We start from the raw sequence: 45,753 nt of genomic DNA, 5'->3' as shown, positions 1-45,753 counted from the left end.
GCTACCAAGGCTTCTGTACATAATAGGTAGATTCTTATGAAGAGCCTGAAAACTTCCAATCTTTTTAGCATCAATCTTCATACAACCATCCTGACCAACACCTGGACTATTGCTTACATAAGTTGCAATATCCTCGCCCTCTTTCAGGACTACGATTTTGAATTCCTTATCAGCCCCATCAATAGTTGCTGTAAGTGTTACTTCTTTATTTTTATTTCCACGTGTGACTTTACCGTTATTTGTCACAACCTTCTCATCACTTGATTTCCAAGAGATTTTCTTGCCATCATATTCTGCTGGAAGATTAATATCTCCTGTTACGTATCCTAAGTTGAGAGAAAATTCAACTTCTGTAGCCTTGCCTACCTTCTTGTCAAGGAATGCTTTGTAAAGGTCTTCTACATCACTATCTGTGAGCTTACCCTGATAAATTTTGTAGTTATCAAGATATGCTCTACAGTATTCTCCTGAACCCCAGTTGGCTTTTCCAATATAAGTAATAGGATTAGCTCCTAGGATATCCTCAAGCTTGTTGTCTGAACTAAAGCTTGATTTCTTTTCACCATCTACATAAACAATTGTCTCATCCTGAGAATAAACAACATCTATGTGGGTCCATGTGTTAATTGCAATAGGTGTGTTTGTGGTTCCGTTCGTTCTACCGTTTTTAAACTGCTCGATAGTTAGCTTTGAACTGATGTTAGCTGCACCAAGGTAATATTCTGGACTTGACTGTGGGTTCTCATTTGGGGCTGAGTAGAATAACCAGTCTGTTCCAGTTCTACCAATATTTGCATCAAAGGAGATAGAAACAGATTTTACGCCTGCAAGCAAGCTGTCTCCATTTTCCTTGGTAACATTAAGGAATTGCTTTTTACCATCAGAAAGCGAAATAGCCTTTCCACTTTCACCAAAGCTATCTACAACAGAATAAGTACCTGTTGCCTTAGCACCGCCGCCTGTAATGGTTGCATTATCTTCGAGGTTTTCAAAGTCAAAATCTGCAATTAGCTTTAACTTATCTTCATCCTCTTCTTCATCTTCTTTTTCCTTTAACAGTTTTTCTTCTTCAAGTAGCTCTTTCTCATCAAGCTCAGCATCTTCATCTTCTTCAGCTTCTTCATCAACATCCTTTTGGGATTCATTATCGTCTGTTGATTCATCTGCTACATCTTCTGCTGAGGAATCAGAGTCAGGAACTTCTTTGGCATCCTCAGAAGATTGGCTTGTTTCTTCCTCAGATGCTTTTGATTCTTCTTGTGATTTTTCTTCAGAAGATTCTTCTTGTTTGGTCTCTCCAGCTTCAGTTGCCTGCACTAAAGAAAGACCTGAGCCAGGTGTAAACCCTGACCAGGCCATTGAAAGTGCAAGAGCTGTAGCTAAGAGACGCTTAAAGTTCTCTTTTTGCATCATCACTATTCCCCCAATTAAAAATTAGGACAAAAGTCCTTTGTTACACCATAGAAAAAGATTCCCCAATCCCTTAATCTATGGCAGTTCGTGATAATATAGTAGCCTCAGCTTTATTTTAAGTAAATAGAAATTTCTTCACACTTTTATAAAAATAATCGTAAAAAATCCAACCTCTATACTAAAAGGTTGGATTTTGTACGTGTACATAGATCCTAAAGGACTTACAACTGTTCTAATCTGGATCATCTGGATATCTACCGTCCTCTTTTCCGCCATTTCCTCCTATAACACATAAACAAGAATTAACATAGGAAAATGAATATCCAGGTTTAGCTCTTCCGCCTCCTCCGACAACACAAGCACATGCATAATGATGACTATCTTCTAATCCTCCTCCAACTGCAGGGCATACACATCTTTTTCCCCCTGTGGTAGCAGCAAGCTCATCCATCGACATTTCTGTCAATTCATCTTCTTGCTTTAGATCATCAGCTTCTATAGTAATTCCACGTTCTAACGCCATACTAATAATAGTTTCAGCGTCAGCATTTTGTAATTTTTCGATAGTATCGTTACCTTCGCTTGAAACAACTTCCATGAATTTCTTAATACTCTCTTTCATTAGATATCGCTCCTTTCCACTTTTAAATATTCTTCCACCCCGTAACAAACTGCTTCTGGCCTTAGTTTTGATATCTTATCTATAATTTTTGTGAGCCAACCGTCTCTATAAATCTTGCAGGTCATTTCATCTACAGCCAGAACATCATCACGATGAAACATCATGGCGCTTGCTCGGCATCCACCTAGACATAATGATTTATACTTACAATCAATGCACTTTTCATTTCGAGCTATTATCTCTTCTACTCTGGTATCAATCAATTTCATGTAAGAAGAATCAACCAAACAGTCCCTAAGGCCCATTTCCTGAACAAGAGGGTATTGATTTTGGAATTCATCTGACATGCTTGCCATGCCCATGCAGGTTTCCGCTCTGCCTTCGGCTGATATGTACATTGTATTTCTCGCGTGTACACACATACTTGCCCTCATTGGATTCTCGTAGATATGAACAGCTGGTAATTCATAAAAATCAGGTTCACCACCGTCTGCATAAAAGAATCCACCTAAATGTACAAGTATATTCGGTAAATCCTGGTAGAAAGAGTCAATATACTCGTAATAAACATTGAATACCTCATCTTCTGTCATTGACAGGGCGTTACCATAGTTTCCATCTTTCCATGCACCAGTATCTGATATTGGATTTACTTTTAGACTGCGACACCCCATCTGTGTCAGATCGTTTATGCTTTCACGTAAAGAGCTTGCATTATCTTTCCATAAACACATTTCAGCACCAGTTGGAAAACCACGTTTTTGGCACAACAAAAATGCTTTTCTCACAGCCTGCTCAGCCCCTGGAATACCTCTCAACCAATCATGATGTCCTGTTCCATCAAAACTCATATTGATTTCAGGGTGAATACCTCGTTTTTCCAACTCATCGAGGAATTTCTCATTTACAAGAAAACCATTTGAATAGATTTGAGTAATGAGTATTTCTCTTTCAAGTAATCCATCCACAATGTCCCAAAAGTCTGAACGTACAAGGGCTTCACCACCTGTCAAAGTGCATCTAAGTACCCCACAATTCCCCATATCATTAACAATTTTCATTATTTGCTCATGGGTCAGTTCGCCATATTTAGCATCTGGGGCTGACATATAGCAGTGTTTGCATTTACAGTTGCATTTGCCAGTTATCGACCAATGCACTGTGTTCATATAGCGATTATTGTAAAAAATATATTTTTGTTTTTCTTTGAGCTCTGAGCCTTTTTCACACTCTGATACGACACCCTCTTTTACCAATTGTTCTACAAGTTTACGTTGATCATCAGTAATAATAGGAATAGAAAAATCTATTTTTCCATTACACATTTCAAGAGTATCTAATATAAATTTGTTAACAAACTGAGCTCGTCCATATTTTCTATCTATAATTGCGTATGGTAATTTTTCCCAGCCACAAAGCCTATATCGTTCATTCAGAAGATAATACATCGCTAATTCTCCTTATTTATGATGCACCGCCTCCGCCTACTCCAGGGCACCTACAAAAACCTGCTAGCTTTTTATGCTTTTTATCATAATAGAATTGGCCACCTCCTCCAATAACACATCCACAGCCTCCATAAAAGCCATCACCTGATGCACCTGCACCTGCACCTAAACAAGCGCATGCAGTTGCGCCACCAGATACAGCTTCTAATTCATTTTCATCAAGCTCTGAGGTCTCTAAGTTAAAGTCTTCTTTGACAAGATTGATACCATAACTTTTGGCAATCTCAATGCTGGCCGTGATTACACCTTCTTTATCGTCTTCATTTAGTGACTTTAATTTCTTTTGGGCTTCCTCATCCTCACCTAGCATTTCCAGATACTTATTCATTTCCTCTCTCATAGTAAAACCTCCTTTCTGTTGCCTTTACTATAATTCTAAATAAATAATAATATAATTATTATCACAAAAATGTCACACTACTGTGAATTGTCTAATTGCTGTCGTTTTACAAGTTCTGCAAAAAACTGCTGCTTGGCTATTAGCTCCTCATAAGTACCAGATTCAACTATTTGCCCATTATTAATGACAATTATTTTATTACAATTCTTAATGGTTGATAATCTATGAGCAATTACGATTCTTGTACATCCCATTTTATCCAAAGCGTCGGAAACCTTTTTTTGTGTTATGTTGTCCAAAGCACTAGTAGCTTCATCAAAAAATAGTATTTTGGGTCTTGTGGCTATTGCTCTGGCAATCATAATCCTCTGTCTTTGACCTCCCGAGATACCTCCCTGACCTTCTGTTATCATTGTCTTCATTTTCATTGGCATCTTTTTAATATCATCTGCAATGCCTGCTATTTCTGCAGCTTGCCAGGCTTCATCTTCTGTCAAATCTGGATTTGTAATTGCAATATTTGAATAAATATCTCCTTGGAATAGAGCCGAATCCTGCATAACTGTCCCAATTTTCCTTCTTAATGATGGCAAATCCATGGTGTCAATATTTTGATTGTCGTAATAAATTGCACCCATCTGAGGATGTTCTAGTCCAAGCAGCAATCTTATTAATGTTGACTTGCCACATCCAGTTTTTCCTACAATAGCAATATAATCCCCAGGCTTTACTTTTAAAGATAAGTTCTTAAACACATATTGTGAATCATCATTATATTTGAAACTTAAATTCTCCACTGTTATCATTCCGGAAACGTTATTTACAAGTTGTTTTTCAGCCTCTATCTCAGGCTCAGTTTTTAAAAATGGGGTGGCCATTTCGAGAATAGGCTTTATTTGAGCAAATGAATCAGTCACTGAAGAAACCGAGTCAAAAGCCCCCATAAGCATTCCGAAGGATGCCATAAATGCATAGTAATAAGACTGATTTAGATTACTTTTCACCGCAATGTAATATATAACAATAGTTGAAAATAAATTTATTCCAGCAAAAAAGACGGCGTTTGCCTTTATAAATAAAGGCGGATTATACTGATATTTAGCTTCCTCCGCATATGCCATAAGCCATTTAGAATAAGCTCTCTTCTCTGATCCTGACAGCTTTAGTTTTTTTATACCTGAAATAAACTGATATGAAAGTCCGGCAGTTTTCGCTTGTCTGTTCAATAACTCTCTATCAACTTTCATCTGTATCATACTAGTGGAAACTAAAAAAAATAGTGTGATTAGTACAATAAAAATTGCTGGTACCGTAAGTGATTTTGCAAAACTAAATATCTGGAATATATACAAGAGTGATACAAAGGCAGTAAGGCTGGAGCCCATTATTATGTCTACAAGTGTGTTACATAATTGGTTAACTGCCAATGAACGATTACATAGCTCGCCAGGACTATACTTTCTGAAAAATCCAGACGGTAAGCTCATAATCCTCATCATCATTGCGGACTCAACATTGACGGATATTTTTGTCTTAATACGGCTTTGCAGTAATGTTTTTATCCCTTCGAATAATTGATAGGATACAGTAATACAAATCATACATATTACTAAACTAACAATGTATGATGATTCTTTTATTTCGAGAATAGGTCCAACCAATATCCTTGCAAATTCTGGCAAAAACATACTTGTAGCGGTTGCCATAAAACTGCATAGTACAATATATACCAAATCATTTAAATAGAGACTTTGCCTCATAAAGACTAATAAATCAATGATGTTCATCTTTTTATTAGGCAGTGGTCTATATAAATGATATGCTTCTACATCAAATAGTCCCGCATTATTATTGTTAACCCATTCTCGTTTTTTCGTAAAAGGGTTTTCAAACCTATATGCGATGTTACCTGGTATTAAAACCACTGGTACATTAGATTCCTTAGTAAAAGCAAGTATTGGGCCAAAGGCATCTTTATACCATCCTTCAGTGAGCTTTATTTTTCTTTTCATTATTCCTCTTGATTTAAGAATGTAATCAAACTCACTATCTACATCAATCATTTCCTTTGACACATCAATTGGTCTAAGATGATAAAATCTCATTATTTCATCAATATTACCCTTGATTACCTGTCTTTTATCCTGTATTTTCTCGGCCTGTTCCCCACCTAAAATTGACGAGATTACTTTTTTGTATGCATCTTCTAATAATTGCTGATCAGCCGCCTGCCTTTCCTCAATTTGGTTTTTAAACCACCCCATTTACATGCCCCCTATTCATTCTGTATAAGCTCCATGTATAAACCATTTAGTTTTATCAGTTCCTCATGAGTTCCTCGCTCAGCAATCATACCTTTATCCAGTACAACGATTTCATCACAATCTCTGATTGTAGAAAGACGATGTGCGATTACGATACAGGTAATTCCCCTATTTCGTATTGCCTCCACAACCTTGTGCTCAGTCAACGCATCTAAGGCTGATGTTGCTTCGTCAAGAATGATAATTGATGGATCCTGGGCTAGAACACGGGCAATTTCTAGCCTTTGCTTTTGACCTCCGGAAAGATTTTTACCACCATACTCTAACTTATGTTTATAATGATCTGGAAGAGCCATTATTTCATCATGCAATGCGGCATCTCTAGCTGCTAAAATCATTTCAAAATCCTTAATTGACTCATCCCACATTTTAATGTTGTTTTCTATTGAATCCTCAAAAAGGGTAATGTCCTGATCTACTACGGCAATTGAGCCTACCATGGTTTCACGGGGATATTCATTTCTTGTTTTTCCATCAAACAATATTTCACCTGACCATATTTTATATAACCCCGCAATAAGACTGGACATTGTAGATTTTCCGCAACCTGATGCACCTACAATTGCTATACTTTGCCCTGCCTTAATCGAAAGAGAAAAATCCTTTATAAACGGCTCATCTAGCCTGGCATATCCAAAAGAAATATTTTTTATCTCGATATTCCCTGACAATTTGTTTAGATTATTGTCATTTCTGACTTCGCTATTATCATTTTCGTCACTCGGATAGGAAATGACATCTTCTACTCTCTCAATGTTTGTTCGCATTTCCTGCATTGTTTTGCCTGCCTGAATAAGTTGTTCCGCTGGATTAATAAATGAACTTAAAAATCCCTGAAACATAACTACAGCACCAATCGAAAATTTGCCCTCAATAGTTAGTAATACACCCAAAATAAGAACAATATAATTTGCCATGATATCAAGTACAGTTGGTATTAGACTTAAAAAAGTTGTGGTCTTTATTAATTTGACATTTTGTTCATTTATAGAAGCCTGAATTCCAGCCCATTTTTGAAAAAATACCTCCTCAGAGCCACTTGCCTTTATTGTTTCAATAAGATTAATTCCTGTAACTGTAGCTCCTATCAGTTTTCCCGAATCTCGCATTAAAATTCGGGTAATATTAATTCTTTTGTCGGCAATTATTTTAGATATTGCTACATTTATAGCTACTGTTATAATTCCGATAGATGCCAACATTACGCTCTGCTTTACCATTAATACTAGATAGAAAATCATCATTACGGAATTTAATAACAAAGGAGTAAAAGTTTCTATTATAGATGAAGAAATATTTGCACTAAGATTTGCCCTAGATTGAATGTCTCCAGCCAATCTTTGAGAAAAGAATTCCATTGGAAGTCTTAGAACCTTCCACATATAAGTTGTATTTCCAACAACAGCCATTTTTCCATCTATCTTTATGGAATAGATTGCATTAATCCACATAACAACCAACTGAACGATAGAAAAAACAATCAACACACCCATAAATGGTTTTAACCATTCTGGATTTTCTCCAGTCAAAATTCTATCTATGAATATACGTGCTGTTACAGAATTGAAAATGCCAAATAAATATGCAATCGCTGTTGTGAGCATCAAAAAAAATGTGGCAACGCCTGTTCCCACAAGCCTTTTTCTTGCGTAATCAAGTGTACTTTTGGGGTTTCCTTCTGGAACAAAATCTTCTGATGGAGTCGGTATTATAACAACGCCACTAAATGATTTTTTAAACTCCTTCTCCGATAACCTTACAGTCCCTCTTGCTGGATCGTTTATATAGACCCACTTTCCTTTAAATCCGCAAAGTACAACAAAATGACAGAAATTCCAGTGTATTATACATGGAAAACTTGCCTGAGTTTTTATGGCATTAGCGCTCATTCTATAAGCTTTTACGTTAAACCCATAATATTTTGCCGCATCAGCCATATTTTTAGCATTGGAACCATCTCGTGAAACTCCACAGTCCAAGCGTACCTGTTCTAATGGCACCCATTTCCCGTAATACGCCATAACCATAGCCAACGCAGCTGCACCACATTCAAGCATCTCCAACTGAATAATAACCGGAACTTTTGCTACACCTTTTGTAATTGGTTGTCTAATCTTTTTAATGTCCATTTTACTCCTTGCTGCTAAACAAAAAATCTACAGGACTTATTTTGTCTTTTACAATAGTTCCGTCATACTTTCCATCAGGTAGAATAACCTCTGCCAATCCAACTGGTCTATCATATTCATCAAATTTCACTGAGGCTATAGTAAATTTATCGCTTGGAATTTCTACAGTATCACCTGCCTGTATACTGTAATCGCCCATTACTACTACACTAGCCAAATGATCCTCTACTACGATTTTAGCTGCTACTGTTGTCTCAAGAGTTCCTGTGGATGCCCATAAAAATAGGCCTATAAACATTAATGCTACTGAAAAGAGCACAATCCACACTCCTATGTTTGTTATTTTTAAATAGGATGAAAGCTCATCCGGAGTCGTAATTTTGCTGTTATTAGAATCTTCCTTACTATGATTTTTCCTCATGTTTTTTACCCATTTTGTAATTTGATGGTTATAATTTTTATATTATAGCAATATAATGTTAAAAATTAATGATTTATCACGAAAAAAGGAGCAAACCCTCACTCACTTAGTAGGTTGCTCCTTTTATCTTAATAAATTATTTACTAAATCTTTCCACATATGAAAGTGAAAGATTTCCACCCTCTACAGTAACATCCACCATTGCACCAGAAATAATCGGCATGGCTGGTGGAAGATGTCCCACATCTGCATCCATGATAATAGGTACATTGTATTTGCCAAGGATTCCTGTTACAGCATTGTATTGATCAAGCCCCATCAGCTCCTGCTTATATGCTGCAAGAGGTCGGCCTATGATAAAGCCCTTTGCATATTTGAACCAGCCGGCTCTATCTAAGTTCCACAGTGCCCTTCTAATAGACATAACATTTAAATCACATGCCTCTAGGAACCAAACAATGCCTTCATCCTTATATTTTTCGTTAAAGGCATCAACATTATCGTATTTAGTGCCTACCAGATTAGCAAGGCAATCAAGGCAGCCTCCTGTGATTCTTCCTGTAAAGCCAGGCAGGCGATTCATCTCGTTTTCTCCCATAAAAAGCCTAAGCTCTTTTTCTTCAGTAAGATTATAAGGTGCAAAGGGGTGTTCCTCATCCTTAAGTGACTCCAGCTCAAACCTATCATAACCGCTTACTGTATTAAGCGCCCCTGTTAATGCCTTTATGGCATCATTCAATGCTGGATGCAATTCATGCATTCCAAATGCCCCAATGCAAGGTCCATAGATTGAAGCTGTATCACAAATAGTATTAAGCAGGAATGTAAAATTAGTGTTATCAGAATAGCCCATGTACCACTTAGGCTTAGCCTGCTTTACAGCATCAAAATCCACATAGTCTATGGTTTCACACATGAGTTCTCCACCGCCGCAGGAAATCAACACATCATTATCCCCACTGCAGTAATAATCTGTTAACTCCTTGCCACAATTCTCAGGAGTAGAGCTGATGCCAATGCCATCATCTCTTCTACAATTAGGGCCTTCCACTATCTTATAACCCATGCCCTCAAATCGCTTTATAGCTGCATCTAAACAGCTTTTGTAGGGCTCAAATGTACAACCAAAGGAAGGTGCTACAAGCCCTATAACACCTTCCTCTTTTAAATACTCTGGATATTTCATGCAACTTTACTCTTTCTATTAATGTAGTCCGCAAGTTACACTAACAAGCATTATATTTCTACGCTCAGCATGGAAAGCTTCTCTTTAGAAATATAATAGCTTGTTAACTACTTGCTCATCTAATCAGCTTTAATCCGCCTGTTACGCGCACAAGCCTGATGAATTCAACGCTTCGCATAGAAAGCTACGCTTATGAATTATCAGAGCTTGTTCACTACAGGCTCATCTAGATTATTTACATTGTGGCATAACGTACTACAACGTCATACTTATTGCTCCCAGAAGCTCCTCTACCTCTTCGTCGGTAGGGATGCCGTCGTAGCAAAGGGCGTAGTCTATTAGCTGTTCGAAGGCGCTGCGGCGGCTTTCCTCAAGCGGGAATAGCTCTGTAATTGGCTGGCGCCATCTTCCAAGCATTTCGTTAAGCTCACCAAGCTTTGGTGTAAGCACTTCTTTTTCTTTGTTCTTAAGAAACTGCGTAAGAGCAGGGCTGTTGCCGCCACTGGAAAAAGCTCCCACCAGATTCTGTTCCTTTAGATATGAAGGGAAAATAAAAGTACACTTTTCCTTATCATCCACAACATTTACAGGGATACCTCCCTCTTTGCACATCATGGAAATCTGACCATTTAATTCCTCGTCGTTTGTAGCCACAACCACAAGCTTACGCTCCTGTAAATCAAGTGGTGTAAACTCTCGCTGCTCTAGTAGCAAATGGTCTGTCTCCTCAGATAAAGCAGCAAGTTCCATAGATATTTCCTTGGCAATCACATGCACCCTGGCACCGAAATCAAGCAGTACGTTTACCTTTCTAAGTGCCACATCACCGCCACCTACAACCAAACAATTGGATTCTGTTATATCAACAAACATAGGAAAATATGCCATAGTCCCCTCCTTACACGAAAAATGCTATCATAAATTGAATTTTATCATATCATTGTGAAATATTATTGTTGCTATTCTTCGTAGATAACTGATTTATCAATCTGAGCTAAGGCGGCATCTATTTCCTCCAAATACTGCATACCTATTTTAGACATTACAGCATTCTTCTTGGTGATATAGCCTATTTCCATTATACTGTTTGGATTTTCCTCGTCCTCACGATATGGCACAACAATGTAACCATCACCATTGTAATCACCCCAGATAATTCCTGAGCAGAGTGTATAGCCATTCATAGCCTTCACTAAATTAAGCATAGTTGAACGGTCCGTTACACGTATGGTCTGAGGGTAAATGTTTTCACTAAGTATTTCCTCTGCAAGAAATTCACTGTTTTCTCCCTGTTCAAAATATAGACAAGGATAATTCTTAAGATCCTCAAAGCCTATTGAATCCTGCTTTGCAAGAGGATGCTCATGCCATAGATACACAAATGCTCTACATTTAATCAGGGAATGAAACTCCACTGCATGTTCATTGAAAAGCTTATTCATTGCCTTTTTGTTATGCTCACTGATGTAAAGAATGCCTATCTCGCTTTTCAGTGTACTTACATCCTTTACAATGTTTTGAGTGGTAGTCTCTCTAAGGGCAAAGTCAAACTGATTCATATCGTATTCCTTTGCCATGTCAACAAATGCTCTTACTGCAAATGTATAATGCTGAGTGGATACCCCAAACTTTCGTTTGTAGCTTCCCTCATCCCTATACTTTTGCATAACGATATCATACTGGCGATAAAAGCCTCTGATATCGTCCAAAAACTCAGCTCCCTCAGGGGTCACAATAACACCCTTGTTGGTTCTCATAAAAATAGTGATTCCGATTTCGTTCTCTAATTCCTGAATAGCACTGGTAAGTGTAGGCTGAACAATGTATAGCTTTTCTGCAGCCTTGTTCATTGAACCGTACTCCTCAATAGTTAGAGCATAAAGCATTTGTTGTATTGTCATAGTTAGTCTCCCTTATTCGCGCAAAAAGCCGCCTGTTAAATCTTTAATCACTTCGCTGGCAAGTACAAGTCCTGCCACTGCCGGTGTAAATGCAATAGAACCTGGAATATCTCTTCTTTCAGTACATTTGTGTTCTGCACCAGGTGGGCAAATACAATTTGTTCTACAGCTGATAGCCATATCTTCTATTGGGCGAATTGGCTTTTCATCTGAAAATACTACCTTAAGATGCTTAACTCCACGTTTTTTCATCTCACGCCGCATCACCTTTGCAAGTGGACACATTGTAGTTTTATAAATATCAGCTACTCTAAATCTACTAGGATCAAGCTTATTTCCTGCTCCCATGCAGCTGATTACTGGCACATCATCCTTTTTACATCGCATGATAATTTCAATCTTGGCAGTAACAGTATCCACTGCATCCACCACATAATCGTAGGATTTAAAATCAAAATCATCTGCATTCTCCGGTAGGAAAAAGCACTTATGTACTGTAATATCTGCCTTAGGATTGATATCAAGCATTCGTTCCTTCATAACATCTACTTTGTTTTTTCCTACTGTGGAACGGGTTGCGATAATCTGTCTGTTAAGATTAGTCAGACATACCTGATCATCATCTATCAAATCAAAATGCCCTACACCTGTTCTAACAAGCGCCTCGCATACATAACCACCTACGCCACCAATGCCAAAAATGGCAACACGTTTATTCTCCAGGCCTTCCATAGCATTCTTGCCAAGCAAAAGCTCTGTTCTTGAAAACTGATTTAACATAAATACCTCTTTAAATCTTTATTTTAATGTTTCATTCATACTTCCAGTGCGATAGCCCTTTAAATCCAATGAAACATAGGCAAATCCGTATGTCTTAAAAGTATCGTATATACGAATTCTAAATTCTTCATCAAGCATCCTTGGAAAATCCTGAGGCTGAAGCTCAATACGTGCCACATTGTCACCATGGATTCTCACTCTAAACTGATTGAAGCCCTCATCTAAAAGCAACTGTTCTGCCTTATCAACCATAGCAAGCTTTTCTTTGGTGATGGTTTCGCCATAAGGAAATCTGCTGGCAAGGCAGGCAAAAGATTGCTTAGAAGCAGTTGGCAAGCCAAAATGCTTAGATAGCTGCCTGATTTCCTGTTTAGTAAAGCCTATCTCCCTAAGTGGACTCTTGGCACCAAGCTCTGCCACTGCTATAAGCCCTGGTCTATAGTCACCATTATCATCTAGATTGGAACCCTCTGCCACATAGGCTATATCAAGGCTTTTTGCCAATTCAAACATTTTCTCAAAAAGCTCTTTTTTGCATAGATAGCATCTATTAGGAGGATTTTTAGCAAAGCCCTCAATCTCAAGCTCTTCTGATTCCACAATAAAATGTCTAACGCCCAGCACCTTACAATAGTCCTTAGCTTCATTTAGTTCTCTTTTGGGAAATGAACATGATGATGCAGTAATAGCAACGGCTTTGTCCCCCAAAGCATCTACTGCTGCATACAAAAGAAATGTAGAATCTACGCCACTAGAAAAGGCCACAGCAACACTGCCAAGCCCCTTGAAATAATCCTTTAATCTATCGTATTTTTCTAATAAATCTGCTTCCATAATACTTTACCCGAGTTTTACCTATCTTTTTAGTAGGATAATAACAAAAAAATACAAGCGGGTCAATATAAACCCGCTTGTATTTCTACTCATTCTAAAATTTCCTCCATGGCATCCCAATCAAAGATTTTTAGGGCGCCACCAAGCTTTGCAACCTTATCGGCATCCTCCTTAGGTAACATATATTCCTTAAGGGTTTCTATAACATCTGTGGCACCGTCATAATCCATTTGCTCCACTAAATCCTTTAGGACCTGGTATGCTTCTTTAAGCTCATCCTCAGGTATAGGCTCCTTGTCAGCTGCTTCATCTACTGTAGCTTCGTTATCCTTACTATAGAAATAATCCAGCCTGTCAAAAACATACTTGTAAATTACAAGCACCTCTGGAGTATTTTCTTTTATAAATTCTACGTCACCTTCCTTGCCTGCCATTTCAAGCTTTAAAGCCTTTTCAGACAAATCCAAAGCTCCTATTAATCTGGCTGATGATTTTAAAGCGTGAACCTGAATAGTGTAGTTTTTAATATCACCCTCCTCCTGATATTGCTTGATAAGATTAATCTTATCCTTAGCAGTATCGTAAAAGCTCTTGCATACAATCAGATATGTGTCTGCATCACCGCTTGCCTCTATACCCTTGTCCACATCTATAAATACTTCTTTTCTAAACAAGTCGATTACAGTATTTTCCTTATCACTGGAAGCATCATTAGCAGAGGCGTTACTACTATCAACTGGCTCAAGCTTATCTTCTGGGAGATATTTTTCAATAGTATCCTCAAGCTGAATACCATCTATTGGTTTAGACAGATAATCATCAAAGCCAGCCTCTAAATACTCTTCCTTAGCCCCCTTTATAGCATTGGCAGTAAGTACAATAATTGGGGTATCTGCATTTATAGTACATTCCTTCCTGATAATCTGCATAGATTCCTCACCACTAAGGCCGGGCATCATAGCGTCCATAAAGATGATATCGTATTTACGGATTTTTGCTAAGGCTATTGCATCTCTACCAGATGATGCTGTTTCCACATCAATCTGAATTCGCTTAAGCAAACTCTTGGCAACAACAAGGTTCATTTCCACATCATCAACAACAAGAATAACTGCATTTTTTGCATGGAATTTTTCTATATCATTTTCTCTGTTGCCAAAATCATTGTTTTCTCTATAATCTCCTATAACATCAGTTCCTGTAACAGATTGAAGTAGCGTGAATGAGAAGTTTGAGCCTTTACCATATACACTGGATACATGAAGGGATGAATTCATCTTTTCAAGAAGGCTCTTTGTAATACTCATGCCAAGGCCTGTACCTTCAACCTTTTTGTTTCGCATTTCATCAATACGCTGATAAGGAGAAAACAGTTTTTCCATGTCCTCTTCTTTTATACCGATACCTGTATCAGATACGCTTACCTCTAATTCTATCTGATCCTCAGATACCATTTCATAATCCATAGTAAAGGTGACTGAGCCCACATGAGTATATTTAACGGCATTATTTAGTATGTTGATTATGATTTGCTCTATTCTTACATCATCACCATACAGATTTTTAGGAATATTTGGATTAACCTTTACTATGAATTCCAGCTTCTTGTCATCTGCTTTTGGCTGAATCATATTCACCAAATCATTAACTACTATACCTAAGTCATACTCACCCATAACAAGCTCTAGATTTCCTGATTCTATCTTGGAGAAATCCAAAATATCGTTAATAAGAGCAAGCAGTGTCTTACTGGCATTTCTAATATCCCTTGCATATTTTTTAGTATCAGCCTCTTTAGATTCTCTAAAAATCATTGTTCCCATACCAATAATTGCATTGATAGGTGTTCTGATTTCATGAGACATATTTGCAAGAAAGGCTGATTTGGTTTTGTTAGCTTCTTCTTCCATGCGAAGAGCTTTTTCCAAGGCTTGAGTCTTTTCAACCTGTAGCTTTCTAACTATATCCTCATGCTCTGCCTTTTGCTTTTTGGTAAGCATGTAGACAGTTCCGTTAACAATAGAAACAATTACAAAGGTAATTATAAACACCAATACCGTGTAAAAATACAACCTAAAGCCTGTTGTCTCGTATATCTCCCTTTCCTTTGTAATAGTATATACATTTTCATCTATTACACTATTGTCATCATCTAATACTTCCACATGAAAATCGTAGGTTCCATAAGGAATCATGAAATAGGAAATTGTACTAAGGCTTGATGACAAAGCCTTGGTCTTCTCTTTATCAATACCATTAAGGTAATAGCGCACATAAGGGTCAGTAGGTGTAAAATTGTTTAAATCCAATGTAAGGTTGACTCTTTTAACACCACGTGGAATAACTATCTCATCACTATTAGTAATGGCAATGGTAGCACCATCCATGTCCACTGCTGTAATCTTGCTTTTATATTTGTCAATATCAATATCATAGTTATTAACATCCAACTTATACACACCTGTGCTGCCACATAGATATATGTTTTCTTCATCATCTATGCAATTCCATGCATTACTTGTAAGGCTTCCTGGAAGACCTGTTTTTACATCCAGTAGCTCAAAGCTGTCTGGATTAGCATTTTCCATCAATGCATCATACTTAATAACATAGATTCCTGCTCCGCCAATAATAAAGACATTACCTTTAGTGCCCTGGTATATATCATAATTATTGTAAAAAGGAACTCCTGATATTTCCCTGACATTATATGCTGCGTCAAGATAGCATAGGCCACTTCCTGTAACCACAAATATGCCATCACCTTTTTTATCTTTAACAAGCCTTAGGATAACTCCTGCACTAAGCCCCTCTTCCTTAGATATTACCCTATATACCTTATGATTCTTTATTAGCTCAATGCCATCCCCATCACTTCCAGCCAAAATAGTACCGTCATCTAATTCCAATAGATTTAGTATTTCAGATTCCTTTAGGCTATCCCCTAACTCCATTTTGTATTCTATTTTTCTATCCTTAATAAAATACAAACCGCTTTCAGCTGAAATGACCATTTCTCCTGTTGAAAGTGGATATACCAATCTTGCACGTCTATCTGTTATCTGCTCCCCCTCAAGATATGTAAAGAACTCTCCCGACGGTGACAGCGCCTTTATTTCTTTGCCATAAGCTGCAATAACAAGATTGCCATCAGCATCCTCAGCAATACTCCTTACACGGTTGTTGGCATAATAATCTGTAGCTTCGTTTTTGATACTTTCCAAAGAATCCAGATTAATGATAACCAGTCCGTCATCTGTTCCTACATAAAAAATATTGTCCTTTCGGTAGATGGCATTGGCAACAGAAGCAGGCTCATTACATACGCTAAATAAATCTATAAAGCTGGATTTGCTAAGGCATAACAATCCCCTTCTATAGGATGTAAACCAAAGATTGCCTTGATAGTCCTCGTAGATTTCCTCTACTGCACTATCAAACCCACTAGGATTAAGTACCGCAATATTCATACTAGAATCTATTATTCCAATACCTGAATCTGCTGCTATATATCCATATCCATTATCTTTAAAATAAATATTGTTAATGTATATTAATCCTGCTGCCTGTATCTCCCCTACAAAATCATAGGATGAACCATTGAAGCTGTATTTGTACATACATTCATGGTCCGTGCCAACATATAGATTGTTTTCCTTGTCGTAGGCTACACAACTGGTTCCCATATCACTTAAAGATATGCGAGTTAAAATATCTCCATTTTGAAATACAACGATTTGACCGTTTGTATTTAGGGCTGCTAACCTGCCAGAGCTATCTCTCTGGATATTTAATACATTTCCTATATCTCTATATTCTTTATAAATGAATATTTTGCCATTCTGTAATTTTACATAGCTAAGTCCAGCAGTTGTTGCTATGTAAAAATACGAATTCTTATCTTCTACAATGCCATGAATGGTATTAGACATCAGCCCTCTTGTAGTATCAATATTGTAGGCATTTAAGTCATCGTCAATAACAGTAACTCCTGAGCCATTTGTACCTACCCATAGATGGTCCTCTGTATCAACATACAGGCATTGAACAGATCTAATAGTCTGAAACATATCCAGCAGCTGGAAATCCTTTCCATTAAAACGATACAAACCACCGTATGTTCCAACCCACATGCTTCCATCTGATGTTTGCACTATTGCATTGGCGCAGCCACCAACCAGGCCATTTTCACTGTTATATACCCTTGCAACATGATTCTCTATTTCCATTCCCTTTGCCTGGGCAACTAAAGGAAATGAAAATGAAGCAAAAGCTATAGCAAGGCATAAGGTGGCTTTTTTTCCAAGAGCTCTTTTTAATTTTAATGCAGTTTTTCTTTTAATATATCTTTTAAAGCTTGCCCTTATAAAATAAATCAAAAGTAAAGCTATACATACATCAGCAAAGCAAACATAAAGAGCCGCCACAAATGATTGCACCAGTTGTGGCAATTCCATAGAATTTAGAAAATCTATAGTAGCATCTGGTAAATATAGTCCTGTTCTTCCGTTGAAAAATCCCACATTAACCATTGTTACCATTATGGCTCTAATAACGCTTAAGGTTAGGATTAAACTAAGAACTGAAAAGAATCTGTTAAGAAATCTGTTGTTTTTGCTAAGCAAGCCTGCTGCTATGGCAAAGACGAATTCAATAATCAAATAGTATATATCCTTATGTATAAAAATAGATGAGCATACTCCACTAAAAATGGCAACAATAGCCCCTATGCAGGCGTCCCCATAATATGCACTGTAGATTGTTCCTGTAACATTAAAAAAAACTGGAAATCCTGTGTATACTGCTATGGCTCTTCCCACCAGATTATAAATAATTCCGTATATTAGAATTTTGATTTCTTCCTTAGTTGGCTTCAGATTCATACAGCTCCTCAATTTCATCAATAATACTTAAGAATACATCAACTATTGCAGGATCAAACTGTGTTCCTGATTTAGCCTTGAATTCTTCTATAATTTCTTCTTTAGTAAATTTTCTTCTATATACCTTTTCTCTATTCATATTGTCGTATGCATCTGCCACTGCAATTATGCGGGCAATAAGCGGAATATCCTCACCCTTTTTACCAACTGGGTAGCCGCTGCCATCATATTTTTCATGATGGAACATGGCAGCCTCTGCTGCATGTGGGAAGGAGCTTAATGTCTCTAAAATATAAGCTCCCTTTACAGTATGCATCTGCACTATTTTTCTTTCTTCATCTGTAAGCTTGGTTGCTTTGCCAAGAATTTTTTCTGGAACTGAATAATTACCTATGTTGTGAAGCAATGCTGAATAATAAATATCGTCGCAATCCACCTTATCCATTCCCATGTGCTCTGCAATAATCCTTGAATAGGTTGCCACATTTTTAGAATGCTCTCTGTGGTAATAATCCTTGGCATCAGCTACGATTGCACAAAGATTAAAGGTGTCATCCAACATTTGATTTTTAACCAAAAGCTGCCCCTCAAAGCCTAAAATAATCCAGGCAATCAAACCACCTACTGCCATTAAAAGAATCCACGCTGGCAGTAGCACCAAATATATTTTGCCCTTAATATCTGCAAAATAAGATTTGTGAAGCTTATATGTCATTTCGAAATCTGTAAGATTTACATCACCAGTTAGACTATACATAATTATACCTATGTTAGCCTGACCAGAATAATCCTTGGTAGATTTTAGAGGGACTTCACTTGAACTTGGACTAGGGTCTGGATAGTAAATAATATAATCTCCACTTTTTAGTGGAATTAATAAATCCTGACCTGCCAAATAGTAATTAAGAATAATATCGTCTACATTATAGTTTCTAAGATCAATAATCTGAGTTCTTTCTATATCAGTAAACTGATGAATTTCTACAACACCATTCCATGAATTGTTTATATAACAATCCTCATTAATATTTATACGCAAACTCCACTCGTTAAGGAGACATTTAGAATTGTTTGAAATTGTAGCTTCATAGATTTTGGCATAGATTATCTTATTAGGAAAGGCGTCGTTCTTTTCCCAGGAATCTGTAATTAATCCCCTTGGGTGAATATCTGTAGTTACTTCCATGGTTACAGAATCAGCAGTAACTTTTCTTTCCAGATTATTAAATTTGTTAACCTGCATTACATGAAAAAGAAATGCGATAATAATTACAATTAAAATAGTTGCAAGGATTGCGAAAATTCTCTTCACTAATCCTTGCACCCTTATCAATGTATTCATTCGGTAGTCCCCTAAGAAATCAAATTTACACTATTTCCCACTGCATACCATCATTGTACATTTTATCTAAAAGCTCCTCTAAAGGCATTGGTTTGCCAAAATAATACCCCTGTGCTCTTTCACAGCCAACGTCCTTTAAAAACTGGTAATGCTCTTTAGTTTCCACACCTTCGCAAAGTGGTGATAGTCCCATTTCGTTAGCTGTTTTTATTATATAACTCATAAGTGTTCTTGTCTTTGGATTTTTGTCAATGCTTCTAAGAAAAACCATATCCAGCTTAAGCACATCAAATTCATAATCCGCAAGTGTAGTAAGAGATGAATAGCCACTGCCAAAATCATCTATCCATATTTCATGGCCTGCATCTCTAATCTTCTTACAGGCATCCTTTATAAGACCTGTATTATCAGAAAATGCACTTTCAGTAATTTCTACATCTATCATGTTTGGTGGGACATCATATATCTCGCAGTAATCAGAAAGCATCTTGTATACATCGCATACTTCAAAATCCAAGCGGGAAATATTTACAGAAAATGGTACTAGCGCCTCGCCCTCATCGCATAATTTTCTATAATCCTGACATACCTTCTTAACCACAAACTCATCTACAAAATGAATTAAATGGAAGTGCTCTAATGTTTCAATAAAGTAGCCTGGTGGCAGCATTCCATCCTCTGGATCCACCCAGCGTACTAATGCCTCATAGCCGCAGATTTCGCCAGTTTTAACACGAACGATTGGCTGATAGAATACCTTTATATAATCATTGGCTATAGCATCATCAATATGGTCAACTACAAATTGCTGACGTCTTAAATTATCCCTGATAATATCATCATAAATACAATAGTTAACATCATGTCTGCTCTTTATGCTATTACAAGCAAGACGGGCATGGTCACAGGCAAGACCTACCTCAGCACGCTGGTCGTCCATGAAATAAATACCTGCCTTTACCTTTATCTTCTTATTAACATCTTCTGAAAGAAGCATGGACTTATATATTTCTTCTACGCACTCAACCACTTCATCCCTTGGTAGCGTGGTGAAAACCATAAAATGATCATCAGAGAACCTGGCAACAGTAGCTGTTGAAAATACTTCCTTAATGGTGCGACCTAAATCGATTAGCAATTCGTCACCCATTTTGAAGCCATGGCGCTCATTATATAGTTTAAAGTTAGGAATATCAAAATGAACAAAAGAAACATTCTGGCGCCGAATGTCAGGCTGGCTTAAAAGTGTCTGCACTTTGTTGTAAAAATATGCCATATTAAAAAGCCCGGTAAGACTGTCTGTCTCTCTATCCCCTGACAAAGCTTCTGCTTCTGCATAAGAATTGCTGCTGGTATTAAGATACTCGTTTTTATCAACATCCACTATGAACACATAGTAAAAGCTTTTGCCGTTTGACCAATGAAGAAGATGGCCAAAATCCTCTACATATCTTACTTCACCCTGTTTTGTGATAATACGATAGCGAACATAATCATGGCGTTTTTCGGCATAGACTGTCTGGGCTTCAATTTGATTTTCTATCTTCAGTAAATCATCTGGATGAATCATCCCCTTGAAGCTGCCACCTATATACTCCAAAAATTCTTCATAAGTTTCGCATCCAAAAAGCCTCACAATATTTGTCTCGGCAAATATAACCTTCTCTTCTCCATCTGCCTCGTAAATAAAAAATCCCCCTGGTAGCCCCGTTGGAATAGCTCCACCCATCAAGGTTTTATAATATTCTTCTCTCATTTTGACCCCCACTATGTGCATATGCACGCTATTGTCCATTCTTTTAGATTCTACTATACAAATGTGTCCAAAACAAGAAAAGTTCCGACAATTCTACCAATTATCAAATAAATCTAATTTAATTAAAAAAAGAGATAGGATAAATCCTATCTCAAAACCCCTCTAACCCCTATTAACGCCTAGCTCTTAGCTAGCCTTTTTCTCCGTCATAACTCCAACGACTTTAAGAGTATTTCTTGCTACAAATACCGTCTGCACTCCCTTTTGCTGAAGATCTTCAGCTCTTCTAAAAAGGTCCTCTGGACCTGTACATGTAATAATTTCACCTATTGCCATTTCTCATGCCTCCCCGTGGTGTATTTTCATTCCCTGTAACCCTTAGAAACATCACATGGAACTTCTATATAATAGCCTCAATTGTAGGTTTTGTCTATTAGTAAACTGTGAACAATTTATGAACTCTACTTAATCGTTTTCAAAGCATTTTCGTAATATCAACCTTGATTTTCTACAGTTTTTTCATACTTTTAATGTAAGATGAGTTTTAGATTAAACTGATACACTTGTGATGAGTATGTGAGTAAGGCGAATGTTAAGCTAATGCAAAGAATTTCAACCAAAAAAATCACAATTTTTATTCTACTTATCTTCGTTGCACTGTTATTAATGCAGCTTATTTATGTTGCCCAAATCCATTTAGAAAAAATTGCAAACCATAATAAAGTAGAAAGTATTATATCTAAAAATCTTGCTTATTCCTGGGACACTATGGATGAACAGCTGGCAACATTAGAAGATATAGCAAAACATGGACAGCTTTTCAAAGATGATGCAGGTGTTCTCTACGAAAGAACTGCACTCATATATCTACAAAAAGGTGATAACATTTCTTATTACAAAAATCTGGGATATGCCCTTTATTATCTAAATGGAAGCGATGATGATGTGGCTGTAAATATCTATCTGGATTTGGCCAATTTCTACCTTAATAATTATTCCTTTACGTATGCCCAGGAAATGCTGGATAAGGCTTATGCTATTAAGCCCATAGAAGATATCACAAACCCTCAGATAAAAAGCTATGCCTACAGAATGCAAGGCATAATGCATATTATGAAATACAATTACAACGAAGCTGAAACAGCTATTATGAATTCCCAGCGTGTTTTGGAAAAGCATCCAAACGAAGGATACACTACCAGCTACATGGCCATGAACGATGTTTGGCTTGCCAGAATATATGAAGAGACCGGACGTCTTGCAAAATGTAAAGAAAAGTTGGATAAATGGGCTGACAGCGATATGTTTACAACAAAGATTTATCGTACCATACACCTTAGAGATTTTATCATCCCTTATTATCAAGCCAAATGCTATTATCTATGTGCGGAAAATATAAAAGAATATAACAACATTGCCAGCATGGATAGTGCTGCAAAGGAGCAGGCTGTAATTAATTATTTGCACGAATTTATGGATTTATGCGAGGCTAACAGTTATGAAAAAGCAGAGCTTTATACAATCACGAAGGTACAGAAGGAATACCCTACCAGAAACGAAGCTATTCAAAAGGAGCTGAACTTTATTTTAAACCAGCTTAACACCACACTGTTTAATCAGCAAAACTACACCATTGCAAGCATCGCAGATGGTGTAGTTTCTAATGCAACAAATGAATTACAGGATGCACAGGGCGAAAAAAAGCAACACCTTACAAATTCTCTATTAAGAACATTTTCATGGTTTTTTGGAATATCTATACTGGCATTCTTGCTGGTTATGGTATCAAACTCACGTTTTGATACCCTGTCTGGTCTGCTTAACAGAAATATGTTTAACTATAACCTGGTAAAGATTAAAGGCTCTAAAGCCAAGTATGGCATCATAATGATTGATATAGATGACTTCAAAAAAGTAAACGACAACTATGGCCACCTAAATGGAGATATGGTTCTCAGACGTTTAGGACAAATAATCAGCAAGGAAATTACTCCTGATATAAAGGCTTACAGATACGGTGGCGAAGAATTTGTTTTAACTGTGGAAAAAACAGATTTAGCTTATATCAAAGCCGTGGCAAGCCGCATTCGTAAGCACATGGAAGAACAGGTATGGGAATTTGATGATAATGATTTATTAATTACTGTAAGTATTGGATGCGCCATTGGAAGCGGTGATGATAATGTGGTAATGAGAGCTGACGATAATCTATACATGTCAAAAACTAACGGAAAGAATCAGGTAACAATGTAGAATATAACAATGAAAACAGCTACTTGAAATGTTACGCTATCAATAATTTGCAATTCCACCTCGCGAGATTGGCTCGCCAGAATTACAAATCATTGATACCTACATTCCAAGTAGCTGTTTTATTTGTTTTGTGATTATACCCTTTTATATTAACGCTTTACACGGGCGCCAGCGCCACCCATAATAGCTTCTACCTCAGCACATGTAGCCATAGTAGTATCACCAGGTGTAGTCATAGCAAGAGCACCATGGGCTGTACCGTATTCTACTGCCTTTGCAGCGTCACCTGTTGTCATCAGGCCGTACACTAATCCTGATGCAAATGAATCGCCACCACCTACTCTATCAAGAATCTCTAATCCCTTATAATCCTTAGCCTTATAGATGTTACCATCTGCCCAGCAAAGTGCTGACCAGTCATTTACTGTGGCTGTCTTAACAGTACGAAGTGTAGTTGCCACTACCTTAAAATTAGGATATACCTTGGCAGCATTATCAATCATCTTCTTATAGCCTTCGATATTAAGCTCCTTAAGGTTAGCATCGTTTCCCTCAATCTCAAATCCAAGGCAAGCTGTAAAGTCCTCTTCATTTCCAATCATTACATCTACATACTTTGCAATCTCTTTATTGACCTCCTGAGCCTTAGCCTGTCCACCAATTGCAGACCACATAGAAGCACGATAGTTAAGATCGTAAGAAACAATAGTGCCATACTTCTTAGCTGTCTTTATTGCCTTTACAACAGTCTCTGCTGACTGCTCTGAAAGAGCTGCATATATTCCACCTGTGTGGAACCATCTAACACCTAGCTCGCCAAAGATATAATCAAAATCAAAATCCTTATCTGTTGCCTGAGAAATAGCAGTGTTTGCTCTGTCAGAGCAGCTAAGTGCGCCTCTTATACCAAAGCCTCTCTCTACAAAATTAAGGCCGTTTCTGCACTCTCTGCCAATTCCATCAGTCTTCTTCCAATTAATTAATCTAGTATCTACACCCCCCTGCATAATGAAGTCCTCCACCAAGTGTCCAACCTCATTATCTGCAAAAGCAGTAATTACTGCAGTATCCATGCCAAAGCATCTTCTAAGTCCACGGATAACATTGTACTCTCCGCCGCCTTCCCATACCTTAAACTCACGGGCTGTGCGGATTCTACCCTCACCTGGGTCAAATCTAAGCATTACCTCACCTAGAGATACTGCGTCATATTTACAATCTTCTTTTTTTCTAAGTTCTAAGTTCATGTCAATCTCCTAGTCCGCCTGTTACGTATACAAGCATTATATTTCTACGCTCAGCATAGAAAGCTTCGCTTAAGAAACATAATAGCTTGTCTACTACAGGCTCATTTAATTATTGCGGCTACATATATTTGGCAAGCGTGAGCAAGAGGGCCCCATGGCTTGCAACAGAGGGGACCCACGCCGGCGGGGAGTTTCTGTTGCAAGACAATGGGAGATGGCTTGCGGGAGCATGTAATACTTGGAAGCCGCAACGGTTTTTATAATCCAAAATATTCTCCTGCGTTGCCTCCGCATATACGTTTTACGAGGGTACGTAAATACGATAGGTCTGCGGGGTACTCGCCGGCTTCTACCCAGGTGCCGATTTTGTTGCAAAGGATACGGCGGTATAGTTCGTGGCGAGGGAAAGATAAAAAGCTGCGGGAATCTGTGAGCATTCCTACGGATGTGGAAATAAGCCCTGCATCAGACATAGCTTCTATTTGTCGCTCCATCCCGTTTTTGTGGTCGCAGAACCACCATGCAGCCCCAAGCTGTACCTTGCCTTTTATGCCCTGTTCGTTGCTGCAGAAGGTTGATGCCATTACTGCAAGCATTTCTGTGTCCTTAGGGTTAAGGCAGTAAAGTATAGTCTTTGGTAATTCATCTGTTAAATCCATTTCAGATAATACTGCTGCAAGCTGTGGGGCGTAGGCAAAATCTGCCATAGCATCAAAACCTGTATCAGCGCCAAGCAATTCATAGAAACGCTTAGAATTATTTCGGATAGCTCCTATGTGAAGCTGCATTACAATGCCAGCTTTACTGTATTTTCTTCCAAGCTCTGTAAGGATATAACCCTTAAATTTGGCTATTTCTTCTTCGGTAAGTGGGGCTGCTGCAAGGCCTTTTTTGAAAATCTTATTAACCTCAGCCTCTGTAGCCTTTACGTAAAACAGGCCCTCTAAGCTGTGGTCTGATACTCTGCATCCATTATCAGTAAAGAATTTTAGCCTGATGCTAAGTGCTTTTAGCAAGCTACTAACATCTGTTATCTGTAAGCCTGCTACACCGCCAAGCTTTTCAATGTATGTAGCAAATCCATCCTTTTCAATGCCCATGGCCTTCTCTGGTCTAAAGCTTGGAAGCACCTTAATTTCAAAGCCATCCTCAGCAATCTTTCTGTGCCACTCTAATGAATCAGCAGGGTCATCTGTGGTACAAAGGACAGACACATTTTGCATTCTTAGGAGGTTTCTTACTGAATATTCCTTTGTCTTAAGCAAAGCATTACACTTATCCCAAATATCCTTTGCAGTCTCAGGATTAAGCGCAGTTGTTATTCCAAAATATCTTTGAAGCTCTAAATGAGTCCAGTGATACAAAGGATTTCCAATAAGATTTTGAACAGTGTCTGCCCATGCCACAAATTTATCGAAAGGTGCCCCATCACCTGTGATAAGCTTTTCAGATATGCCGTTAGCTCGCATGGCACGCCACTTGTAGTGGTCGCCACCAAGCCAAACCTGAGCAATATTATCAAAGCATCTATCCTCGTATATTTCCTTTGGGCTTAGATGATTGTGGTAATCAATAATAGGTACATCTTTAGCTTCCTCAAACAAAGCCTTAGCTGTATCATTTGTGAGCAAAAAATCCTTATCCATAAATGCCATCATAGCTTTTCTAATTCCTTTCTCACGTTACCCTTGCCCTGTAATCTTACATATATTTCTAACACTCTGGCAGCAAGATTATCCTCATACAAATCTACGCCAAACACATCTGTCCTCTTTAGCACATCCTTTGCAGGCAAGCCCTTCAGCTCATTTAATAATGGGTCTGGACTTTGCTCAAATGGCTTTCCTTCATCATCAATGCCCTCTAAGTATCTTAAATAGCCTGCAAGCACCAGCGGAATTATATTTAGCTTGTCAGTGCCAAGTGATGAATTAGCCCTATATGCTTTAATGGTCTCACCAAATCTAATAGGAAGCTTCTGTGATGTATCACATGCAATACGCTGTGGTGTATCTGGCATAAATGGATTTGGAAGACGCTTGGTAAGTACAGCATCAAGGAAATCCTCCGGTGAAATCACCCCTGGATTTACAACTGTCTTCATGCCCTCTTCCTTACCAAGGATAGTTACCATTTTCTTTAAAGCTGCATCGTTCATCTCATCATGGATGGTTTTAAAGCCTAGCAAACAGCCATAGATTGCAAGGGCTGTATGAAGAGGATTAAGGCAAGTGCACACCTTCATCTTCTCTGTCTTATCTACAGTGATTCTATCTGTAAACAGGATGCCACCCTTTTCTAAGGCTGGGCGTCCATTAGGGAACAAATCCTCTATTACAAGATACTCTGTTTCCTCCGCATTTACGAAGTTTGCAACGTAAGTATTTTTGCTAGTGACAATAGGCTCAGCATCTTCAACACCATCATCTATTAACATCTGCTTTACTGTGTCATCTGGACGTGGTGTGATTTTATCTATCATTGTAAGAGGGAATGCAACAAGCTTTGGATTTTCAAGGTATGCAATAAAATCGGTATCGCATTTGCCCTCTTTGAACCATTCCTTGGCAAGCTCTATAACAGCTTCTTTTAGCTTATCTCCATTGTGCGAACAGTTATCCATGCTCACAATAGAAATAGGAAGTGCGCCAGCTTTAAATCGCTCTAAGATAAGGTCTACCACCTTAGACATATAAGCCTTTGTTTTATAGCCCTTTTCTGTGATTGTAAAGCTTACCATCTGAAGTGATGGAGCTCTGAAAATCTCTCTTAATCTTTCGATTTCTTTTTCATTATCCTCGTCAAGAATGCATGACTCTGCAATAGAACCTACAACCTTTTTTTCTACTGTGCCATCAGCCTTAAGTGTGGCAAGAATGCTTAGGTCATCGCAAGGTCTATTGTATTTTTCGATGATTTCGTAATCGTAGCCCTCTGCAACAATTAAACCAGTATCAAGTACACCTTCATCTAAAAGCTTGTCTACCACATTAGCCTGAAAGGCTCTGAAAATATTTCCTGCACCGAAGTGAATCCAGGTAGGATGCTGCTTCGTATTTACGATAATTTTTTCTCTATCATAATCTGGGAGCTTGTAGCCCTTTGACTCCCAGGCGGCTTTGTCTTTTATACCTTCGTTGTTTAATACCATAATAAATCTCCTCTTTTTTACCCTCATCAGTCAGCTGCGCTGACAGCTTCCCCCTAAAAATAGGGGGAAGCCTATTTGTTGCTCTTTTCTATAGCTTCCCATAGTCCGTTGATATAGGCGGCGCCAAGGGCTCTATCGTATAGTCCGTAGCCTGGCATAGCCTTTTCACCCCAAATCATACGTCCATGGTCTGGGCGGATTGGGCCTGTAAATCCTATATCATAAAGAGCCTTTACAATCTCATACATATCAAAGCTTCCATCAGAAGAAAGATGTGCTGCCTCTTCAAAATCTGTAGGAGAATTAAATTTAAGATTTCTTACATGAGCAAAATGTATTCTGCCCTTAAGGTTTCTAATCATATCTGGCAAATCATTCTCTAAGTTTGTTCCATAGGAACCTGAACAGAATGTAACACCATTATGTGGGTTATCCACCATCTTCATCATTCGGTGAATGTTTTCCTTATTGATGATAATACGTGGCAAGCCAAACACAGGCCATGCAGGGTCATCTGGATGAATAGCCATGTTGATATCATACTCATCACACACAGGCATAATTCTCTCAAGGAAGTATTTAAGGTTCTCAAACAAATCCTCATCTGTAATATCCTTATACTCCTCAAACAATTCCTTAACATGAGCAAGTCTATCTGGCTCCCAGCCTGGCATCACTGTTCCATTAGTATCCCCTGAAATAGATTCAAACATCTTCTCTGGAACCAACGCATCAACTGCCTCCTGAGTATATGCAAGCACAGTTGAGCCATCAGGTCTTTTTCTTGCAAGCTCAGTTCTGGTCCAGTCAAACACTGGCATAAAGTTATAGCAAACCAGATGAATATCCTCTTCACCTAAGTTCTTCAGTGTCTCAATATAATTATCAATAAGCTGATCTCTACTTGGCTTGCCAAGCTTAATATCCTCATGTACATTTACACTTTCAATTCCAGCAATTGTAAGGCCTGCCGCCTCCACTTGCTCCTTAAGAGCATGTATTCTCTCACGGCTCCACACCTCGCCTGGCTTAGTGTCATAGAGCGTAGTGATTACTCCATGGACACCAGGAATTTGCCTAATTTGCTCTAAGCTTACGGTATCAAAATCCTTACCGTACCATCTAAGTGTCATTTCCATCTATATAAATCCTCCAAATCTGTACTGCTCCCCTCTATAACTCCGTGCTCCCGCAAGCCATCTCCCATTGCAGTCAAGGAATCCTCCCTAAAGGGTCCCTCCTTAACTACATGGGGCCCTCTTGCTCGCGCTTGCCAAGTCTATGTGGTCGCATTATTAGTTATGAATATTACGCTCTGATTTCCTTTACGATATCCGCTGCCTCGTGGGTTAGGGTCTCGATTTTTTCGAAGTCACCGTTTGCAATCATATCGCTCTTTACCATCCAGGTGCCGCCGCAGGCAACAATTCTATTATATTTAAGATATTCTTTTACGTTATCCTTGTTGATACCGCCTGTAGGCATAAATGTAAGCTTGGTATATGGGGCAGCAACAGCCTTTATCATAGAAAGGCCTCCTGCTGGCTCAGCAGGGAAGAACTTAACAAAATCAAGGCCAAGCTCCATAGCCTGCTCCATCTCACCAGGTGTCTGCACTCCAGGACATACAGGATAACCCTTTTCAATACAATAATTAACAACCTTTGGATTAAAGCCTGGTGCCACAATAAACTTTGCACCAGCAGCCATGGCTCTATCAGCCTGTTCGCAGGTAAGCACTGTACCTGCACCTACCAGCATATCTGGAAATTCCTTTGCCATAATTCTTATGGATTCCTCTGCTGCATCTGTTCTAAATGTAACCTCTGCAGCTGGAAGTCCTCCCTTCATAAGAGCTTCCCCAAGAGCAAGAGCATCCTTAGCATCCTCAAGAACTACCACTGGAATAATACCAATCTCTTGAAATCTAGCTTTTATCTCATCATACATTTTTCTATCTCCTCTTCTACAATTACTTCATTTATCATACCTTCCCCTTACTTTTACTCCCATTGTCACCCTTGCGACCTATATTGCAAATATTGCGGTAGTATGGTAATTTATACGCAAGTCTAATTTAGTACTCCGTGCTCCCGCAAGCCATCAGATGTAAGCTTCGCTTACTAGACCAACATTTTCCTTCATTTCATTCGGAAAATGATGGTCATATCTTGCTCGGCTTGCCAAGGTTGAGAAAGACTTGCTTATATTAACCACGAGGACTGTGAACATGAAAAAGAATCTTAAATCGGAATTTAGTACAAGACAATATATGCTCTCCAGGGATTTTGAGATTTATTACTACAGTGATAAGAAGATTCCTGCGGTGGCGGCTCATACCCATGATTATTATGAATTTTATTTCTTCATTGATGGGCATATTGTTATGCACATTGATGGGAAGGAATTTACACCTACCCCTGGTACACTGATTGTTATTCCACCTAGGATGAAGCATTTTGCAAGGCTAGTTGATGGGTCTATCTTTTATCGTAGATTTGTGTTTTGGATTACCAGAGATTTCTTGGATAGCCTGGCTAATATATCATCTGATTACAATTATTTAGCCGACAAGACTAATGATGATAAGTTTTTTATACATAAGTTTACTGATATTGAATTTAATACTATTCAGGGAAAGGGCTTTACTCTTATAGATGAGATTCACTCTAACAGATTTGGACGTGATGCAAAGATTCTGCTTTCTGTTAGTGATTTTATTCTTTCTGTAAATCGCATGGTTTACGAATCTATTAATCCTGCGGCTATTGGTACTGATTCAGATACCCTGTATCAAAGCATCGTAGTCTATATTGAAAACCATATAGATGAAAACCTTTCCTTAGATGAATTGTCTGAAAAGCTACACGTAAGCAAATTCCACATCTCTCATATATTTACTGAGACCAGTGGAATGCCTCTTCATAAATATATTACCAAAAAAAGGCTTAGCATGTGTAAGGATGCCATTCTTAGTGGGGCTGATATCACCACTGTAGCTGAATCCTACGGCTTTAGTGATTATTCCGTTTTTTACAGAGCTTTTGTTAAAGAATATGGCAAATCTCCAAAGAAATATAAGGATGAGATATTTAGAAAAACAAGGAGTGATTAGCAGTTATCTGTTAATCACTCCTTGTATATTTAAAGATTAATCTTATTGCGTTCCTTACGCATTTGTTTAAGCTGGGCTACACTCATCATTTTTTTAGGCCTTTTGGTGTATTTGATTTTAAGTTCTTCTGGTTTGTACATTTTCATAATGCCAGTATATGTAATCAGGGTACCGTCTGATTTTGTTACACATCTTCTGTCGATATGGATATGATAGGTGGAAACAGAGCCATTGATAATAAGCTCTGCTATGCCTTTGTCGTCATTGATTTCACCACTGAGCACTTTTGACTGAAAGGTATATATATCCATGATAGTATAGGTATTATCTTTAAGTTTTGATCTCATGGCCTTAGCCGCTTCTATTGTCTCACGGTCTGGCCCTTTTACTGTAAATCTGTTACCCACGTTGTCCTCTCTATCGCTAAACAGTTATAAGATAAATAATATTACTCACAACCCCTTATTCTATAACAGCAAGACTAGTTTCGCAAGGCATTTTTTCTATACTCGCTAGGAGACACGCCTACATAAGCCTTAAAGCTTTTCATAAAATGCTTTTCGTTGTCGTAACCAACATTTACAGATATTTCATTAACCTTCATATCAGTTTCGGAAAGAAGCTTCTTTGCCTCCTTCATTCTAAGTTCCTTTACGTAGGTTACGAAATTTGTTCCAGTAATATTTTTAAATTCTGCTGAAAATAGAGAATAGTTCATTGATATATGGTTGCTTACAACAGCCATATTCAAATCCCTGGCGTAATTTTCATTAATGTATGCAATAGCTTCATTTATCTTGGCTGTGGTTTGATCCACATCCTCAGCTGAACTTAGCTTAGACTGCATATCTAATACAAAGCTCATAAATCCTTCTCTGTAATTGCTCAGACAATCTGTAACAAGTGGATTTACCAGGGTATCTGCTACTGTTACCTTGTAGGTGGCACAAAGCTCTCCCACAAATTGATTAATAGCTGCTATAAATTTCTTTGGAGGAATCTGACCACGGGTGGCAGCTATAAAGAAGCTATCCCATTCTTTTTTTAGTTCCTTTGGCCTGTCCACCCCCATTAGCTGAACTCTGGCACTGATAGAGTTTTCCTCTGTAAGCTTTGCTGCTGTTTTTAAAAGTTCTGAAGGAATAGCAGGCAGGTCGTAATCTACCACATTCATGTTTTGAAGAAACGCTTCGCCTCTTCTTATGAAAGCCTGGGTGTATGCCCTTTTTAAATCTGTTACATTAGAATATACATCACTTATTCCTATATATTTTAACCCTGCGACAGAAGAGATTTCATCAGGAGCAACTATGTATACATTACCACCCTGAACTCCCCTAAGAGTGATTCCTGATAAAGCAGAAGTATCAGCATTTGCCACTACTACAACATACTCATTTCCCACCTCTCTATTAAGAGTCTGGGCTAAAAGCAAGGTGTCTTCCTCCTTGGAATCCTTATCCCTAAGCATGTATTTAAGAAGCTGATTGTCTAGGGCATCTAGCTTTTCTTTGTCCTCTATACGATGGTTAATCTCATTATCCAGCTTTTCAAGAATAGATTTAAGCTTATCTCTTTCCACTGGCTTTAGAATATATTCCCTTACGCCATGCCTCATCATTTCTACTGCGTAGGAAAAATCATCATATCCGCTGATGGCTACTGCAAGCGGAGGATTATCCAACTCCTGCATAGCCTGAACCAGCTCTATACCGTTCATCTTTGGCATACGGATATCTGTGAACACCACATCAATCTGCTCCTTAGATAAAACATCCATGGCGCTAAGCCCATTGTTACATTCTATTACCTCTTCAACAGGAACACCGCTGCGCTTTATCATAGCTGCAATTCCCTGTCTTATAAGCTTTTCATCTTCTACTACTAAAACCTTCTTCATACATTACCCTCTAACAAAGTTCTTTTACATTTTCTACACTCTTAAGTGGAATTCTTACACTGACCTTTGTGTAGCAGCCCTCCATGGTGGCTACGTCTATGCCATAGCCCTCACCAAAGCTTGCCTTTAATCTATCCTGCACATTCTTAAGACCGATTCCATTTCCTGAGCCTCCACCTGTAGCAATTTCTCCTGAAATCTTTTTCTTAAGCCTGTCTAGTTCCTCATCATTCATGCCCCTGCCGTTATCGGTGATTTCGATAATGCAATCATTATCTACTATTAAGCCCTTAATATAGATGGTGGTATCCTCAGCTATTTCTTCCACACCGTGAATTATGGCATTTTCGATAATAGGCTGTAGAGACATCTTAGGCACACGCTGATTCATAATGGCAAAAGGAATGTTTAGAGAAAGAATAATATCATAATCAAAACGCAGATTAATTAATGCCATATAGTTTTTGATATATTCCAGTTCCTCTGATACAAGCACCATTTCAGAAGTCCACTTCATACTGTAGCGAAGGAGCTTGCCTAGGCTTGTTATAGCATCAGAAATGTCATACTCCTCCTGCATCTCAGCCATCATCTTAATAGATTCCAGCACATTGTATATAAAGTGAGCGTTAATCTGATTTTGCAGAGCCTTAATCTGGCTGTCCTTGGCAAGTATTTCTCTATCAATATTCTGCTGCATCAGAGTCTGAATGTTATCAAGCATTCTATTAACCTGATGAGCAAGCTCACCCATTTCATCATCCCTGCCTGATTCTTTAGCCCTAACAGATAAATCTCCCTTTCTAACCTGTCTGATGGTATAAAGGGTTGCATAAAAGCTTTTTAGTACCTGACGCACCAAAAGGTCCACCACAAATGACAAAAGAATAAGTATAACAATCATCCAAAGCACAAATATATTCCGCTGCTTATACACCTCATTTAGGCTGTCACTAATATCCTCCACGGAAACCAATGTGCCTGAAAGCTCCTTGATGTACATGCCAGAGATTACGCTTTTATCATACCTGCTATAGTAGGTCTTTATTTCATTATTCTCTAGCCCCTTAGCCTTGTCTGTCATCTCAGCTGCAAGATTAATTGCTATAGCCTTCACCTTTTCATCTGTTCTTTTGCCAAAGATAACATTCCCATCTGATGTAACAAAGCAGCTAATTTCCCCTGGCACATTCTCATACATAGATGGAAACATAGTGCTCATTTTCATGCTGGTTTCTATAACACCAAGCTTGCCATATTTCCTGTCATTGATTGGGGTAATTAGAGCCAAAAGCGGTGCTGTATCACTGTTTGAAAACAGATTATCCTTGTAATCGTATACCCAGCCACCAGCCTCTGCCATATATGTCCAAGGCTGTCTTTGCATTCTTGAAGCGTTATACATAACTGGCATCATCTCCTGCACATTATCGCTGGCTGCATAATATCTTGCACCTGCAAGCACAGGGTTGGTATTGATAAGTCGCTCAAGGGAAGCCACATCATTCCTGTAAAAGGATAACCACTCCTTAGTGGAATAGGTACCTTGATTCTTAGCGCTAATCAATATCCTATTCATGGTCTCATCTGACAAGAAAAACTGGGTAGTCATATTGATAGAATCAATGTTATTTTTGATACTATCCTGACGTCTTCCCATGGTGGAATCCAGATAGGATACATTTTCCTTAATGGTGGATTGTTCCATATTGTAAAACATTACGCCACTAAGAATTGCGATAGGTATCATAACAAAGACAAGGATAATGGCAGTCAATTTTCTATTCAGTTTTATTCCTTTAATTGATTCCCAATTTTTCCTTTGCTTTAACAACATACTGATATCGTTTCTCCTGAAGCCCATTGTAACCAAGTACAACTCGCTCCTGCTTATATTCCTCTAAAATCCTGTCAAATTCCTCGTCGCTGGCTGCCAAAAGTAGCTGCTGCAATGTGTCTGCCCAAAGGGCGCTTAGCTGACTATCTATGTATGCATCCTCAGTATCAGCCGGCAGGATAACATCATACTGACCAGTATACCGGGCATATTTATATGTCCATTCCTCCAGCTGGGTAGTTGGTGAGGTGTTATCTGTCCGCCACTTTAGCTGCATTACATTGTCCTGCAGCATCCAATAGGCATCATCTGCACCATATATTTGATCATAGGTACCTCTATCTGTGTTAAGAAGCTTTAGCACATCTGGCTTTATCACAGGCTTGCCATCTACCATATCGTAGGTGATGCCCTCAACCCCCAGATATACTATTCTTTGCCCCTCTTCTGAAATAAGATAATCCATAAACTGAATGGCTCTATCAGGATGCTTGCAATCCTTTGAAATCATGGTAACTGTCCAGCCACTGACTGTATTAGTTGGAAGCACATGGTCATCACCGTTCATATTCTTAGGCCCATCTACTGCAATATATATGCTATCTGGGGCCTTAGAATAAAGGGTCTTCTGCTGTGCTGCCATGTCCGTGTACTGATACAGCATGCAAAAATATCTGCCCTCAGCAATCTTTTCCTCCATCTGTGTCCTTTGGTCGATAAACACATCAGTAGAAAGATAGCCCTCCTCATTAAGCTTTCTAAACATCTTTAGCCACTTAATATACTCAGGGTCCGTGTTTCTATCGTAAAGCCTACCATCCTTTTCGTAAGGAATGGCAAGGAAGTTTTGGATATACTGGTCAAAGGAAACATTTCCCGAATCATCAAAAAGATGGGCGCCAATTGGAATAAGTGGTTTGCCATCTATCAGAGGAAACATCTCCTTTGCCTTTTTGACAGCACCCTCAAAGCCCTCTATCGTGGTCATATCAGGGCTTCCAATGGCTTCGTATATATCCTTTCTTACAAGGAAGGTTTGGTTGGAGCCGATTTTGTCATTGCTTTCCACATCCTGGGGGGTGACAGATGAGCTTGGATATCCATATATATTTCCATCTGACTGGGTATACCAGCTGACAGCCTGCTTGTCGCATACCTGATAAAAATATGGGTCGTACTCATCAGCCAGCTCATTGATGGCATATACCATATCCTTTTGAATCAGCTCGTTGACCTGAGGCTCCCACCATCCAAGTGTGATTAAATCAGGCAGAGAGCCGGATTCAATGATGGCATTCAGCTTCTCCTCCTCGTTACCCTGAGGGGTGATAAAATTAATGTCTACACCTGTGTTTTCTGTGATAGTGCGGGATACTACATTGCTTCCCCAGCCTGTATTAAACCAGGAATAATTAATATACCAATCCAACGTAACAGTATCATCACCACTGGATTTTGATGGAGTGTCCACCGAACCTATGCCACATCCTGTAAGGGATAAAGCTGCAAGTGACAGGGCTATTAATTTGTTAATTGATTGTGCGCAATTTTTCATATAATTATTATACTTTCTTGTTATGACACTTTCAATAAATAAACGGCATAAAGGACTGCCGCAATAAGCGCCAGTCCCAATATTTTATTCTTTTACGCTACCTGCAGAAATACTGCTGATAATATATCTAGAGCAGAATGCAAATACTATCATAATAGGTACTACAGAAATAGCAACACCAAGGTATATAGCTCCCTGATTCTTCTGCAGGTCTGTTGCAGCATTCAGTGTAGAAATCATTACAGGCAATGTCATTTTACTTGGAGTATTTAAAAGTATTAATGGCATAAGGTATGAATTCCAGTTTCCAATAAATGCACCTATGGACATGGTAGCAATACCAGGTGCCATAATAGGAAGTACGATTTTATGGAATGTATGTATTTCTGATGCTCCATCGATTCTGGCAGCCTCAAGCAGCGCCTTTGATAATGTTGATTTAACATACTGCCTTAGGAAGAACACGATTCCTGGCGCTGCTATAGCTGGAACAATTAATGGTACGTATGAATCAATAAGTCTAAGCTTCTGGCAAAGGTTGTAAAAACCAATCAAAGAGAGCTGAGCAGGTATCATCATAAATACCACTATTACCTTAAAGAGTAGGCTGTTACCCTTCCATTCATACATAGCCATTGCATATGCTGTAATAGCTGAAAAGTATGCTGTAAGGAGAGTTGCCGGCACAGCCACCTTGATACTGTTGAAGAAGCCTCTGAAAAGGTTAACGTAATCAAACAACACAACCCAGTTATCATGTAAGCTGTGTCCCGGCAAAAATGAAAATGAATGAGTTATCTCAACACCCGAGCGAGTAGAGTTAACAATCATCAACCAAAATGGAAGAAGGCAAGCAAGGGAAAGTACTATAAGTGCAATATATAAAATGAATCTTTTGATTTTTGTGGCCACCTTACTAATCCTCCTTTCCACCGATAAACTTAAATTCTAGTACTGATACGATTAGTATTATGATAAACAGTGTATAAGCTATTGCTGATGCAAAGCCAACCTGATGTGTTTCAAATCCAAATTTGTACATGTACATAACCACAGTCTGAAGTGTTCCACCTGGTTCACCGGCTGTAGATGCACCTGCAACACCATTGATAAGGAATGGCAAATCAAACAGCTGCAAACCACCAATAAGTGATGTAACTGCTACATATAAAAGAATTGGTCTAAGCAAAGGTAATGTGATTTTACCGAAGGTCTTCCATCTACCTGCACCATCTATTGCTGCCGCCTCAAAATAATCCTGTGGAATACCCTGAACACCTGCCATAAGCATGATGAAGGAATTTCCAAACCACATCCATGCCTGAATAACAGATACTACCGCCCATGCTGTAGAACGCTGTCCTAACCAGTTTACCTGCTGGTCAACAATGCCTGTGGCAAGAAGAATCTGATTAAAGGTTCCATATTTCCAATCTAATAATGTTTTGAATAAAAATGCTACTGATGTAGCTGCAATAAGATTTGGCAAATAATACAAAGCTCTGAATACTGGAAGTCCAGCAAGCTTGTATTTAATATCCGAAAATACGATAGTTAACAGGAATGCCAAGCCAAGCTGTAATACTATATTTAATCCCCACATTTTTACTGTGTTATAAAGTGAACGCCAAAAGAATTTGTCTCCTATAACACGCTTATAATTTTCTAATCCTACTAAAACAGGATCACCATATCCCTTATAATCTGTAAAGCTAAGATATAAGGTTCTAAATACTGGATATACACTAAAAATCAAAAAAACGATGACGAATGGGAGCACAAACAGATATGCTGCATTATTCCTATTCTTCATCACATTTTTCATGGAAATTGCTTTCATCCTTTCCTCCCTTTAAATTTCGGGGCTGACCACTGTCAGCCCCTTTTTGTCATCTAAATTATCTTTCAACTGTGATATCTGGATATGTAGATTCAACTACATCGTAGAACTCAGAGATTGCATCTTCCTTGTTCTTCTCACCAGTCTTGATTGCTGTGATTGCAGCGCCCCAAGCATCGTTAATTACCTTGTCGTAACGTGTTACCTTAGAGTAATCAATGTGCTCAGCCTGTGACTGCCAGAATGAATACATGTGCTGGTTGCCATATACAGGGTTCTCATCATCCTTGTGCTTCTCAAGTACAGAGATAAGTGAAACTGTGTCACCCTCTGACTTTTCAATCCACCACTCAGCTGTTTCCTCATCAAGTGTTACCCACTTAAGGAAATCCCAAGCAAGATCCTTGTGCTCTGAGTTAGCAGAGATACCGATGAATGTACCACCACCAAAGCCATATGCAGGTCCAGAGCAAACGCCCCACTTACCTGATGTCTCGCCTACATTATCTCTAAGTGTAAGAACGCCCCAGCTAGGAAGACCAAATGCGAAAACCTCTGTCTTATCAAGGTCCTTTGTAGCCTCCTCAAACTGCTCTGCATCCCATACGTTTACAGAATCATCAGCATAGTTCTGGATATCAGCTGTAAGGATAGGTACCTCGCCGGCCATAGCCTGATACCATGGTGTAGACCACTGGTTAGCATAAGCTGTGTAATCGTTCTGATATAAATCAATTACAAGATCCATGTAATCAAGACGAGCCTGGTTAACATTTAACTTGCCATCAACAACCCATGCGCTATCACCTGAGAAGTAGTTAATTTCTGCATCTGATGCAAAGATGCGGTAACCATTGTCCTTAAGTGTCTTTGCTGTAGAAAGAACTGTGTCATAGTCAGCAAAAAGCTTACCGATTTCTTCTGGATCATCTGTTCCAAATACCTTTTCAGCAATATCTCTTCGATAGTAAATACCTGCTGGAGTAATCTGGTAAGAAATAGCACGCTGAATTCCTTCTGAATCCTGACCAACCTTCCATACATAATCAACAATCTGATCTGCATAATCCTGAGCATTGTATGGTGCCTGGTTCAAATCCTCAAAGTAATTAGCATCATAGAAATCCTCAAGCATCTGTGGCTCACCAACGATGATATCAGGTGTTGTCTGACCACCGTTAAGAGCTGTCTGTACCTTTGTTACATAGTCTGCTGGTTCAATAACCACTGTCTCAATCTGGACATCTGGGTTAAGCTCAGCATACTTTTCTGCGAAGGTCTGAAGATCCTTTGCAAGTGTCCAGATAACGAGCTTTTCTCCATCCTCGCTACCAACTGTTGCAGAATCTACATTTTCACCTTCCAATGTGGCATCACTGCCATCACTTCCGCAGGCTGCAAGTGAAAGTGTCATTGCGCCTACGAGAAGAACTGCTAAGAATTTTTTTAGCTTCATTCTTTCATCCTCCCAACCTTTTGTTGTTTGTTGTTATGGTTAAATTATAGGAGGCTGTCCTTACTGAAAAAATGATACTTTTTTTATTTAGGTGTCATTTTTATAGTGATAGAAATTGCACACCTGTCTCTTATTTTTTCTGCTGCATCTTTTGTAAGCACATTGCTATTTTCAGTAATAGATGTTCCATCATTATAATTTACTGTAATCTCTGTAATGGCATACTGGCCTGGAATGTAATCCTGCTTCTTATCAAACTCCAGCCTAAGCGTAGTGTTTCCAAGGAGTGTTGATGAAACATAATATTTTCCATCTTTATCAGCAATTAAATATTCTGGTATGGCAGGAGTAAGCTCAAACTGCAAATCGCCTGCTTCGTTTACTGTAAATATATTCTTGCCAAAGAACATCAGCTTCCACATACTGATAAATTCAATGGTTGAGCCTGAAAGCCTTGCCACAAAGCCCTTACCATGGATTCTTTCGTTAGGATTTTTAGAGCTTGCTATAAATGATGAATTCTCTAAGGTACTCCTTCCATATGTATCTTTATCAAGGAAAGGAACTGCTGCATTCTTAAAATCCTCAAAGAACTCCTTGTAAAGTCCACTCCTAAGAAGCTCCAATAAATATTTATATTCCATGTGAAGCCAGATAGATTCGTTTTCAAGCCAGCCTGGTGTAAAGGCTCTACATCTTCCAAGCTCAAAACTTGCATCCTTAAGGGATGCATTTACCTTGTACATGGATAGCTTCTCATCAAACAGGTCGCTGTGTTTAACCTTTAAATACATTGCCCTTTTTGCACTTATATCATCTCCTAGCTTTAGGAAACGAACCGGGCCTTCTAAGAAATATGGAACCTTTACCATGGTAAAATGCTTTGGAACAATGCCCTCAGCTGTCTTTTCGTATTCATCAATATCATAGGTAAAATAAGCTGGTGCAATGCCATCTGAAATCTCCACTGCCCTAGCTATAGATGCATTCATAGAAGCACTAAAGGTATCAAAAATCTCTTTAATCAATGAAGGAGATATTTCTTTTGTCTCCCCTGTAAAGCCTTCATATACCTTGCTTCTATATTCTTCCTTAATATGGTTTTTACGATTCCATTTATCTAAGCTATCATTTAGCTCCTGCTCTGCCTTATGAATAGAGATAATAAAATCAGCCACCTCTTTAGGCAGTACAATATTTTCTTGATATTTGTAGAGGACATCCTTTACAAAATCAATCATTCTTGCAAGCTCATAGGATTCGTTCATGGATGAGCCAAGTAGTCCAGGCAGACCATTTAAGGCATCATACCATCCTGGCTTGCCACCTTCCATCTCCACACCAAGTCCATAGGCATCAAGTGTTGCAAGCTTAATTGCAGACATAAGTATCAGCTTAGAAATAAGAGGCATGGTAACCTCTTTGCCCTCTTTATCTATGGCAAAGCTTGGTGCCTTAGTTGTGTTATCCCTGGAATCCAAGTAATAGTACTGTCTGATTCCATTATCTGTTTCTTCGTATCTTTTAAATCTTGGGCGAACCTTTTCCTTACAATCAAATGCCTTTACATTAGTGTGATATAGCAAGTCCTTGGCATCATCAGGGTAGATTTCCAAATATTCCTCTATCAAATCCAGATTGTAGGTCCAGTGGTCACTCCAGTAGCCTTCACCAAAATCCCCGTTTACAGTTTCTTTAGCATCAGCCATTATTTCATCAAACAGCTTTGCTTCCTTAGTATCAAATGCACCATCATCCTTATCCATAATTGCTGCTGCAAGCTCTCCTGGAGTAAATGGCTTTTCTATTCCAAGCTCTTTTGCCTTTTTGGATTCATATCTCATCTGCTCTATTTTCAAAGGGTTGTAACCATCCAACTGAATCAGAGAATAGAACATTTCTATATTCTTAGACTTAACAATGGGGCTAAAAAATGTATCGCATCTTCTGTTTTGATTTACATCTCTAAAATTACCATTTCCCTGAGAGTAAAATTCTGGTGACATAGAAAAATAATTGTAGTCACGCTCTAAATCACCATGCTTTCTGGAATACACGTAGTAGGTGTGCTTGTTACCAAGCTGAATTGGCTTACCTCCTCTTAGCACATTATCCATGTAATTGTATCTTGTGTAGCTATCAAATGTCTTGTTGGCTGTCTTTGTCGCCACACTATCTGTAAGGGTTTCTGTAAGCTTTGTAGATTCATCAAACTTTCTTTCAAAGAAATCGCCATCTATCTTATTTTCCAAAAAACTGTTTAAAACCTGTTTGTTTCTAACCTGACCAATCATTTCATACAAAGTGATTGTCTCGTTACTTTCAACAGTGGCCTCCTTAGCAAAGAATGCACATGGCAATTCGTTGGATGTGTTCTGGTGCTCCTGTACAAGCTCCTTAAGTGCTGTTTCCTTAAAGCCTACAGCAGTATCAAAGCCTAAGTCATAATCAAACACTACACGTGGGTCAACTATCACCCTAAGGGATGTTCCATCTGACAATCTGCCAAGGGCGAAGTTTCCACCATCTACCTTTTTTACAACAGCAGAATCTTCCATGCTAACTCTTACCCTGTAATATGGGATACCTGTTTCCACATCCTCCACCTGCATCCATGCCTTAGTGGTCTGTGCCATCATCTTAAGGCTTTCCTGTCCTACTCCGTATGGAATAAGGGAAGGCATTCCATCTAATATCTCAAAGCTTTTCTTTGCATCAGAAGTGTTTGTAATCTCCACCACTCTCATTAAGGCTGCAAGCTTTTCTCCTGGAAGTGTTGTATAGCTAACCTTTACCTTTATGCCATCTTCTTCATCCTCAATGGCTAAGCTATTCATATAGACAGACATTTTTGTTTTAGATGCAGGATTCTTAAATGGCTCATAGTACTTTCCATCAGCCTTGATAAAGGTGCGAAAGCCCATGCGCTCCACCATCTGATACGCTGTGTGGGCTGGATAGAATTCCATAATTCCGTGGTCCTTGTCCTGCACACCAAAGCTCACTACTGCCTGGCCTCTGTTTACTATATAGCACCACATTGGAATGCCATTTAACCCTGCTATACCAGGAAGAAAGCTGGCAAACTCACTTTTTACACCATAATTTTCTATTTCATCTTTTACCTTTGTAACTATTTCCATTATCATTCTCCTGTTATATAAGCTCTATCTCAATTACATGTGTTGTTTCATTCCATGAATCAATCTGATTCTCCGAAATGCTCACCAGATTCTTTTGTCCCTTTATTATGCAGGTGTTATCAATCACCACCTGACCTATCTCATATTCCTTATAATCCTTAGCTTTAGGATTCTTATAAATCACCGTAAATGTATGACCTCTAAATGGTAAGGTTATGGTGGCATTTCCATTTTTATCAAACTGCTCTTTGGTTAGCTTTGGCTCTAGGTGCAAATCTCCTGCACTGCCTCTTACACCAAAGGCTTCGATAATCATCGTCATTAGATACCAGCTGGCTGCACCTGTAAGATAGTGATAAAGTCCTCTACCCTTACCGTTAAAATATTCTGGTATTCCAGGATAAATATGACTTACATCAAAATCTGCGGCAGTTTCAAACAAGCTGTTAAGTGCCTCATAGCCTTCCTTGGCAAAGCCTCTTTTATACAGAGCATTTGAATACATTACTGCCATGTGGGAGAAAACTGCACCGTTTTCTTTGTCACCGTATGCAAATCCAAACATTCTTCCAAGGTCAGTTTTCAACTCTTTAAAGTCTGTGTTAAGGACATATCCACCAATCTCCTTTTTATACAGGTATTTCTTAGCAGAATTAATAATAGCTATCACCGCATCCTTCTTTGCTGTAGCACTCATGATTGCAAAAACCTGACCTGTAAGCATCATTCGTACTCTGCCATTAATTACGCCTTCTACCTTTTCCCTGTTATTATCGTAGTAGCCGTTGTACCAGCCATTTCCTTCCTCATCACATACCCACTCTTTGGCTCTTATCTGCTTCATTAGTGACTCTGATTTGTGCTCTAGTAAAAGGGCTATTTTTTCAATATCTACATATTCCCTTTCCCCGGTAAAATCAACTTCCACAGCATTCATATATTTTTCTAGAACCAGTTGCTTTTCCTTAGGATTATTAAATGTGCCCACTGAATCCTCTTCAAGAAGAATATTTATCTCCTTTGAAAGCAGCAGCTTTGTTTCCTTGGATTTTGCCATGTAGATTCGTAAATACGTAGCAATATCCTTTAGGTTCCCAGCATAGCCACAGGTAAATGCCACGCTTTCGCCACCTTCTGCTGCCATATCCAAAGCATCATTCCAATCAGCATTTCTAAGTCTAATCATGCCGTGATTTCCCACATCGTAGAATGCTGTCAAATTCTCTATTAAGATATGCTCTAGCACCGAGCCCTTGTAGGTCTCACCTGTGCTTGTCTTTACAGCAAGGTCACTGTCTTCATTTATCGAAGCTTCAAGCCTATCTCCTCTATGGATTAGATTGTCCTTAAAGTACGTAACCTCTTCCTTAAACAAATCCAGATCACCGGTCTGATCCATATATAGCTTCACTGTTAAGAAAGGCCAAAATCCATGGTCCATCCACACTCTGGGAATTCCATTTCTATCTCCCTTAAATTCTCCCGGCTTATCCCCGATGATTGTTGCATTGGTTCCATCAATCCTAACACCCTTAAAGTTATTAAGAAGCATTTCTCTTACATCAGTAGGGTCTGTAAGAAGTAATGCCAGGCAATCCTGCCACAAATCTCTCCAGCCTCTGCCACCTCTTCCATAATCGTGGTGCGGAAGAAATGAGCAGCCAAAGATTCTTCTTAAGGTTGGCTGAAAAGCCACCCATTCCATAAATCCATCAAAATCCTTATTGCCAGTCTTAAAATGGATAGGTGTTATGTTCTTCCAGTATTCTTTGGTCTCAGCAAACTTTTCTGTTATCGTATTTACGGATTTAATGAAATGGCATACATCATCTATTTCATGTAGGTTGTCAGCCCCTGCAATGCCAATGGCCACCTGGTATGTGTAGGATTCCTTTGGTGCCAAGGTGATTTTTTCAAACCTAAGTGCTGCCACACACTCCTTGCCATCCACCTTGTCCCCTGGCTTCATCCAGTTATCCTTCTTACCCTTGCCATCGATAAGGCTTCTAGGTCTAAGGTAGGTTCCACCTTCACCTAGATACTCATCTGCATCTGCCATGAAATGTTTTGGAGCCTCCCCCTTTTCATCACTGCCAAAGACATAATAGGTGCTATCGTTTCTTTTATGACCTCTTTCATCAAAGGATAATGTAGGCTGCATTACCACACCATCTTCTGTAATAACAGCTCTATTTAAAAGAGAGGTAACATGCCTATGGTCCCTAAGATTATCTGCACTTCTGCCAAATACCGGAATAGCTGCCACAGCCTCAAAGCTTAGTGGTTCCTTCCCATCATTTTGGATAGTAACAACCATTATCTCAGCGTTTTGTTCTAACAGTGCAAAAATTGAAGTAGTGGCCTTAATCCCCTTTGCTTTGTTGCAGCTTTCTACTGTCTGCCACATCCTGCCAGCAGTTAATGTCACATCATCCTCATCCTTTGTAAATCTAGTAGCCTCCTGCATAGCAGATACACCTGTGGCTGACCACAGTTCATCATTCATTATCAAAAAGAAGTTTCTGGTATCCCTGTCTGCCTGCAAATCCATTACACTTTTAGGGGCAATCAAAAAATGATTCTGATCTGTTTTAGCATCCCCACCAAAATCTGGTGCCACAGCACTCTTAAGTCCCTTAGTACTTGCCAGTGGCAAATACAACCCGCTAGTATGTTGAGGACTTTTAATCTCAAAGCTTCCATTTTCATCAATAAATCGTATTTTGCTCATGTTCGTCCTTCCTCCCCTTTAATCTTTCCTTATCTTAGGAAAATGAAGGCACTAAAAAAAGGACACCTTTTTTATATAGGTGTCCT

General features: G+C 38.7%; 32 protein-coding genes. 2 read left to right on the top strand and 30 right to left on the bottom strand.

Features of this window, described 5'->3' with window-relative positions:
* From IJ535_RS10805 to IJ535_RS10730, 16 genes are all read right to left on the bottom strand, one after another.
* Positions 1–1,413, bottom strand: a 1,413-nt coding sequence (locus IJ535_RS10805) for a LamG-like jellyroll fold domain-containing protein (protein WP_294302531.1), incomplete at its 3' end; no start/stop codon positions are given.
* 232 nt (positions 1,414–1,645) lie between these two features.
* Positions 1,646–2,035 carry a hypothetical protein gene (locus IJ535_RS10800; protein WP_294302529.1) on the bottom strand — a complete coding sequence of 130 codons (390 nt, stop codon included), beginning with the start codon at positions 2,033–2,035 and terminating at the stop codon, positions 1,646–1,648.
* Positions 2,035–3,483, bottom strand: a complete 1,449-nt coding sequence (locus tag IJ535_RS10795; protein WP_294302527.1) for a radical SAM/SPASM domain-containing protein — start codon at positions 3,481–3,483, stop codon at positions 2,035–2,037. Before IJ535_RS10795 ends, IJ535_RS10800 begins: the two co-directional genes overlap by 1 nt.
* A gap of 16 nt (positions 3,484–3,499) precedes the next feature.
* Positions 3,500–3,883: a hypothetical protein gene (locus IJ535_RS10790; protein WP_090546084.1), complete on the bottom strand. Its 384-nt coding sequence runs from the start codon at positions 3,881–3,883 to the stop codon at positions 3,500–3,502.
* 77 nt (positions 3,884–3,960) lie between these two features.
* Positions 3,961–6,147 (bottom strand): ATP-binding cassette domain-containing protein, encoded by a 2,187-nt coding sequence (locus IJ535_RS10785; RefSeq protein WP_294302521.1) that lies wholly within the window; start codon positions 6,145–6,147, stop codon positions 3,961–3,963.
* 11 nt (positions 6,148–6,158) lie between these two features.
* Positions 6,159–8,336, bottom strand: coding sequence for an NHLP family bacteriocin export ABC transporter peptidase/permease/ATPase subunit (locus IJ535_RS10780; protein WP_294302520.1), 2,178 nt, complete (start codon positions 8,334–8,336; stop codon positions 6,159–6,161).
* Position 8,337: 1 nt separating this feature from the next.
* Positions 8,338–8,757: a hypothetical protein gene (locus IJ535_RS10775; RefSeq protein ID WP_294302519.1), complete on the bottom strand. Its 420-nt coding sequence runs from the start codon at positions 8,755–8,757 to the stop codon at positions 8,338–8,340.
* Between the two features lie 136 nt (positions 8,758–8,893).
* Positions 8,894–9,943, bottom strand: a complete 1,050-nt coding sequence (locus IJ535_RS10770) for a S66 family peptidase (RefSeq protein WP_294302516.1) — start codon at positions 9,941–9,943, stop codon at positions 8,894–8,896.
* Between the two features lie 255 nt (positions 9,944–10,198).
* The gene (locus tag IJ535_RS10765; protein WP_294292775.1) at positions 10,199–10,831 is read right to left on the bottom strand and encodes a precorrin-2 dehydrogenase/sirohydrochlorin ferrochelatase family protein; all 633 of its coding nucleotides are present in this window, start codon (positions 10,829–10,831) and stop codon (positions 10,199–10,201) included.
* 71 nt (positions 10,832–10,902) lie between these two features.
* Positions 10,903–11,844: a LysR family transcriptional regulator gene (locus IJ535_RS10760; RefSeq protein ID WP_294302515.1), complete on the bottom strand. Its 942-nt coding sequence runs from the start codon at positions 11,842–11,844 to the stop codon at positions 10,903–10,905.
* A gap of 12 nt (positions 11,845–11,856) precedes the next feature.
* A complete protein-coding gene (locus IJ535_RS10755; protein WP_294292769.1) occupies positions 11,857–12,624 on the bottom strand; it encodes a tRNA threonylcarbamoyladenosine dehydratase in 768 nt (255 codons plus the stop codon).
* Between the two features lie 18 nt (positions 12,625–12,642).
* On the bottom strand, positions 12,643–13,458 hold the full coding sequence (gene larE, locus IJ535_RS10750) for an ATP-dependent sacrificial sulfur transferase LarE (protein WP_294302513.1): 816 nt from the start codon (positions 13,456–13,458) through the stop codon (positions 12,643–12,645).
* A gap of 89 nt (positions 13,459–13,547) precedes the next feature.
* Entirely contained in the window at positions 13,548–18,341 is a 4,794-nt protein-coding gene (locus IJ535_RS10745) for an ATP-binding protein (protein ID WP_294302511.1), read from the bottom strand.
* Positions 18,322–19,683, bottom strand: coding sequence for an HD-GYP domain-containing protein (locus tag IJ535_RS10740; RefSeq protein WP_294302508.1), 1,362 nt, complete (start codon positions 19,681–19,683; stop codon positions 18,322–18,324). Before IJ535_RS10740 ends, IJ535_RS10745 begins: the two co-directional genes overlap by 20 nt.
* A gap of 25 nt (positions 19,684–19,708) precedes the next feature.
* Positions 19,709–21,439 carry a bifunctional diguanylate cyclase/phosphodiesterase gene (locus tag IJ535_RS10735; RefSeq protein WP_294302506.1) on the bottom strand — a complete coding sequence of 577 codons (1,731 nt, stop codon included), beginning with the start codon at positions 21,437–21,439 and terminating at the stop codon, positions 19,709–19,711.
* A gap of 186 nt (positions 21,440–21,625) precedes the next feature.
* On the bottom strand, positions 21,626–21,775 hold the full coding sequence (locus IJ535_RS10730) for a hypothetical protein (RefSeq protein ID WP_294292756.1): 150 nt from the start codon (positions 21,773–21,775) through the stop codon (positions 21,626–21,628).
* Positions 21,776–22,039: 264 nt separating this feature from the next.
* Here IJ535_RS10730 and IJ535_RS10725 point away from each other — a divergent pair, with 264 nt between their 5' ends.
* A complete protein-coding gene (locus IJ535_RS10725) occupies positions 22,040–23,692 on the top strand; it encodes a GGDEF domain-containing protein (RefSeq protein WP_294302504.1) in 1,653 nt (550 codons plus the stop codon).
* A gap of 149 nt (positions 23,693–23,841) precedes the next feature.
* Here IJ535_RS10725 and IJ535_RS10720 read toward each other — a convergent pair whose 3' ends face one another.
* From IJ535_RS10720 to IJ535_RS10700, 5 genes are all read right to left on the bottom strand, one after another.
* Complete coding sequence (locus IJ535_RS10720; protein WP_294292748.1) at positions 23,842–24,939, bottom strand: sugar kinase; 1,098 nt, start codon at positions 24,937–24,939, stop codon at positions 23,842–23,844.
* A 257-nt stretch (positions 24,940–25,196) separates the two neighbouring features.
* Positions 25,197–26,597, bottom strand: coding sequence for a glucuronate isomerase (gene uxaC, locus IJ535_RS10715; protein WP_294302502.1), 1,401 nt, complete (start codon positions 26,595–26,597; stop codon positions 25,197–25,199).
* Entirely contained in the window at positions 26,594–28,090 is a 1,497-nt protein-coding gene (locus IJ535_RS10710; RefSeq protein WP_294302500.1) for a mannitol dehydrogenase family protein, read from the bottom strand. The genes uxaC and IJ535_RS10710 overlap by 4 nt, the downstream gene beginning before the upstream one ends.
* A gap of 71 nt (positions 28,091–28,161) precedes the next feature.
* Positions 28,162–29,229 (bottom strand): mannonate dehydratase, encoded by a 1,068-nt coding sequence (gene uxuA, locus IJ535_RS10705; RefSeq protein WP_294302497.1) that lies wholly within the window; start codon positions 29,227–29,229, stop codon positions 28,162–28,164.
* Between the two features lie 169 nt (positions 29,230–29,398).
* Positions 29,399–30,040: a bifunctional 4-hydroxy-2-oxoglutarate aldolase/2-dehydro-3-deoxy-phosphogluconate aldolase gene (locus IJ535_RS10700; protein ID WP_294302495.1), complete on the bottom strand. Its 642-nt coding sequence runs from the start codon at positions 30,038–30,040 to the stop codon at positions 29,399–29,401.
* A 280-nt stretch (positions 30,041–30,320) separates the two neighbouring features.
* Between IJ535_RS10700 and IJ535_RS10695 the strand changes: the two genes are divergently transcribed.
* Positions 30,321–31,205 (top strand): helix-turn-helix transcriptional regulator, encoded by an 885-nt coding sequence (locus IJ535_RS10695; protein WP_294302491.1) that lies wholly within the window; start codon positions 30,321–30,323, stop codon positions 31,203–31,205.
* 29 nt (positions 31,206–31,234) lie between these two features.
* Here the strand turns inward: IJ535_RS10695 and IJ535_RS10690 are convergent, their stop codons facing one another.
* The 9 genes from IJ535_RS10690 to IJ535_RS10650 form a co-directional block, all read right to left on the bottom strand.
* Positions 31,235–31,612 (bottom strand): hypothetical protein, encoded by a 378-nt coding sequence (locus IJ535_RS10690; protein WP_294302488.1) that lies wholly within the window; start codon positions 31,610–31,612, stop codon positions 31,235–31,237.
* Positions 31,613–31,686: 74 nt separating this feature from the next.
* Positions 31,687–33,105 carry a response regulator gene (locus IJ535_RS10685; RefSeq protein WP_294302484.1) on the bottom strand — a complete coding sequence of 473 codons (1,419 nt, stop codon included), beginning with the start codon at positions 33,103–33,105 and terminating at the stop codon, positions 31,687–31,689.
* Positions 33,106–33,115: 10 nt separating this feature from the next.
* Positions 33,116–34,855: a sensor histidine kinase gene (locus IJ535_RS10680; RefSeq protein ID WP_294302480.1), complete on the bottom strand. Its 1,740-nt coding sequence runs from the start codon at positions 34,853–34,855 to the stop codon at positions 33,116–33,118.
* 49 nt (positions 34,856–34,904) lie between these two features.
* Positions 34,905–36,497, bottom strand: a complete 1,593-nt coding sequence (locus tag IJ535_RS10675) for an extracellular solute-binding protein (RefSeq protein ID WP_294302477.1) — start codon at positions 36,495–36,497, stop codon at positions 34,905–34,907.
* Between the two features lie 84 nt (positions 36,498–36,581).
* Entirely contained in the window at positions 36,582–37,409 is an 828-nt protein-coding gene (locus IJ535_RS10670; RefSeq protein WP_294302474.1) for a carbohydrate ABC transporter permease, read from the bottom strand.
* Between the two features lie 4 nt (positions 37,410–37,413).
* Complete coding sequence (locus IJ535_RS10665; protein ID WP_294302471.1) at positions 37,414–38,337, bottom strand: carbohydrate ABC transporter permease; 924 nt, start codon at positions 38,335–38,337, stop codon at positions 37,414–37,416.
* 58 nt (positions 38,338–38,395) lie between these two features.
* The gene (locus IJ535_RS10660) at positions 38,396–39,793 is read right to left on the bottom strand and encodes an ABC transporter substrate-binding protein (protein WP_294302466.1); all 1,398 of its coding nucleotides are present in this window, start codon (positions 39,791–39,793) and stop codon (positions 38,396–38,398) included.
* A gap of 83 nt (positions 39,794–39,876) precedes the next feature.
* Positions 39,877–42,936, bottom strand: coding sequence for a hypothetical protein (locus IJ535_RS10655; protein ID WP_294302463.1), 3,060 nt, complete (start codon positions 42,934–42,936; stop codon positions 39,877–39,879).
* Positions 42,937–42,949: 13 nt separating this feature from the next.
* A complete protein-coding gene (locus tag IJ535_RS10650) occupies positions 42,950–45,667 on the bottom strand; it encodes a GH36-type glycosyl hydrolase domain-containing protein (protein WP_294302460.1) in 2,718 nt (905 codons plus the stop codon).
* Between the last annotated feature and the right edge of the window lie 86 nt (positions 45,668–45,753).

The sequence above is a fragment of the Pseudobutyrivibrio sp. genome, from assembly GCF_017471675.1.
Classification (GTDB): domain Bacteria; phylum Bacillota; class Clostridia; order Lachnospirales; family Lachnospiraceae; genus Pseudobutyrivibrio.
The sequence above is the reverse complement of the archived record's forward strand: the minus strand, read 5'-3'. Positions and strand labels throughout refer to the sequence as shown.

Excerpts from the sequence above, each read along its gene's own strand:
- IJ535_RS10800 (WP_294302529.1), bottom strand. The coding sequence starts at position 2,035 with ATGAAAGAGAGTATTAAGAAATTCATGGAAGTTGTTTCAAGCGAAGGT.
- IJ535_RS10795 (WP_294302527.1), bottom strand. The coding sequence starts at position 3,483 with ATGTATTATCTTCTGAATGAACGATATAGGCTTTGTGGCTGGGAAAAA.
- IJ535_RS10790 (WP_090546084.1), bottom strand. The coding sequence starts at position 3,883 with ATGAGAGAGGAAATGAATAAGTATCTGGAAATGCTAGGTGAGGATGAG.
- IJ535_RS10785 (WP_294302521.1), bottom strand. The coding sequence starts at position 6,147 with ATGGGGTGGTTTAAAAACCAAATTGAGGAAAGGCAGGCGGCTGATCAG.
- IJ535_RS10780 (WP_294302520.1), bottom strand. The coding sequence starts at position 8,336 with ATGGACATTAAAAAGATTAGACAACCAATTACAAAAGGTGTAGCAAAA.
- IJ535_RS10775 (WP_294302519.1), bottom strand. The coding sequence starts at position 8,757 with ATGAGGAAAAATCATAGTAAGGAAGATTCTAATAACAGCAAAATTACG.
- IJ535_RS10770 (WP_294302516.1), bottom strand. The coding sequence starts at position 9,943 with ATGAAATATCCAGAGTATTTAAAAGAGGAAGGTGTTATAGGGCTTGTA.
- IJ535_RS10765 (WP_294292775.1), bottom strand. The coding sequence starts at position 10,831 with ATGGCATATTTTCCTATGTTTGTTGATATAACAGAATCCAATTGTTTG.
- IJ535_RS10760 (WP_294302515.1), bottom strand. The coding sequence starts at position 11,844 with ATGACAATACAACAAATGCTTTATGCTCTAACTATTGAGGAGTACGGT.
- IJ535_RS10755 (WP_294292769.1), bottom strand. The coding sequence starts at position 12,624 with ATGTTAAATCAGTTTTCAAGAACAGAGCTTTTGCTTGGCAAGAATGCT.
- larE (WP_294302513.1), bottom strand. The coding sequence starts at position 13,458 with ATGGAAGCAGATTTATTAGAAAAATACGATAGATTAAAGGATTATTTC.
- IJ535_RS10745 (WP_294302511.1), bottom strand. The coding sequence starts at position 18,341 with ATGAATCTGAAGCCAACTAAGGAAGAAATCAAAATTCTAATATACGGA.
- IJ535_RS10740 (WP_294302508.1), bottom strand. The coding sequence starts at position 19,683 with ATGAATACATTGATAAGGGTGCAAGGATTAGTGAAGAGAATTTTCGCA.
- IJ535_RS10735 (WP_294302506.1), bottom strand. The coding sequence starts at position 21,439 with ATGAGAGAAGAATATTATAAAACCTTGATGGGTGGAGCTATTCCAACG.
- IJ535_RS10730 (WP_294292756.1), bottom strand. The coding sequence starts at position 21,775 with ATGGCAATAGGTGAAATTATTACATGTACAGGTCCAGAGGACCTTTTT.
- IJ535_RS10725 (WP_294302504.1), top strand. The coding sequence starts at position 22,040 with ATGCAAAGAATTTCAACCAAAAAAATCACAATTTTTATTCTACTTATC.
- IJ535_RS10720 (WP_294292748.1), bottom strand. The coding sequence starts at position 24,939 with ATGAACTTAGAACTTAGAAAAAAAGAAGATTGTAAATATGACGCAGTA.
- uxaC (WP_294302502.1), bottom strand. The coding sequence starts at position 26,597 with ATGATGGCATTTATGGATAAGGATTTTTTGCTCACAAATGATACAGCT.
- IJ535_RS10710 (WP_294302500.1), bottom strand. The coding sequence starts at position 28,090 with ATGGTATTAAACAACGAAGGTATAAAAGACAAAGCCGCCTGGGAGTCA.
- uxuA (WP_294302497.1), bottom strand. The coding sequence starts at position 29,229 with ATGGAAATGACACTTAGATGGTACGGTAAGGATTTTGATACCGTAAGC.
- IJ535_RS10700 (WP_294302495.1), bottom strand. The coding sequence starts at position 30,040 with ATGTATGATGAGATAAAAGCTAGATTTCAAGAGATTGGTATTATTCCA.
- IJ535_RS10695 (WP_294302491.1), top strand. The coding sequence starts at position 30,321 with ATGAAAAAGAATCTTAAATCGGAATTTAGTACAAGACAATATATGCTC.
- IJ535_RS10685 (WP_294302484.1), bottom strand. The coding sequence starts at position 33,105 with ATGAAGAAGGTTTTAGTAGTAGAAGATGAAAAGCTTATAAGACAGGGA.
- IJ535_RS10680 (WP_294302480.1), bottom strand. The coding sequence starts at position 34,855 with ATGATACCTATCGCAATTCTTAGTGGCGTAATGTTTTACAATATGGAA.
- IJ535_RS10675 (WP_294302477.1), bottom strand. The coding sequence starts at position 36,497 with ATGAAAAATTGCGCACAATCAATTAACAAATTAATAGCCCTGTCACTT.
- IJ535_RS10665 (WP_294302471.1), bottom strand. The coding sequence starts at position 38,337 with ATGAAAGCAATTTCCATGAAAAATGTGATGAAGAATAGGAATAATGCA.
- IJ535_RS10660 (WP_294302466.1), bottom strand. The coding sequence starts at position 39,793 with ATGAAGCTAAAAAAATTCTTAGCAGTTCTTCTCGTAGGCGCAATGACA.
- IJ535_RS10655 (WP_294302463.1), bottom strand. The coding sequence starts at position 42,936 with ATGGAAATAGTTACAAAGGTAAAAGATGAAATAGAAAATTATGGTGTA.
- IJ535_RS10650 (WP_294302460.1), bottom strand. The coding sequence starts at position 45,667 with ATGAGCAAAATACGATTTATTGATGAAAATGGAAGCTTTGAGATTAAA.